Below are 43432 nucleotides of genomic sequence, written 5' to 3'. Positions count from 1 at the left end.
AAATTTTGAATCCATTCCTCTTTAATTCCTGTTAATTTTTCGATATAATCTAGAGAAGGCATATGTATTCAACTCACTTTCTTTATTGTTTGATCTCTTTAATTGTAGAGGATTTGAGTGCATATGCCTATTTTTTTATTGAAAAAAAAGTAGGCGCTGAGAGGACACGCATCTGGACGGTCACTTTAGCGCCCCAAAATAAATTATAGAACCATCTTTCTTGGCTGCTCCCTCACGCTTTTTGTCGGGTTTATTGTTGGGTACCCCATTTTCAAGGGCTCTCTTGGCAGTGACACGTGGGGTGCTGTAGCTGCCCTGTATGCCTCTTGGGTTGGCGGTTCTGCCAATATGGCAGCCATGCAGGCTGCCCTTCCCGTAGACGCCGGCGCTTACAGCTGCGCACTCGCCCTTGATACGGTCTGCTATTCCGTTTGGATTGCCTTGCTGCTGCTCATGGTCCGCTATGCTTCCAAGTGGAACAATGCTGTAAAGGCCGATACGTCAAAGCTTCAGGCTGTAGCCGATGCCGCTGCGGCGGAAGTGGCAAAGGAAAAGAAACAGGCTGGCGGTGCGGACTGGATCTTCCTCATTGGACTTTCCCTTATTGTCTCTGCCATTTCCCAATATGTAGGGGCTTCCCTCAACGGGGCACTTAGGGATGTTGGTCTTGCGATGTTCGATAAAGGGTCCATGACGACCCTTTTTGTAACGGTCCTGGGCCTTGTCTGCGCCATGACGCCTCTTGGCAAGGTGCCGGCTGTAGAGGAACTTTCCAGCGTTTATCTGTATGCAGTTGTTTCCCTTCTTGCTTCGACGGCTTCTGTAACGGATCTTCTGGCAGCTCCTATGTGGGTGGTCTATGGGTTCTTTATCCTAGCCGTTCATGTGATCCTTATGTTCTTTTTGTCAAAACTTTTTCATTGGGATCTGTGCATGGTCTCTACAGCATCCCTTGCTAATATTGGCGGGGCGGCTTCTGCTCCGATTGTGGCTTCTGCCTATGATGCCTCCTATGCAGGCATTGGGGTCCTTATGGGCGTCTTAGGGGCTGCTGTTGGGAATTTTGCCGGCATGATCTGCGGCGCTATCCTTAAGATGATGTAATTCATTTCAAACGGGGCTGTCTATTAGGCAGCCCTCTCTTTTTGTGAAAGGAGGAATTGTTGTGGAAACATGGGATGCATTGCAAAAGGATGTGGAGATGTATCTTGCAAAGCGCCCGGGCAAGACCGCAGTCAGTTGCTGGCTCCTTACGGAGAAGCAGGGGTTTTCCATCGGAGGAAAAAATGAACTGCCTTCGGCAAGTCTCATCAAGCTTCTTGTTCTTGTGGAACTTTGTGAAGAAGTCAGGCGAGGCAGGGCAAACCTTAAGGAAGCAATCTCCATTTTAGGGCCAGCCATAACTGGCGGTGATGGAATCATAAAGGAATTGAAAATTGGGCACACTTTCACGCTGGAGGAACTGGCCACGCTCATGATCATTGTCAGTGACAACGAAGCGGCCAATCAGCTGATAGATAGACTGGGCATGAAGGCCATCAATGAAAGAGCAAAAAAGTTGGGCCTTGCACAGACTCACTTGGGACGCTTGATGATGGCTGATGCGTCAGGGGAAAAAGAAAGGGACAATTGGACAAGCGCTGATGACACAGTTCATCTGCTGCGTGTAATCTGCGAGACTGCTAAAACAGGCAGCCCCCTCGGCCGCTGGATGATTTCCCTTCTTGCCCGTCAGCAGCAGGAGGGAGGCCTTAGACGCAATCTTCCTGACTTTGTGCAGGTTGCCCATAAATGTGGAAATCTTGCTGGCGTGGAACATGATGCAGGCATCTTCTTTGGAAAACGGCCTTACTTATTGGCCGTCCTTACGACAGAACAGCCTGCATCTTATGTGGGACGGGAAACCATCGGTATGGTCAGTCTCCTTTGTGCCAGAGCCTTTGGCTTGTTAGGATAATCTAATTTACTAAAGTTCGGGAAAATAAAGGAAATGCGCGAAAAAAGAGAAGAAAAATAGATGAAAATGAAAAAAATATGATAAAAACTCAAACTTTAAGATTATAAAAATATAAAACGTTCGTAAAATTTGCAAAAAAGACTAGGCAATCTTTTTTTCGTATGCTATAATAAGCCATGTAATTCAAGAGGAGATTCAATTCTCTCGGATTGCTTCCTTGTTGAAGGGTGTACATTGTGGACGGATGGCTGTCCGCGGTGCAGACCAAATGTGTAAGTCGATAGATAGGCGAGATAGGAAAGGGGTAATGAAACTATGTATCAGAAAGATCTTCTTTATGTGATCAAACCGAGCCAGCTCACACCGGATACGTTGAGAGCCATCCTCCTGCAGCATCCGGAAGTCCAGTTCGTTTCTTTCATGGGCATTGATTTTGCTGGCAACGATACGGATGAAAAAGTTCCTATCAGCGCTTTGCTCGATGATATGGAAACCATGCTCTATGAACACACGGCCCAGACGGATGGTTCTTCCGTTGTCCTGCCTGGCGTGGCTTCTCTTGATGACGCCCGTGTTGACATGGTGGCCGATCTCAGCGTCAACTGGTTTGTTGACTACAACACGGAAAACTTTGATGCTGATAACGGGAAGATGATTGGGACGCTCCGCATCCCTTGCTTCTTGAAGCACAACAACGAATTCGTTGATTCCCGCTATATCCTTAAGAGCACCCTTGATTATGTGGGAAAGGAACTGCTCGCGGAAATGAAGAAGGAAGGCAGCGTCCCGGGCCTTGCCTGCGATCCCAAGGAAATCGAGGAAATTGTTTTCACCAGCGCAACGGAACTTGAGTTCTGGACCAAGACTCCTCGTGAAAATGTTTCAACAACGGATCTTTCCTCTTCCCAGGTCATGCAGGAACAGTATTGGCAGCGTACGCGCGGCAATGTTCGGACTTCCTTGGAACAAGCCGTCCAGACCTTGAATCTCTATGGTCTTAACCCTGAAATGGGGCATAAGGAAGTGGGCGGTGTCCGCGGCCAACTCGATGAAAATGGCAATATGACCCACGTCAATGAACAGCTGGAAATTGATTGGCGTTTTTCGACCCCGCTCCAGGCTGCGGATAATGAAATCCTGGTCCGCAGCGTTGTGAAGGAAATCTTCCGCTCCAATGGACTTGAAGTTTCTTTCCAAGCCAAACCAATCTTCGGGGTGGCCGGAAGCGGTGAACATACTCACGTCGGGATTGCCGCCCGCCTGAAAGACGGTAAGATCATCAATCTCATGAGCCCTGCTGATATGAAGAAAGATTTTCTTTCTGCCGTAGGCTATGGCGTGCTCATGGGCATTCTCAAGAACTATGAAGTCGTAAACCCCATCGTTTCGGCTACGACCGATGCTTTTAACCGTCTGAGACCTGGATTTGAAGCCCCTATCTGTATCGTAACGAGTCTTGGCCGCAGCTATGATGTGCCGACCCGTAATCGGACCATCCTTGCTGGTCTCATTCGTGATGTTGATAACCCGAAGGCAACGCGTATCGAAATGCGGGCTCCAAACCCTTTTACCAACACTTATATGGTTACGGCGGCTTTCTACCTGTCCGCCCTTGATGGAATTGTTGCCGTCTTGCGTTCGGGCAAGGATACAAAAGCCCTTGAAAAAGAAATCTCCAAGAAACCGGGAGAAGAAGGATTCTACCTTGAAAAAGATCGGGCCTATCGCGCTGAAGATAACGTCTTTGAGGACTATACGGAAGACGAACGGAACAAGTACTTTGGCAAACCGCCGGCAACGGTTTGGGAAAACATGAAAGCCTTTGATGCCTATCCGGAAAAGGTGGAAGTCCTGACCCGCGGCAACACATTAAAGAAGCTGTACCTTGAATCCTTCAAGGAAGGTGCCTTGATTCGCTGGCAGACGGAACTGCTCCAGCATCTTATCCCCAATGACCGCAATAAGGTCAAGGCCATGAAACCCGTGAAGACGGCTTCGTCAACGGCTTGGGATGATGGACTGTGGCAGCGTGTAGAGGACCTGCGTGTTGAAATTGCCAAGGATACGGACACGAATACGAGCCTTTTCAGTCAAATCAAAAAAGCGTTTGCTGACGGAGATTTTGACAAAGCCTCCAATCTTCAAGTACAATTAAATCGTAAGATGGAAGAATTGGAAGCGTTGTATACGGATTACCTAGACAACATGATCTGATCCTTCCCGTAAGGGAGGTTGAGAAGCTGTGCGTGTAAGGAAATTAGGTTTCCTCCTGGCACTCCTTCTTCTTTTGACAGCGCCCCTTAGTCGCGTACAGGCCGCCAAGCTAGTGGCCCAGTACGGTGCTAAGGGGCGTCGTGTCGAAGAAGTCCAATCGATGCTCCATGAGCTGAAACTCTATCGGGGCGAAATTGATGGAGAGTTTGGTAAAGGAACCAAGGAAGCTGTCCTATCATTTCAGAAAAAACAAGGCAAAAAATTAACCGGTTCCGTAGATTGGCCCCTTTATAACCTGATGAGTAAAAAAAGCGGCCTTTCTTTTGGTCGGTACCGTAAGATCTGGACCATGGAAGCCTCGGCCTACAGCCCTCAGGATCCCGGTGTAGGAAGAATGACTTCGACCGGGCGCGTCCTGCGCAAGGGGATTGTGGCCACCGATCCTTATATCATCCCCATGGGAACCAAGCTCTATATCATGGGCTATGGGGAAGCGGTCGCGGCTGACGTGGGCAGCGCCATCAAAGGAAACCGGATCGACCTTGCGTTCATGAGCCGGCGGGAAGCCCTTGAGTGGGGCAGACGACGCGTCACCGTCTATATTTTGTAGAGGAGGATTTTCCATGGCAAATGTAATGAATGCCCAAGAAATCAAGGAATGGATGTACCACAAATTCGAAGAAAATGCTTTTATGAAACTGGCTGATATCAGCATCCTGGAAGTGACCTGCGGCGCTTGTAAGATGGCTATGGACGTCGACCCGAAAAAACATGGGAACCGCTACGGCGTGGTTCATGGCGGGGCTCTTTTTACGCTGGCCGATACGGCCATGGGAGCTGCCTGCTACAGCATTGGAGCTAAGGTTGTCACCCTTTCAAGCTCCGTCAATTTCATCCGCAATACCGCAGAAAAATGCCGCGTCATCGCCACGGCAACCCTCATTCACGTGGGGCATTCCACCATTGTCTGCCGTGTTGATATTGAAGGACCGGATGGACGCAAAATGGTTGATGTGACGGGCACCATGTTTGTTGTCGGCCATTTTGACGAGATTCCCCAAAAGTGGTAAAATAAAAACTACCTATGAGTCATTTGTCAATACTTGCCTGACTGGCGGGTCCGCTAGGCTAGACCAAGAGGGAGCCCGTTAGGGAAAACAAATCATAATCAGGAGGATCACATGGATTTCGCATTAACGGAAGAACAGTTGGAACTTCAGGCCATGGTTCGGGAGTTCGTCGAAAAGGAAATCGTTCCTTACACGGATGAAATGGATAAAAACAATGCCTGCCGTCCGGAAATTATCAAAAAAGCAGGGGACATGGGGCTGCTGAACCTAGTTGTCCCGGAAGAATATGGCGGACCGGGCCTTGACAGTGTGACCATTGCCATGATTTACGAAGAACTGGGTAAGGGCTGTGTTGGCGTGGCTACGTCCATTGCTGCAAATGCTCTTGCTTCCTATCCTATCTTGATTGCTGGCAATGATGAACAGAAGAAATATCAGTGTGATCTACTCAATAACGGCGGCTTGGCTGCTTTTGCCCTCACTGAACCGGACGCTGGTTCCGACGCGGGCGGTGTTTCGACGAAAGCCGTCAAGGAAGGCGACCATTATGTCCTTAACGGGAGCAAGGTCTTTATTACTAATGGCGGGATTGCTGACAGTTTCCTTGTCTTTGCCAATACGCGTAAAACAGGCGGGATCCGCGGCTTGACCTGCTTTATCGTCCCGAAGGGGACACCGGGATTTTCTGTTGGCCGTAAGGAAGATAAGATGGGGATCCGTCCTTCCAATACGTGTGAGCTCATCCTGGAAGATGTTGTTGTTCCTGAATCCATGCGCGTAGGCCGGGAAGGCCAGGGCTTCCGCATTGCGATGCAGACGCTTGATTCTGCCCGTCCCTTCGTTGCTTCCGTAGCTGTAGGTGTGGCTCAGTCGGCGCTTGATATTGCAGCTCATTACGCACGGGAAAGAAGACAGTTTGGCCAGCCCATTTCTTCCTTCCAGCTCATCCAGGGCATGGTGGCAGATATGGCCATGAAAGTCCATGGCGCCCGCCTGATGGTCCAGCAGGCCTGCTGGATGCGTGACCAGGGCCTTGAATTTGGCATGGAAGCAGCCATGAGCAAGTGCTTTGCTTCTGATGTGGCGATGGAAGTCACGACAGATGCAGTCCAGATTATGGGCGGTTATGGCTATATGAAGGACTATCCTATGGAAAAGAAGATGCGTGATGCCAAGATTCTCCAGATCTACGAAGGAACCAACCAGATCCAGCGTCTTGTCATTGCCAATAAAATCCTGTACTGATGATGCTGAGGGGGGCTGCTTGGGCAGTGCCCCCCCTTTTTTTTGCTGAAAAGGAGACAGTCATGAAATCTTTTACCATGTTTGGCAGCCATGTCTGCCCTGATACGATTGCCGCTATGTGCATCTTGGACAAAAAAGGACTTTCTTATACGTACAAGGATATTACGGGCACCATGATCTTCCTGAAGGAATTTCTTCATCTCCGTGACAGCCGTGAAGACTTTCAGGCCGTCAAGGAGGGCGGATATGTAGGCATTCCCTGTTTTCTTTTTGAAGACGGGAGCCTTACGTTTTCCGTAGAAGAAGCCATTGTGTGGAGTGGGAAGGCAAAATGATTATCAATCTGACACCGGAAGAAATAAAATGTTGCTGATGTCTTTTGTGAGTGGACAGAATACTCCATTTGCGGGGTGCCTGTCCGCTTTTTTCTAAGGGATGATCTCAAAAAAAATACGTAAAAGTGGGATAAAATGCGGCCCGGTGGGCCATAAGCGCCAAAGTGCATTTTCCGTCAATGCAGGCAATTTTCAGATACTTAGAGTTGCCAAGGCGGACAATCTGTCATATAATGAGTGTTATGAATGAAACGGTTTTTCTTCAATAATTAACCATAGGAAGAGGTAACGACATGAATAGTGAAAAGCTGCTGGCCGAAGCCAAAGAAGTCGTTCGGGACCTGAGTGTCCGCGAACTGATCGAAGCATCCATCCGCAATGGGGAAGGAACGTTCTCCGATCGGGGAGCCCTGCGTGTTACGACGGGTACCCATACGGGACGGTCCCCGAAAGATAAGTTCATTGTCGATACGCCCTTGACCCACGATATCGTAAATTGGGACAATAACCAAGCCTGCACGGAAGAGACCTTCAACCGGCTTTATGCCAAGTGTGAAAAGTTCATCAAGACTCATCGTGTCTATGTAAAGAACGTCAAGGCCGGAGCCGATCCCAGTTATCAAATCCGCGTCAAGTTCATTAATGAAATGGCCTGGCAGACGGTCTTCATCAGCCAGTTATTCATCAAGACGGATGAGCCAAGTACGGTGCCGGAAGACTTTACGGTCATTTCCCTGCCCGATGTCATGGCAGATCCTGCTGTTGACGGAACGAACTCTGAAACCTTCATCATTTTGAACTTTGACAAGAAAGTTGTCCTCATTGGCGGTGGTCTTTATGCTGGGGAACTCAAAAAATCCATTTTCTCCGTCATGAACTTCCTCCTGCCCCAGCAGGATGTTCTTTCCATGCACTGCTCCTGTAATGAAGGCAGCAAGGGTGATGTGGCCCTTTTCTTTGGGCTTTCCGGTACGGGGAAGACGACCCTTTCCGCAGATCCCCATCGTGCTCTTATCGGTGATGATGAACATGGCTGGGGGGATAACGGCGTCTTCAACGTTGAAGGCGGCTGCTATGCCAAGTGCATTGACCTGACCGAAGACAGTCAGCCTGAAATCTATCGCGCGGTCCGTTTTGGCGCCGTCATGGAAAATGTTGTCGTCGACCCTAAGACGGGAGCGCCTGATTTCAGTGATAATACCATCACGGAAAATACCCGCGTGGCTTATCCTTTGAATTATATCCCCAATGCTAAGATTCCAAGCCGTGCCGGCCATCCCAAGAACATCATTCTCCTCACGGCCGATGCTTTCGGCGTTCTGCCTCCGATTTCAAAGCTTACGAAGGAACAGGCCATGTACCATTATCTGACGGGGTATACGAGCAAGGTCGCTGGGACGGAACGGGGCATTACGGAACCGCAGGCAACGTTCTCCACTGCCTTTGGCGCACCTTTTCTGCCCCTGCAGCCCCTTGTCTATGCAAAACTCTTGGGTGAACGGATTGCTCGTCACGAAACCAATGTGTACTTGGTCAATACGGGGTGGAGCGGCGGTCCTTACGGCGTTGGCAAGCGGATGAAGCTTGCCTATACGCGGGCCATGATCCATGCAGCCCTTGATGATGAACTGGGGGAAGAAGGTTGGACGACCATGCCCATGTTTGACATTGCCATTCCTAAGTCCTGTCCCAACGTGCCGAGCACGATCCTCAATCCGCGGAATACGTGGACGGATAAGAATGCCTACGATCAGATGGCAAAGAAACTGGCCGGCCTCTTCATTGATAACTTTAAGAAACTCTTTGAAGGCAAGGTCACGGATGATATTGCCTCTGCCGGTCCACATATTGATGATTGACTGCCCGTCCAGGGAGTGCTGCCATCAAGCAGCACTCCTTTTGTTTTCTTGTGAAGTCCCTTCCTTTTCTGGGAGACTTTGGCAAAGGTCAGGGGGAAGTGTGGTATAATAGACGCCGTAAAGGAAGGTGGAAGCCATGATCATCGCGTGTCCCACGCTTAACGAAACAAAAAAATTGGGCCGTGCCCTGGGAACCGTTCTTGGTGACGGTGATGTGGTCCTTCTTGACGGGGACCTCGGTGCCGGCAAGACGACCCTTGTTACGGAAATTGCAGAAACACTGGGCGTGGACAGACGGGACGTATCAAGTCCCACGTTTTCTCTCATGAATGTCTATCGGGGGAAGAAGCTGACTCTCCAGCATTTTGACCTCTATCGTCTGACTTCCAGTGAAGAATTGGATGATATCGGGTTTTATGAATATGTCGGTGCTCCCGGTGTGACCTTCATTGAATGGGCAGAACTTTTCCCTTGTGAGATGCCGGAAGACCATTTGTCCATTACCCTCCGTCAGGAGGGGGCTGGGCGAGTGGCCGAACTGGTGCCCCATGGTGCCCATTATGAAGCGCTTGTACGAAAGGTGGAAGAATTGTGCTGACCCTTGGAATCGATACATCGACCCGGGTCTCCTCCGTTGCTCTTTGTGATGGGGAAAAGATCCTAGGAGAAGTGGATATCAATGTTGGAATGACCCATTCTGAAGGACTCGTGCCCCAACTGGAGGTCCTATTGGAACGGACCCATATTCAAAAAAGCGAGCTGGAACTGATTGCCGTAAGCCGCGGTCCCGGCTCCTTTACAGGACTGCGTATCGGTATGGCGACGGCGGAAGCCCTGGCTTACAGCCTAAAGATTCCGCTGCGTGCCGTCGACACTTTGGAAGCCATCAGCTATAACCTGCCTGTGGCAGGAGTACTCCTTGTCCCCGTCCTTGATGCCCAGAAAGGAAACCTTTATGTAGGGCAATATCTTTGGGACCAGGGACGCCTGGAAGAAGTGGAACCGGTTTCTATCCTTTCCCAGAAGGAAATCATTCCCCTTATGGAACAAAAGGACCGGCCTGTGATCCTTTTGGGAGAATGTCATCGCATCCCCAAAAAAGAGGGGTTCCTGGTTGCTATGGCACCGGAAAGTGCCCGCATGCCCAGAGCCAGTTCTGTTGCAATCCTTGCCCAGGAAAACTATGAACCGGGGGACCTTTACGATTATTTTGGAATGGAGCCTTTTTACATCCGGCGCTCTGAGGCGGAGGAACTATGGGAAAAGCGGCATCCATCGAAGTAAGAGAGCTGACGGAAGGGGATCTTTCCTGGGTCCTTCCCATGGATGAAGGGGCCTTTTCCTTAGCGTGGAAAAGGGAAACCTTTTTGGAAGAACTGACAGGGCGGCTTGCCCATTACTATGGCGTGTTTGAAGACGGCACGCCTATTGCTTACGGCGGTTTTTGGCTTGTTGCCGGCGAAGCACAGATTATGCGTCTTGCTGTCGATCCAGGCCGACGGGGTGAGAAAAAAGGGCTCTTTTTGGTGGCTTCCCTGATTGAAAAGGCACGGGATCTTGGTGCGGAGGAAGTGACCCTTGAAGTGAGGGAACACAACCTGCCGGCCCGTAAAACCTATGAACATTTGGGCTTTTTTTCCTGCGGAAAACGGCCCCATTATTATGCAGACAGTGGGGAAGACGCCGTGCTCATGCGCCTTCTCCTTACTGATATGTAAGAAAGGAACATGATGGAAAAAGATCTTACCATCCTAGGCATTGAAAGCAGTTGTGATGAAACCGCAGCATCCGTCGTCCGGAACGGGCGGGAAGTGCTCTCCAGTGTTGTATCGACACAAATCTTGGTACACCGTAAATTTGGCGGTGTCGTTCCGGAAATTGCGTCCCGGAAACATATCGAACATGTCATGCCCGTCATTGACGAGGCGCTCAAGAAGGCCCATCTTGGGTTAACGGAGATTGACGCCATTGCTGTCACCTACGGACCGGGCCTTGTAGGGGCCCTGCTTGTCGGCCTCAGTGCAGCAAAAGGGCTTGCGCTTGGAACAGGAAAACCCTTGATTGGAGTCAATCACTTGGAAGGGCATGTTTTTGCCAATTTTCTTTCCGATCCGGATCTAAAACCGCCTTTTTTGGCCTTGGTTGTGTCTGGCGGTCATACCTCCCTGCTTGTTGTGGAAGACTATAACACGTTCCGCCTTTTAGGTCAGACCCGTGATGACGCAGCCGGTGAAGCCTTTGATAAGATTGCCCGCTTTATGGGCCTGCCCTATCCTGGCGGTCCGGAAATCGAAAAACTCGCCCTTTCCGGCAAGGCGGAGGCCATTGATTTTCCGCGTCCGCTTCTGCTCAACAGCTATGACTTTAGCTTCAGCGGCCTGAAATCTGCCGTCATCAACTATCTTCATGCACAAGCACAGCGCGGTCTTGAGGTCAAGCGGGAAGACGTGGCTGCTTCTTTCCAGGAAGCCATTGTGGACGTTCTTGTAACCAAATGCAAGGAAGCTCTTATTGCGACAGGACTTAAGAAAGTTGTCCTGGCCGGCGGGGTGTCCGCTAACCGCCATCTGCAGGAAGCCCTTGCCCAAGGCGCTGATTCCGTGGGGGCGGAACTTGTCCATCCAACGCCCATCCTCTGTACGGATAATGCTGTCATGATTGCTGTACGGGGATATTATCAGTATCTTGCTCACGACTTTGCCACCCTTGATCTTAATGCCAATCCTTCGCTCAAATTGGGGGAGGCGTAAGAACGCAGTCTTAATGAGGAGCGCAGGCGGATATTGTAACCGCCTGTTTTTTTCGATATAATATAAGATATGTAAAATACCCGGTTTTCCGGTTCTATGATGGGAGTGTGTGCTTGTGCGTCCTGAGTCTAAGCAGGAGGGATCCCGGGGGACCCATAAACGCTTCATTGAGCATCATTTGAGTTATTTCTTGCCCACGTTCTATATGCTGAGCGACTGGATCTTTATCCTTTTGGCGGAACATCTGGCCGTCAGTGCCCGCAATGGTCTAATGGGCAGTTCCGTGCTGCACATTGCTTGGCTCAATAAGTGGATTGTATTCCCCCTCTTTTTTATTTTATTTTTACGGGCCGGGCGGGTCTATCAGAAACCGATGGGAATCTGGCGCCTGCTGGAGCGTATTTTTTACGGCTGTGCCTATGCCATTTGCCTCATTATCCTCTTGGTCTACTTGACCCACATTGGCAATTCCACGAGCCGGCTCTTCATTGCTTTCTTGGGAATCTTTTCCTTCCTTTTCCTCAGCCTTTCGCGCCTTGTTATGACAAAAATCCTTGACTGGGCCGGTATTGGGCGCTATCCAGTCCTTCTTGTTGGGGCCGGCAAGACGGCACAGCTGCTCCTGCGCGGCATCAAGGACGACGTCGGGCTGAATTATCATGTCATTGGCTATGTCGATGACGCTGGGGAGCGAAAGGAAAATGTTGGCAATCTTCCCTATCTGGGAACCTTGGACGAGATTGAGCCGATCTTGACAAAAACGCAGGTCAATGATGTTTTCATTGCCGCTCCCGGGCTTTCTCCAAAGAAGCTTGACAGCCTGATTTACCGCATCCAGCCCCTTGTCAGGAATCTCTCCTTCATCCCTGATCTCATTGGGCTTCCCGTCAATGGGGTCACTGTGGAAAGTCTCTTTAATGAGCGGCTGCTTGTCATGGGCCTGCGCAACAATTTGGCTAGAAGTTACAATAAGATTCTGAAATACCTTTTTGACATGGTCCTGACCCTCATTGGCATCCTTGTGATCAGTCCAATCCTGCTTCTCTTGGCTCTTTTGGTACGGCTTGATTCACCAGGCCCCATTCTTTTTGCCCACAGGCGGATCGGACAGGGCGGTAAGGAATTCCCTTGCTATAAATTCCGTACCATGTGCGTTGATGCCGATGTGAAATTAAAGGAGTACTTGGCTTCCCATCCGGAGGCCCGGGAAGAATGGGAACGGGACTTCAAGCTTAAGGATGATCCCCGCATTACGCGGATTGGGCACATCCTGCGCCGGACGAGCCTTGATGAACTGCCCCAGCTATTTAACGTCCTTAAAGGAGAAATGAGTCTTGTTGGGCCGCGCCCCATTGTTCGGGCTGAAATCCCTAAATATGGCAGCTATATCTCTGACTTTTATATGGTTCGTCCCGGCATTACGGGGATGTGGCAGGTGAACGGACGCAGTGATACGACCTATGAGGAGCGGGTCCAAATGGATTCCTGGTATGTCCGCAATTGGTCGATTTGGCTTGACCTGTCCCTGCTTTGGAAAACATTCAGTGTTGTATTACATCATAAAGGGGCCTACTGATGAGGAGGCCCTCTTTGTTTAGGAGGAACACTCATGCAAAAAGTGCGTAAAGCCGTAATTCCGGCTGCTGGTTTCGGAACCCGTTTCCTGCCAGCTACAAAAGCGATGCCCAAGGAAATGCTTCCCGTTGTTGATATTCCGACCATCCAATACATTGTAGAGGAAATCCGTGCAAGCGGGATTGAACAGATCCTTATCATCAGCGGCCATGCAAAGCGAGCCATTGAGGACCATTTTGATTCATCTCCCGAATTGGAAAATCATCTCTATCAAGCAGGAAAATTGGAACAACTGCGGCAAATCCGTGATATCTCAAGCATTGATATCCATTATATCCGTCAAAAGCACATGCGCGGCCTGGGAGATGCCATTTACTGTGCCAAGGACTTTGTTGACGGTGAACCTTTTGCCGTCATTTTAGGGGATGATATTGTCTATACGGAGGGAAAGCCGGCCCTGCGTCAGCTCATGGACCAATACGAGGCGACAGGAGCAACAATCCTGGGCTGTCAGACCGTGCCCCGCGAAGATGTCTCCAGTTATGGCATTGTAAAGGGCAAGGAAGTCGATGGTGTAGATGGCCTCATGAAAGTCGAGGATATGGTGGAAAAACCGGCTGTCAAGGACGCACCAAGCCGTATGGCGATTTTAGGTCGGTATGTGATTACGCCGGATGTATTTGATGTCCTTTCTGAAACAAAGCCAGGAAAGGGCGGCGAAATCCAGCTGACTGATGCCCTTCGGGTCATGAGCCATCGTGAGCCCCTTTATGCTTACCGTTTTTCCGGCCGTCGCTACGATGTGGGCAATAAACAAGGTTATCTCCAGGCCATGGTGGAATATGCCCTGCGTCGGGATGACCTAAAAGACGAATTTGCTTCCTATTTGAAGAACATCGTCAAAGGTCTGTAGCTGATTCGAAGGTGAAAGAATGGAAAAAGAAAAACGGGATCTTGTCCTTGCTGTGGCAGGTCTGGGCTATGTTGGACTATCCCTTGCGGTCCTGTTATCCCAGCATCACAAGGTTTATGCAGTTGATGTGGATCCACGGCGTGTAGAAGAGTTGGCACAGGGCCACTCCCCGATTTCAGATCGGGAACTGGAACATTACTTGAAAGATCGGCCGCTCCAGCTTCAGGCAACACTGGATGCGCGGCAGGCCTATGAACAGGCTGATGTTGTGATTGTCGCGGTCCCAACAGACTATGATGAGACTCATCATCAGTTTGATACATCCCATGTAGACGAAGTCCTGACCCTGATTGAACAGGTTCATCCAGAGGCTCTGGTTGTCATCAAATCCACGATTCCTGTAGGGTATACAAAAGCGGCTGCTCAGCGTTATCAGAAGCTGCACCTGCTTTTCAGTCCTGAATTCCTGAGGGAGGGAAGGGCCCTTTATGATAACCTTTACCCTTCCCGCATCATCGTGGGGATTGGCTCCCAAGGGCCGGACATGGAAACCGAGGCCCAGCTGTTTGCACAGCTTCTTAAAGAGGGTGCGGAAAAAGAAGACGTTCCTATCAAGATAATGGATTCTTCAGAGGCGGAAGCGGTCAAACTTTTTGCCAATACTTACCTTGCCCTGCGTGTGGCCTATTTCAATGAACTTGATACCTATGCCTGTGTAAAGGGCATGGATACAAAATCCATCATCGATGGCGTCTGCCTTGATCCGCGGATTGGCGGGCATTACAATAATCCCTCCTTTGGATATGGCGGGTATTGCCTGCCCAAGGACACGAAAGAACTTAAGGCGGATTATGGCGGCGTCCCAGAAGCCCTGATGGATGCGGTCATCCGTTCCAACGAGATTCGCAAAGCGTTCATTGCGCAGCAAGTCTTGGAAACGGCCCGATCGGCTGCAAATAGCGATGCTGCCCGTCCTGTCATCGGTATCTATCGCCTCATCATGAAATCCGGCAGTGATAATTTTCGGCAAAGTGCCATCCAGACAATCATGGACTTACTCAAAAAGGAAGGGGCACAGCTTCTCATCTACGAGCCAACCCTTGAAGAAGGCAGTTTATTTGGGGGCGTCCGTGTAACCCGTGACTTGCCCTACTTTAAGGAAACAAGTCAGGTCATTGTTGCAAATCGTATGGACAGCGCACTTAAAGATGCTGCCCACAAGGTCTATACATGTGACCTTTTTGGCCGTGATTGATAATGGGATGCTAAAAACCAATGACGCCTGCAGAAATGCAGGCTTTTTTTGAAAAGCAGGAAAGGAGGGGGCTTATTATGATTTGTGATTTCACCTATTATTCCCCGACTAAGGTTGTCTTTGGGAAGGGAAGGGAAAGAGAAACCGGTGTCCTTGTAAAAGAACGGGGCGCCCAAAAGGTTCTTATTCTTTATGGAGGGAAAAGTGCCCAAAAAAGCGGGCTTCTTTTCCGCGTCACGGACTCCCTTGAACAGGCGGGCATCGCTTATGCTGCCTTAGGCGGTGTTACCCCCAATCCCCGTTTGTCCTTTGTCCGGATGGGCACCCAAAAAGCCAGGGAAGAGGGCATTGACCTGATTCTTGCCGTAGGCGGCGGCAGCGTAATCGATGCGGCAAAGGCCATTTCCTACGCACTTTGCTATGAAGGCGATGTGTGGGACTTCTATGCGGGAAAGGCCCAGGCCCAAAAAGCCCTTCCTGTCGGTGTGGTCCTTACCCTTGCTGCTTCGGGAAGTGAACTTTCCAATTCATCGGTCATTACAAACGACAGGACCCATGAAAAAAGGGGCTATAACAGCGATCTGGCCCGCCCGGTTTTTGCTGTCATGAACCCGGAACTTACCATGACCCTGCCGGCTTACCAGACGGCCTGCGGCTGCTGTGATATCATCATGCATACGCTGGAACGCTATTTTGTCCAAGGCCCCAGTATGGAACTTACTGATGCCCTCGCAGAAGGCCTGCTGCGGACCGTTATGGCTCAGAGCCTCATCCTGCGGGATCACCCTGATGATTATGATGCACGGGCTGAAATCATGTGGGCGGGCAGTCTTTCTCATAATGACCTGACAGGCCTTGGTCATTGTGCCAGGGATTTTGCTACCCATCGCCTGGAACATGAAGTGAGCGGTCTTTATGATGTTGCCCACGGGGCAGGTCTAACGGCACTATGGGGAAGCTGGGCCCGGTATGTCTATAAGGACTGCCTTCCCCGCTTCTGTCGTTTTGCCCTTCATGTCATGAATGTGCCGGAAATCGGAAGTGATGAAGCCATTGCCCTCAAGGGCATTGAGGCCCTGGAGGCCTTCTTTGCTTCCATTTCCATGCCGATTTCCCTTAAGGAGCTGGGCCTTATCCTTTCAGATGAGGACCTTCGCACACTGGCACGCATGTGCAGCCATACCGCAAAGGATGCCCTGGGATCGGCAAAAGTGCTTCATGAAAAAGATATGTACACAATTTATAAAGCGGCCTATGAACGCACCTAAGGCACGGTAAATGGAACAATGACCATCTGGCAGGGAAAGTGTCCAGATGGTCATTGTTCGGCTTTTTGGGAGGACCGCTAAAGGCACTGGTGCTATTTTATAAAAAAGCGGAATGAACGAAGAGACTCGAAGGAGGCAGCACCCAAAGACGAAGGACCCGACTGGGAACATGCCTAGTCGGGTCCTTTTAACGGCACTATGAGAGAGAGGGTAACGGATGCATGCATCAAAGATGCAAAAGATAGGAGGTCGGCCCGCCCATCATAGGAGGATGCGCCCGTGATGGGCGGAGCGTTCTTACGTGAGAGTTATTTCTTTTCTTCCTTCATGGAATCCAGAAGGGCATCGACCATGTCGTCCATGGAGCGGTTCTGGCCCTTGGTCATGCTGGAGTTGATGGTGACGCTGTCTTGAAGGATCGTCATTCCCTTCATTTCGTCTTCCAGGTAATCATGCATCAAGGTACCAACTGTGCAGGCCCAGGAACCATTTTCGATGATGCCGACATAGCGGTTCTGGACATTGAGCATTCTCATATGATCCAGGAAGGTCATCATCTTCGGATAAATGTTGAGGTTGTACGTCACAGAAGCCAGGACGATGTGGCTGTACTTGAACGCATCGGAAATGAGGTAGCTCGTATCAGTCTTGGAGACGTCGTACATATGGATGTTGGACATGCCTTTTTCTGCAAGGCGGGCGGCAAAGACCGACGCGGCACTTTCCGTGTTGCCGTACATGGAGGCATAAACGAGGAGCACTCCTTTTTCTTCTGGTTCATAAGAGGCCCAATGGACATACTTATCAAGGAACCAAGGAATGTTCTTTCTCCAGACAGGTCCATGGAGAGGGCAGATCATCTTGATCTCGAGGGCGGAAGCCTTTTTCAGGAGGTCCATGACATGAGCACCGTATTTACCAACGATGTTGGTATAGTAGCGGCGGGCATCATCAAGCCAATCCCGTTCAAAATTCACTTCATCCGCGAAGATGCGGCCGCCCAAGGCACCAAAGGTACCAAAGGCATCGGCCGAGAAGAGGGTGCCAGTGGTCGTATCAAAGGAGACCATGGCTTCCGGCCAGTGGACCATCGGCGCGGCGACAAAGGCAATGGTGTGCTTTCCGAATTTGCGGGTATCGCCTTCGGCAACCACTTCGGCGCGGTCATCCACGCTGAACCCGAATTGACGCATGAGATCAAAGGCTTTCTCATTACTGATGACCTTGGTCTCAGGGTGACGGATGAGGACTTCCTGAAGGCTTGCCGCGTGGTCCGGTTCCACATGGTTGACAATCAGGTAATCCAAGGGACGGCCAGCAAGGACGGCTTCGACATTTTCCAGGAACTGACGGCAGACAGACCAGTCAGCTGTATCGAAAAGAACCGTTTTTTCGTCCAAAAGGACGTAGGCATTGTAGGATACGCCCCGAGGAATGGGATGAATATTTTCAAAAAGTTCCAAGCGGCGATCGTCAGCGCCAACCCAGTACAAATCTTTCGTTAATTTTCTTACGCATTCCATATTGTTATCTCCTTCTTTGGTGTGGGGAGAAGGGCCCTTCTCCCCCTTGAATCTCGCTATCAGAGTGGATTGAACCAGTTAGGATTCCTGTACGAAGTGGGCTTTTTCTTCGCCGCATTCAGGGCAGGTCCAATCTTCCGGCAGGTTCTCAAACTTCGTTCCTGGTTTGATTTCACCAGCAGGATCGCCCTTATCCGGATCGTATTCATATCCGCAGCCGTTGCAGACAAACAGTCCAGGAGGCAGTTCCTTCTTGATGAGCGGTCTCTTCATTTTCACCATGGGAGGAGCCGGTTTCTTTTCGCCCGTTCCGAAGGCTTTGGCTAAGAGCGGCAGGATGACTTTGACATCACCGACGATCCCGTAGTCGCAGTTTTTGAAGATCGGAGCACCGGCATTGGTGTTGATGGCCACAATGGTGGTTGCATCCTTGATGCCCTTGAGGTGCTGGATGGCGCCGGAAATCCCGCAGGCGATGTAGAGGTTGCCCTTGAATTTCTGTCCGCTCATGCCGACATAGCGTTCAATAGGAACATACTGCAGGGTTTCAGCAACCGGGCGGGAGGAGCCAACTGCCGCGCCAGCAGCGTGAGCCAGTTCCTCAATGAGTTTCATGTTTTCTTTTTCTCCAATGCCCTTACCGGCACTGACAACGCGTTCAGCGTCAACAATCGGCGTATCCATCGGGATGCCGACCGTGAAGTCATAGCCATCCCCTTTCAGGGCTTCAACAAGGGAAGCCACTTGTTCTTCCGGAGAGCCATCTTTGAAGATCATCTTCTTGCGGGAGCCTGTAATGGCCTTTTCCTTGCGGGACCCACCGCCGCCATGTTTGGCGTTGGACAGACGGTCCGTAATATGGGCTGCAATAACGACACGCTGGATCTCGTTGGTGCCTTCGTAAATCGTAGTGATCTTCGCGTCGCGGTACATCCGTTCGATATCCATCCCCTTGAGGTAGCCCGTACCGCCAAAGATCTGAAGGGCATCGTTTGTGATTTCAACAGCAAGGTCAGAAGCATAGAGCTTTGCCATGGCGGACTGCATGCCATAATCCATATGTTCCGTCTTCATTTCAGCCGCACTGTAAACGAGGAAACGGGCAGCTCTCAGTCTTGTTGCCATATCAGCCAGCTTGAAGGAAACACCTTGGTTCTGGCAGATCGGCGCACCAAATTGGATTCTTTCCTTGGAATAGTTTAGGGCTGCTTCGTACGCGCCTTGGGCAATCCCCAGAGCCTGGGCAGCAATCCCGATACGGCCGCCGTCAAGGGTTGCCATGGCAATCTTGAAGCCTTGGCCCAGTCTGCCCAGGAGGTTTTCCTGAGGAACCTTGACGTTGTTGAAGATCAGTTCAGCCGTAGCGGAGGAACGGATCCCCAGTTTGTCGTAATGATCGCCGAAGGTAAAACCGGGCATGCCTTTTTCGAGGATAAAGGCACTGATGCCGCGCGTACCTGCGTCGGGATCGGTGACAGCAAAGACAACGTACGTATCAGCTTCGCCGCCGTTGGTGATGAAAATCTTGTTGCCGTTGAGAATCCAGTTCTTGCCATCAAAGACAGCCGTTGTTTCTGTGCCGCCTGCGTCAGAACCGGCATTGGGTTCTGTAAGGCCAAAGGCACCGATCTTCTCACCTTTGGCAAGGGGAACGAGGTATTTTTGCTTTTGTTCTTCTGTCCCAAAGGCAAAGATAGGATAGGAACCCAGGGATACGTGAGCCGAAAGGATAACGCCAACACCGCCGTCAACACGGGCCAGTTCCTCTACGGCAATGGCATAGGCAATGTAATCCATGCCGGCCCCGCCGTATTCTTTCGGATAGGGAAGTCCCATCCAGCCATTTTCGCCCATTTCCTTGACGATTTCAGTGGGGAACTTGCTTTCCTTATCGAGGGAGAATGCAATCGGCTTGACTTTCGTTTCAGCGAATCCGCGTATTGCAGCGCGTAATTCTTCATGGTCATTGGTAGTGGTAAATAACATCTGTTTCCGACCTCCTCTGTACAGAAAATCCTTCTTCTCGGTGATAGAATAATTCCTATCACTTAATAACAATCCTTGATGAGCTAATTGTAACCCGAATGATTACACATGTCAAGAAGTTTATGGAGTTATCTGAAAAAAACTTTCTTTTAGGGAAAGGCCCTGACCGTTCAAAGATATATCCATAAAAAGGGACTGCAACGGGCTTCTCTGTCTATTCTATCTTGTTTGGACCCCGAATACCAATGAAATGGGAATTTCCCTGAAAATAGGAAATTCCGTGGTGCTTATTGTAATTTTTGGTACAAATTAATAGAAAAGAGAGGTTAATATAATCAAATGCGCATTTGATCGAATAAAGGTCGCGGGAAAAAGGGACGGAGAATAATGTCTCGTTTTTCCCTATTGCAGGACCGGGATGGGGGAGAAAAACGCAAAAAAAAAGGGGGCTGCTTACGCAGCACCCTTTTTGTACCCAACATGCAGGTTATTTCTTTTCAGGAGCCGAATGGAAGGCACAGCCGCCACAGGAGGCGCAGTTGCCGCCACACGTTCCAATCCCACTTTTATGGTCATGCACGATGGTGTACACCGAAACAAGGACGAACAAGAGGATAACAAGTCCTACAATGAGCGTTCCCATAAGGATCAACTCCTTTGCTCTACATTGCAATTCCTATCGGATTGCTTTACTTATTATACTCCAAATTGACTTCAACTGCACCCTCATATTTTTTTGCGGGACGCAGCAGGAGATAAAGGAGAATGGCAAAGATCACAGCGGCAAAGGCTGTACCGATGGTAAAGACCCCTGTCGTAAGGAACATGCCAAACTGATAGAAAATCAAGGAAACGGCATAGGCAAAACCACATTGATAACCGATGGCAAAGAGCGTCCATTTGCCGTTGTTCATTTCGCGGCGGATGGCTCCCATGGCAGCAACGCAGGGCGCGCACAGAAGGTTGAAGATGAGGAAGGAATAGGCACTGAGGGTACTGAAGTCCTTGGCAAAGGTACCCCAGAATTCTTCACCGTCCTCGGCGGCTTCTGCAAGACCGTAGAGGATACCGAAGGTTCCTACGAGGTTTTCCTTGGCAATAAGGCCCGTAAAGGCGGCGACAGCGGCTTTCCAATCACCCCAGCCGAGGGGGGCAAAGATCCAGGCGACTTTTTCACCGATGTAGGAAAGGAACCCGTCGTTCAGGTCTTCGACCATGGCAATCTCACCATCAACATAGCCGAATCCGGAAAGGAACCATACGAGGATGGTGGAAAGGAGGATGACCGTGCCGGCCTTCTTAATGAAACTGGAAGCTCGTTCCCAAACACTGCGGGCAATGTTGGAAAGGGTCGGCATGTGGTAAGCTGGCAGTTCCATGATGAAAGGCGCGGGATCTCCGGCAAACAGCTTGGTCTTTTTGAGGATGATCCCAGAAATGATGATGGCTGCAATCCCGACAAAATAAGCTGAGGGAGCGACCCACCATTCACCGCCGAAATAGGCCCCTGCGACAAGGGCGATGATCGGCATTTTGGCAGAGCAAGGAATCATGGTCGTTGTCATGATGGTCATGCGGCGGTCAGGCGCATTTTCAATGGTCCGGGAGGCCATGATGGCAGGAACTCCGCAGCCGGAACCAATCAGCATAGGAATGAAAGATTTTCCGGACAGCCCAAATTTACGGAAGGCGCGGTCCAGGATGAAGGCGATCCGGGCCATATACCCGCAGGCTTCGAGGAATGCCAGGAAGATAAAGAAGACCACCATCTGCGGCACGAAGCCAAGGACGGCACCGACGCCGGAGATGATCCCATCAACGACGAGGCCTTCCAGCCATTCCGCCACTCCCCAGGAAGCCATGAGCTCGTGGGCACCGGGAATGACCCATTCTCCAAAAAAGGTATCATTGACCCAGTCCGTTGCTTCTGTTCCGATGGTCGTGACACTGATATAGTAGACAAGGAACATGATGACGGCAAAAATGGGGAGTGCCAGGAAACGGTTTGTGACAATGCGGTCGATTTTATCAGAAACAGTCAGACGATGCTTGTCTTTTTTGACGAAGCATTTTTCGATGACTTTTGAAACATAGTTGTAGCGTTCGTTGGTAATGATGCTTTCCGCGTCATCATCCATTTCCTTTTCGACGGAGATGATATCATCCTCAATGTGGGAAATGAGCTCCGGAGAAAGCTTTAGGGCATCGAGCACATTGGCATCCCGTTCAAAGAGCTTGATGGAGTACCAGCGGCTCTGGGATTGGGGAAGGGCGCCCTGCGTGGCTTCTTCGATGTGGGCCAGGGCGTGTTCAACCGGACCGGCAAAGGTATGGATTGGCTCAGCTGGAACCTTGGCCTGAACCATTTGCGCAGCTTTTTGGACGAGGGTCTTGATGCCTTCGCCTGTCCGAGCGGAAATTTCCACAACCGGGCAGCCAATGGATTTAGCAAGGACTTCCGTATAGAGGATATCTCCGTTAGCCCGCGTGACGTCCATCATATTGACGGCCATGAGGACGGGAATCCCCAGTTCCATGAGCTGTGTCGTCAGGTAGAGGTTGCGTTCAAGGTTGCTGCCATCAACGATATTCAAGATGGCATCAGGCCGTTCCTTTACGAGGTAGGTGCGGGAAACGACTTCTTCCAAGGTGTAAGGGGAAAGGGAATAGATCCCAGGCAGGTCCTGAATGAGGATCTCGGGATGACCAATCAGGGTCCCTTCCTTTTTTTCAACTGTAACGCCAGGCCAGTTGCCAACGAACTGATTGGATCCAGTGAGGGCATTGAACAGGGTCGTTTTGCCCGTATTCGGGTTCCCTGCAAGAGCAATCTTATATTGCATAATAAAACCTTCCTTTCAAAAAGTTGCAATAGACTAATCGATTGGGAAATTGATTACACTTCTTTGATTTCAACGATTTCGGCATCGCCTTTGCGCAGGGACAGTTCATAACCCCGAACGGTCATTTCAACCGGATCCCCTAAAGGCGCGACACGGCGGATATGCAGGGCCGTTCCTTTGGTCAGGCCCATATCCATGATGTGGCGCTTCATGGCGCCGCTGCCGTGGATCTTGATGACTTCGTAGTTATGACCGGTTTCAGCATCTTTTAAGGTAAGCATCGCAAGTTCTCCTTTACTGCACAAATATTTTATTGGCCATCTCCATACTGATGGCGACACGGGAATCGCGGATGTTCACAATGATTCCTGAGGGGGTGTTCTGGACAACCGTAATGGGGGCGCCTAGGGTGATTCCAAGATTTTCCAGGTGGCTCCTGACCTTGGGGGAACCGCCAATCCGGATGACCGTTAGGACGTCGCCTGACTTTGCAAACGCTAAGGGCATGATGGCCTCCTTTGAGATTTTTAGGAAGAGTTTCTTTTAACGTCACAATGTTAGCACAGACTAACATAATATGCAAGGAGTTTTCCCGTAACAAAGAAACTTTTGAAGTAAAAAAAAAGCACTGCCGAAGCAGTGCACAAAGGATTACCCTTCTGGATGCAATTTCTTTTCCGAGAATTTTCTGAGCTTGTCAAGGGCGTAAAGGAAAATGCCTCCCAGGAGAAAACATAGGGGACTGAAAGTTTCAAAAGTCATGGCTGGCTGGGGAATCTTAAGGGTGGTGGGGCCCGTAACGATGGTGTAGAGGGAACCGACCATGAGTCCCAAGATAAAGTAAACCATGGCGGCTCGATGCATTTCCAGTGCGTTTTTCACAATACGGATGATGCCGACAATCCCTGTAAGGACGCCGCAGCCAAAAATGATAAGGACGGGAAGGTAGGAAAGGTTCATATGAAGGAATTCACGAATGGCTCCGATGATGGGAACGTACAGCCCAAAGATGAGGAGCATGGTGGAGCCCGAAATCCCCGGCAGGACCATGGCACAGATGGCAATCATGGCACAGACGAAGATATAAAGGCCTAGCGTAGGGGTGAGCTGGGCAACGTCTACCTGTACGCCTTTTCCGCCGGCAGGATTGAACCAGGTAATCACAAAGACCACAAAGAGACCCAAAAGAAAGAAAGGCAGCCGGTTTTTCTGGGAAAGCGCCTGCTTTTCCTCTTTGAGGATCAGGGGGAGGGAAAAGAGCGAGAGGCCCAGGAAGAGGGAACTGAGTTCATAGATCCTGGTTGTAAAAAGACTTCCCAAAACCATGACGGATGATCCCATGCCAAGAGCCCAACCAATTCCTAATTTCCCCAAGAAAACCAGGGCATGTTGTTTCAGTTCCCGTGTCCCATGGGTCAGGACATAAAGGGAACCGATGAATTCATCATAAAATCCCAGGACAAAAGCAATGGTTCCTCCGGAAACACCGGGGACACTGTCTGCAAGGGCCATGGAAAAACCACGGATAAGGTTAAGGAAAAGGTCCATTTGATCATATCCTTTCTATGCCAGCATCAGGGTATTGCATGGATATGGTATAATAGTTACGCTTTCAGGGATATCTATGCATTGAAAGCCTATTATATCGTATTTTTTCAAGAATGAAAATAGAAGGGAGCTAGGAATTTGGAACGAGAAGAAGTCAAGATGAAACTCTTTGAACTTGCGGCGCAAGGCGTGGAAGTCCCCCGCATGGAGATGATCAAGACACCGGAACAGATTGCGGGCATCCGCGAAGCGGGACGGCTCAACACGGAAGTCCTGGATGCCGTGGAAAAGGCAATCCACGTGGGTATGACGACGGAAGAAATTGACCGCATTGTCTACGAATATACGGTCAGCCACGATGCCACTCCGGCCTGCCTTAATTTTGAGGGCTTTCCTAAAAGCGTCTGCACCTCTGTGAACGATGTAATCTGTCACGGCATCCCAAGCTCCGATGTGGTCCTTAAAAACGGTGATATCGTCAACGTCGATGCCACGACCATCTACAAGGGATATGTTGGGGATGCTTCCCGCATGTTCATGCTCGGAAACGTGCCGAACAATCGCCGGAATCTCGTAGGCATCACGAAGGAATGTCTCCGCCGCGGCATGCAGAATGCTGTTGGCTGGAAGAACACGCTGGGCGACATTGGCGCGGCCATCCAGTCCTTTGCCAGGAAACACGGCTATTCCGTGGTCCGCGAATTTGGCGGTCATGGTGTGGGGCTTTCCATGCATGAAGATCCTTTTGTTTCCCACGTCGGGAAAAAAGGAACGGGCATGCTCCTTGTGCCGGGCATGGTCATTACCATTGAACCCATGATCAATGAAGGGCGGGCAGCGCTCTATATTGATGAAATCGACAATTGGACGGTTCGCACGGAAGACGGGAAGTCTTCGGCTCAGTGGGAGTATACCCTGCTCATCACGGAGGGAGAACCGGAAATTCTTTCTTACTAAGAAAAAGGAGCAATCTTATGGATTTTTTCACGCTTGCCAAAAATCGTTATTCTGTACGGAAATTCAGTGAACGCTCTGTTGAACCGGAAAAACTGGAGAAGGTCCTTGAAGCCGCGCGTGTGGCACCGACAGCCCATAATTATCAGCCTTTTCGCATTTATGTGCTTAAAAGCAAGGATGCCATTGCCAAGATCCGTGAACTGACGCCCTGCGCCTTTAATGCCCCGATCGTTCTTATGGTGACGATCTGCCGTGATGAGCAGTGGGTCAATGAACTGGAAAAAGGGTTCCTTTCCGGGCAGGTTGATGCAGGAATCATTGGAACCCATCTGATGCTGGAGGCTTGGGAACAAGGACTGGGAAGCTGCTGGGTGGCTCACTTTCCGCCCGTTAAGACCGCCGACGCCTTTGGCCTGTCCCATAATGAAATGCCTGTTTTTCTCCTTCCCTTGGGCTATGCCGCAGATGGGGTGAAAGCCTCCTCTCTTCATGAAAAACGGCGCAGTGTAACGGAACTGGTGAAGGAACTTTAAGGTTTCCATACTTCGTAGGATAGAAGGAAAATTAAAAGTTTTTATAAAGAATGACCATCAATTAGATAAAATCTCCCTGAACTTTCCATTTTTCTTCCCTATGGAGTATAATAAGGGAAATTCTAAAAAAGGACGTGACCCCATGAATAAGAGAGCAGAACGCTTCAAGAAATTCATTGCTGACCAAAAAGTAGAAGGCTTTACCATTGAAGAACCCAAGAGCGAACCTAACAATCTGGTCCTTTTCCGGAGTAATTTCCGCATGGATGGCAATCTTCTTCCTTTTGGTATCTTTGTTGATGATACGCCCTTTGCCATGATCCGTGTCGTTGTCGTGGCAGAGGCCCTGCGGGATGATAACGAGAAGGAAGTCACAGGGCTTATCAATCAGCTCAACCTCAAGTATAAACCGTATAAGTTCTATATTGACGGTGCCAAGAATCTTATGGCTGAATCCTGCGTCATCTTCCGTGATGGGGAAGATGCCGTGGGGGATATGCTCCTTTTTGTGCTGAATCTGGCCCAGCAGGACCTTGGAAAGGAATACAAGGCCATCATGCAGACCGTTTGGGGTAAGGGCAGTGAGGATAAAAAACAAAACTGACGGCTGAGGGCCGTAATAAAGCTGACTGTAGGACCCGCTGCAGCCAGCTTCTTTTCTTATGGCAAAAGGGAAAGGGCTAGGGCGAAAAGACTCCTTATGGCAGTTTTTACAAGGGGCAGGGAGCCCCTTTTTTTGAATGTAAAGGATTCCTGATCAAAACTGCAACTGTTGATGCAAGAAATATAAGACCGATACAGTTCAGGATAGATCTGGCGGCAATTAAAGACGATACCGATTGTCAGCTCGAATGAGACGGAAACTCAGGACAATCGGATCTTTGAGCCGCGGGACCTAGGTACAGGCGGCCAGTATCCCCGCAGTAAGATAGGAACTACGAAAAAAAGCCACCCGCGATGCGGATGGCTTTTTTGATGAGGTTCAAAGCATGATGTATTTGCCGATAAATAGTATGGTGAGGATGTACATGAGGGCACTGATCCTGTCCGTGTGACGCGTCAGGACATTGAGGATCGTGTAGGAAATGACACCAAAGGAAATGCCTTCTGAAATGCTGTAGCAAAACGGCATGGCAATGATGGCAATATAGGCTGGAATGGCTTCGGAAAGATCATCCATGTCAATCTTGTTGACGGATGAGAACATGAGAAAGCCAACCACGATGAGGGCCGGTGCTGTTGCAAAGGCCGGGATGGCCATGAAAAATGGTGACAGGAACAGGGAAAGGAGAAAGAGCACGGATACGGTTACCGCCGTAAGCCCCGTGCGTCCGCCTTCAGCAACGCCGGCTGCACTTTCAACAAAGGTCGTGACCGTACTTGTTCCCATGAGGGCGCCCGTGCAGGTTGCGACGGAGTCGGCCATGAGGGCTCCTTTGATGTGGGGCAGACGGCCCTTTTCGTCGAGCATGTTGCTCTTGGAGGCAACTCCGATGAGGGTTCCCAGTGTATCGAAGAGGTCAACAAAGAGGAAGGCGAAGATCACGGCAAAGAAGTCGAGGGAAAAGACCGAGGAGAAATCCATTTTGCCCCAAACCGGCAGGGGATTTAAGGGAATGAAAGCGGCCAAACCGGCGGAAAGGTTGGGAAAGACACTGAAGGTCCCCAATTTCGGATCGGGAATGTAAAGGCCCGATGCTTCTGCAATCATCCCGAGGATCCAAGTGCCCAGGATGCCAAAAAGAATGTTGCCGCGGATGTTCTTGATGATGAGAAAGCCTGTAAAAAGAATCCCGATGAGGGCGATGACGACAGTGATGCCCACGCTGTGGAACGTCCCGTCAGCAACCGCTTTCGTAAAGGAATAGAGCGAAACCTTGGTTGCCGGATTGGCCACGACAATCTTGGCGTTAAGCAGACCAATGAAAGCGATGAAAAGACCAATGCCAACGGAAATGGCCCGTTTCAGTGTGAGGGGGATGGCATTGAAAATGGCTTCACGGATATTTGTGAGGGAAAGAAGAATAAAGACAAGGCCTTCAACAAAGACGGCAGCGAGGGCAACCTGCCACGTATACCCCATCTGCAGGACGACCGTATAGGCAAAGTAGGCATTAAGCCCCATGCCTGGAGCTAGGGCAAAGGGGTAGTTGGCAAAGACGGCCATGAAGAGGGTCCCCAAGGCAGAGGCAAGGGCGGTCGTTGTCACTAGCGCCCCCTTATCCATTCCTGTAGCACTGAGGATGGAGGGGTTTACAATGAGGATATAGGCCATTGTCATGAAGGTGGTGATGCCGGCAATGATTTCGGTCCGGGCATCAGTGTGGTTTTCCTTGAGGTGGAAAACGCGGTCAAAGAGTTCTTCCATGGTGTGACTTCCTTTCTTTACTGGACAATGAAAAATCAGGACTTTTTCCAGAAGGCGCGGAAGCGCTCCAGCATCGTTTTCTGGGGTAGTTTTTCCGGCCAAAGTTCCTCTTTATCGGAATGACGCAGGGCCGAGGCCATGTGGTCATAGAAATGGGGAATTTCTTTTTCAAGACGCCGAGCCAGTTCCTTCATATCCTGGCGCTGGGTCTTGCCGTCATAGGGGCAGGGATTGGCCAAAGGGTGAAGGCCAATCTTTTTGCCGATGGCAATGATTTCCGCTTCCCGGTAAAAAAGCAGGGGCCTGATGACGGTCATGCCGCTGCGGGAAAGATGGGTCACGGGCAGGAAGGTCTTGTTCTGCCCCGACTGGAAGAGATTCAGCATCAAGGTTTCCACGGCGTCATCATTGTGATGGGCTAGGGCAATCTTGCTGCAGCCAAGTTCGCGGGCTTTGCGGTTCATCGCGGCCCGGCGGAAGTAGGCACAGGAAAAGCACGGGGTGTTGCCCCGATGGCCCCAGAGGGCCTCGACATTGACCTGCTCCGAATAATGGGTGAGTCCGTAGGTGCGGCAGAAGTCTTCCAGTTCTTTTTTGGGAAAATCTTCGGCAAACATGCCGTCCATGGTGTAGCACAACAGGTCAAAATGGCGGGGACTGTGTTTTTGGATCTCGGCTAGGGCCGCTGTAAGGAACATACTGTCCTTGCCGCCGGAAAGGCCGATGAGAATCTTATCCCCTTCTTCAATCATATTGAATTCAATCAGGGCCCGCCACAGTTTTGTAAGGTCGCTGGCGGGGACAAACGCATCGTGTTTCATGAGATGATGTTCACACTCCTGGAAAAGGATTCTTCTATTATAGCAAAAATAGAGCGGACATGTTAGAATAATAAAGCAAATTCTAGACGAATTGTGAGGAAAAAATGGAAGATTTATTATCATCGCTCAATACTCAGCAGGCTGAAGCCGTCAAACATGTGGCTGGGCCTATTTTAATTTTGGCGGGTGCCGGAAGCGGCAAGACAAAGGCCCTGACGACACGGATTGCCTATCTTTTGGAAAAAGGGGTCCCTCCTTACAGCATCCTTGCCATTACATTTACGAACAAAGCGGCCAAGGAAATGCGCGAACGCGTGGATAAGCTTGTTGGTCCCCTTGCCAAAGATGTCTGGCTCTATACGTTCCACGGTTTCTGCAACCAGCTCCTGCGCCGGGAAATCAAGCATCTGTCCCACTACGGCTATGGGACAGGCTTTTCCATTTATGATACGACGGACTGCAAGAATGTCCTGAAGGGCATCTTGAAGGATCTCAAGATGGATGAAAAGTTCTACCCCTTGAGCGCGGTGATGTCGGTCATTTCAAATGCCAAGAATGCACAGCTTTCCAGTGCCGCTTTTGCCAGGAAGGCCGATGACTTCCATGCCAAGAAAGTGGCCGAGATCTATCTTGAATACGAAAAGCGCATGCGTCAGAACAACGCCGTTGATTTTGACGACCTCCTGCTCCTTTCCGTGGACCTGCTGCAACATGACAGGGACGTGCGGGAAAAATACCAGCATAAGTTCCAGTATGTCATGATCGATGAATACCAGGATACGAACCATGTGCAGTATCTTCTGGCCAAACTCATCAGTGCCCCGGAAAACAACCTTTGTGCCGTCGGCGATATTGACCAGAGCATCTATGGGTGGCGCGGCGCGGATATCAGCAATATCCTTGATTTTGAAAAAGATTATCCCGATGCCAAGATCTATAAACTCGAGCAGAATTACCGTTCTACTCAGGTTATCCTTGACGCGGCCAATGCGGTCATTGAACATAACAGTGCCCGCCGGCCCAAGAACCTTTGGACGGAAAATGGGAACGGGAAACCGATCACCTATTTTCAGGCTTTCAACGACCGTAATGAAGCGGAATTTACGGTCCATAATATGCGGCGTCTGCGCGACGAAGCTCATTTCCATCTGGGCGATATGGCGGTCCTTTACCGGACCAATGCCCAGTCCCGCATGTTTGAAGAAACCCTCATCAAAAATGGCCTTCCTTATATCATGGTTGGCTCCTTGAAATTCTATGACCGCAAGGAAGTCAAGGACCTGCTTGCTTATTTGCGTCTCCTTGTAAATGGCCGTGACGAGCAGGCCTTGGAACGGGTCATCAACGAACCGAAACGGGGCATTGGCAGTGCGACAGTGGAAAAACTCAAGATGCTCCTTAATGAAACGGGACTGTCGCTGCATGAAGCCCTCAAGGCACCTTCTGCTGGTGAACTCCTTGGTCGGAGTCTCCTTAAGGTGACCGCTTTCAGTACCCTTCTAGAAAGCCTTCGCAAGGAAACTGATACGGTCCCTGTGGAGCAGCTCATGACGGATATCCTCGAAAAGACCGGGTACTGGGATGCTTTGCTCCTGGAAGGCTCGGAACAGGCTCGGGGCCGCATGGATAACCTTGACGAATTAAAGCGCATTGCCATGGAGTTCCAGGAAGATGAAAACGAGGAGGAAAAGACCTTGGAGGATTTCCTGAACCATGTGGCCCTTGTTTCCGATATCGATGATGCCAAACTCAGCCGCGATGCCGTGACGCTGATGACGCTCCACTCGGCCAAGGGACTTGAATTCCCTGTTGTCTTCATGGCCGGCATGGAAGAGGGCCTTTTTCCGAGTCAGCGCTCCCTTGACGACACGGATAAGCTTGAGGAAGAACGGCGTCTTTGCTATGTTGGGATTACGCGGGCCAAGAAAAAACTATTCCTTACAAGCTGCCGGAGCCGCATGATGTACGGCCGGACGGTCATGTTCCCGCCGAGCCGCTTCCTTGAAGAAATCCCCCGCCATCTTATTGAAACGGCCCTTGTCGGCCAGCAGGATGGGAGCGGGGCGCAGCGCGCGGCATGGGAAAATCGGCCGCAGGAAGAAGGGTCAGGGCTTCGCAGCATTGCCAGAAGACGCGGCGCAAGCATCCTTGACCGGCGCGACAGGCGCTCCGAATATGTGCCGGATGGAAAGCTGGAAGTCTTCAAGGCTGGCGATATAGTCCGTCATAAGGCATGGGGCGTGGGGACGGTCATCTCGGCCCAACCCGACGCTGATGGGCAGATTGTCAAAGTGGCCTTCCCCGGTACGGGCATCAAGGCCCTTTCAACGAAATACAAAGTCATCCAGAAAGTATAAGAGGCGAATCTCATGACGATCATGACAAAACAAGAGGCTTTGCTAAAGGCCCAAGCCCTTCGCAAGGAATTGGAACGCAACTCCTACCTTTATTATGTGGAAGATATGCCCACCATCACTGATGCGGAATATGACAGCCTTATGCGCCAACTGCGGGCTATTGAGGCGGAATATCCTGAACTTGTGACGCCGGATTCCCCGACCCAGCATGTCGGCGGCTACGCGAAACCTGGGTTTACGGAAGTGCATCACATTACGCCGCTGTTAAGTTTAGCCAATGCCTTTTCACCGGAAGAAATGAAGGAATTTGACCGCCGGGTCCATGAAGGCCTTCCTAAGGACGCCAAGGTAGAATATGTGGTGGAACCGAAAATCGACGGTCTTGCCTGCAGCATCATCTATGAAAATGGTCGCTTTGTCCGAGCGGCGACGCGAGGCGACGGCATGGTCGGCGAAAATGTGACGGAAAATGTGCGGACCATCAAAAATATCCCTAAGGTCCTATCCTCGCTTCCTGGCGTTCCCATACCGGAACTCCTTGATGTGCGGGGAGAAGTCTATATGCCCCGTCATGCCTTTTTGAAGCTGAATGAGGAACGGGTGGAAAGAGGGGAGACGGAATTTGCCAATCCCCGGAATGCCGCTGCCGGTTCCTTGCGTCAGCTCGATCCCCGTGTCACGGCTAGGCGTTCACTGGCATTTTTTGCCTATGGCATTGGCACGGGCGCCCTTGATACGCATAATGATTCCATGGATCGCCTCGAGGCCTATGGGTTTACAACGACAGAAGGACGGACCAAGGTTGCGACCATTGAAGAGGCTAACGCACTCATTGCTCGTCACGGTGAGCGCCGCAAGAGCCTTGGCTATGACACGGACGGTGTCGTCGTCAAGGTCAACGCCGTATGGCAGCAGAACATCCTCGGGGCCACGGGAAAGGATCCCCGCTGGGCCATGGCCTATAAATTCCCGCCCGAACAGGCGGAAACGACGCTGCGGGATATTGTTATCCAAGTGGGCCGGACGGGCGTCCTTACACCGACGGCTGTCCTTGATCCCGTAAAGCTTTCGGGGAGCACCATCAGCCGTGCCACGCTTCATAATGAAGATTTCATTGCGGAAAAGGATATTCGCATCGGTGATCGGGTCATTATCAATAAAGCCGCGGAAATCATTCCAGAAGTCCTGCGTGTCGCCGTGGAAAAACGGACCGGTGAGGAAAAGGTTTTCCATATGCCTGCGGAATGTCCGGAGTGTGGCTGGCCGGTTGTCCGAAAAAATGGAGAAGCCGCTGTGCGCTGCACCAATCCCCACTGTCCCGCCTTGGGCAGGGAAGGCCTCATCCATTTTACCAGCCGTGACGCCATGAACATCGATGGCTGCGGCCCTGCTGTCCTGCTCCAGCTCCAGGAAAGGAATCTGGTGAAGGACCCGAGCGACCTTTATCTTGTTACGGCAGATGACCTCATGGAACTTGACCGCATGGGCGCAAAGTCCGCCAATAACCTTGTCCGGGCCATTGCTGCCAGTAAGGAAAACAGTCTGGATAAGCTCCTTTTTGCCCTCGGGATCCGCCACGTTGGGGCCAAGGTGGCCCGGACCCTTGCCATGAAATACCAGACCATGGATGCCCTGATGGAGGCAACACAGGAAGAATTGGCACAGATCCCTGATATTGGACCGGTCATTGCCGAAAGTGTCGTGACCTATTTTGGCGATCCAGGAAACCAGGATTACATAGAACGGCTGAAGGAATTGGGCCTTAATATGAAGATGCTGGGGACGGCTGCTTCCAATGAGAATCATCCCTTCTACGGGAAGACCATGGTCTTTACTGGAACCCTGCCCACCCTCGACCGGGCAACGGCCCAGACCATGGCTCAGGAAGTGGGCGCCAAGGTGACAAGTTCTGTCAGCAAGAAGACGGACTATGTTGTCGCAGGGGCCGATCCAGGCAGCAAATATACCAAAGCCCAGTCCTTGGGTGTCACCATCCTTGATGAAGCTGCCTTCCGGCGGCTCCTGGAAAATAAGGACATGCAATAAGCCCGATAAAAAAGCTGCGGAGAAAGAAGAGCTCTTTCTCCGCAGCTTTTCTTATTGGATTCAGCCGGCTAAATAAGTGAAGAGGGCAATCATGAGCGGCATGGTGATGACGCACAGGACCATACTGATGAGGTTGACACTGCCAGCAAGGAAGGCGTCCTTCCTAAACATGACGGCAAATTGGGTCAGCAGCGTTGCCGGAGGGGCGCAGACAGCCAGCATTCCAATCTGGAACAAAAAGAGTTCTTCTGGATGGGCCTTCAAGAAGCCTGTTGCCAGGACAAGGAGGGTGACAAAAAAAGGAAAAAGAAAAAGCCGGCCTATACAGATGAGCCATACCTTGGCTGAATGAAAAAGGCCGGACAGGTCCTTTTCAGCCATGACCATGCCCGTTACGAGCATACTCAAGGGGCCAATCATGCTGGCCAGCATGCCCATGGTGTTTTGGATGATCGGCGGCAGTATGATTTGAAAGAAAAAGAGGGTCATGCCAATGGCCACGGAAAGGATGTTGATGTTAAGAAGCACTTGCCGAAGGGTGACACGGCGTTCCCCGCTCATGAGGACCATGCCGTGGGTCCAGATAAAAAATTGTTGGACGGCATTGTACATGCAGGCATAAAAGACGTATTCTTCACCAAAAACGGAGGCCACCAGGGGAAAGATGAGGTTTCCTGAATTGGTGTACATCAAGGAGGCCCGCGCCGTACCATCAAGACTCGTTGCCTTGCCTAAGAAGGTGGTGAGAACCAGCCAGAAAAGATGGACTGCAATGGCAAAAATGACGGCAATGCCAAAACCATGGACTTTTTCTTCCGATAAGGGAAGCTGCAGGGCCTTGATGATGGACGAGGGGATGATAACATAAATGAGGAGCGTTGAAATGGGCTTGCACTCGGACGCTTTCATGATGCCTTTCTTGACGGCCGCGTAGCCGATGATGGCAATAAGGAGCAGGGAGGATAGCTGGGAAAACAAAAGAGGCACGATTGCCAAGTAGGGTCACCTCCGTAAGAATGAATTTTTACCATTATAGGTGCTTTTGTGAAATTTTGCAAAAACTCGTTACTTTCCTATCAAAATGCTATATAATAGAACATCCAAGATTTGGATGTTGCCAATGATACTTGAAAGGAGGATTCCTATGGAACCTTATTCCCTTTCCTTATTTGATAATCCGGCACCGCGGGATGCAGAACTGGAAGAAAAACGCCGCAAGGGAAAGCTTACCTTGGTGCGTCCCTTGTCCTACGTGGTCATTGATATTGAAACGACGGGCCTTGACGTGGCACGCAGTGCCATCATAGAAATTGGGGCTGTCCACGTACGCAATGGGGCCGTTTCAGGTCGTTTCCAGACCTTCCTGACCCCGGAACCGTACCAGAGCCTGTCACCTTTTATTACGAACCTGACGGGCATTACGGACAGCGACCTTGTTGGGGCACCGACCTTTAGGGAGATCCTGCCGCGGCTGCGGGATTTTTTAGGTGGCTATACCTTGGTAGGGCACAATGTCAATTTTGACATCAACTTCCTTTATGACCGGATTTACCGGGAAACAGGGGAACATTTGAATAACCCCTATCTTGATACGAAGAAGCTTGCCAAAACCGTTGTACCGGGCCTGTCCCACTACAGTCTGGAAGCCCTTTGCAAGCATTTTGGCATCGCGGGCAACCATCACCGAGCCGTAGATGACTGTGAACTTACGGAAAAAGTGTTGGATGCACTCTGGCGCCTCAAGACGCAGCAAGGTTAATTTCACAAGGAAGAAAAAGACCTAGGTCCGCGGGATCTAGGTCTTTTGCTGTAAAGGAAGGCGCAGCCTCCTTCTTTTTTTATTGTGCCGTTTGACTTTTTGCCGTATCACCCACAAGCTCTTTTCCGCAGTGTTTGACAACCATCAGGGCAAGGAACATGAGGGCAAGGGCAACGACAAGCTGTAGGCCATCGACCATAAGGACGAAGGTGCCGGCCATGAGTTTGCCATAGATCCCGTAAAGGGACAGGCAGAGGGCACTCATGGTGACAACGAACATGAAGGTCATGGGGATGTAGAGCATCCAGCTCTTGCGGCCTGTCGTACGCAGGAAGACAGCAAGGGCAATGAGGACCAGTGCGGAAAGCAGCTGATTGGCAGCCCCAAAGAGCGGCCAAATATTGAGGTATCCGCCGAGGCAGAGCAGGTAGCTCGGGATCAAGGTAACAATCGTTGCCACATAGGTATTGGAAAGGAATTTCGCAGCATTGCTGTCATATTCGCTCAGCAGTTCCTGGAGCATCATGCGGCCGATGCGGGTGACAGCGTCGATGGTCGTCATGGCAAGGGCGGAGATGCACATGGTCACGATGCAATTGCTGACATAGGGCGGAATCCCGAAGATAGAGAAATAACGGCCGATGGCAGACCCGAAGATGGCAAAGGGCGTTGCTTTCGGCAGGGCTCCGTTGACTGCAACGGAGCAGGCAATGACGAGGGAAACAACCCCCAGGACGGATTCAATGAGCATAGCGCCATAGCCAACAGGAAGCATATCCTTTTCATTGGAAATGGTCTTGGAAGAAGTACCGGAAGAAACCAGGCTGTGGAAGCCGGAAACGGCACCGCAGGCGATGGTTACAAAAAGGATGGGGAAAAGGGGCCTGTTTGCTACCGTAAAGCCTTTAAAAGCCGGCATATTGATGGTGGGGTTACCGACAAGAATACCGACAACGCCTGCCAGGATCATGCCAAGGAGTAGGAAGACACTCAGATAATCACGAGGCTGGATAAGGAGCCACATGGGAAGGACAGAAGCAATGAAGCAATAGGCATAGGTTGCATAGAGCCAGCTGGTGCGGGAGGCAAAAAACGGATTGGCAATCCCTACAGCAATCATGGCAACCATGCAGATGAGGGCCAGAATCACTTCTTTGACGCCGCCGATATGAAAGCGGCGAACGGCCCAGCCAAACACCATGGCGACAAAAACGTAGAGGGTGGAAATGGAGCCAGCAGCTGCATTTGGTCCCAAGAGTTCGCCCGTCTTGGAAAAGCCATTGAACGTGCTTGCCATGATGTCGGAAAAGGCAGCGATGACAAGGAGGGAGAAGAGCCAGCTGAACAGGAGGAACATCTTGCAGCCCGTCTTGCCAACGTACTGTTCAATGATCTTGCCCATGCTCTTGCCGTCGTTGCGGACTGAAGCATAAAGGGCCGTAAAGTCCTGGACAGCGCCGAAGAAAATGCCGCCTACAATAATCCATAAGAATGCAGGAACCCAACCAAACATAGCGGCAATAATCGGGCCCGTGACAGGGCCTGCGCCCGTAATTGAAGAAAACTGATGGGCAAAGACCGTAAACCGGGAAGCCGGCGCAAAGTCGCGGCCATCTTCAAAGCGATAGGCAGGCGTCTTGGCATCGGGCTCGATGCCCCAGGTCTTGACGAGCCAACGGCCGTAGAACAGGTAGGCAAACGCAAAGATGACGATTGCAATACAAACCAAGGTTAATCCATTCATCATAGCCACTTCCTTTCCAAAAATTTCAAGTCCCGCATGAATGCTGGGATTGAGAGGGTGATGAGTGTTTACAGAGCCATAATTTATCACTTGTATACAAAATTGTCAACATAAATTTTAAAAATAAGTGGTAAAATACAGCTATTCTGTTATGAAGTTACAAAAAAGAACACAAAATATGGCGATAAAGTCTTTTTAGAATGGACGTATTCGTGAAAACGTACATTGAGGGAAATAGGAATTGAAAGAAATTTTACTTTTGCAGACGAAAAAATAAAAAATCCTATGAGATGAAACGCTTATTTTTTAAATCAACAATAAAAATATAGAAATGTTATCTTTTTATCAATAAGGTGTGAAAATAACTGGTAATTGTTCATAAATTTTTTAGGTGTATAAATACAAAATGTACTGTTTATTACGTACTTAAGGAATAAAAAGGATTGTATATGGTTCAGAATAAAGAGACTTATGTGGAAAAATTAGCGAAAATGATTCATTATACAAAATAAAATGAGGACAAAGGTTGATTTTTTGCACAGAGAGGATACAATAGAATATACTTGTAAGAAGAAGGAGAGTGGTAGCATGCCGAAGAAACGAATCGTAGGTGTTGTTGGTCTGGGCCATGTTGGTGCCCATGTTGCCTATACGTTAGGGGTCACGGGAACGGCTGACCTTGTCAAACTTTGTGATATCAATGAAAAGAAGCTTGTCAGTGAGCATCAGGATCTCATGGATGCGGCCATGTTCATGCCCCATCATGTCAAGTATGCCATGGCTTCCTATGAAGAACTGGGCGACTGCGATATCATCATCAATGCCATTGGGAAAATTGATCTGTTGGTTACCCATAACCGGGATACGGAAATGAACTTTACGGTGGCTCAAGTTGCTGACTTCATTCCCAAGATCATGAAGGGGGGCTTCAAGGGAATCTTCATCAACATCACCAATCCCTGTGATGTGGTGTCCGATCTCATTTCCAAATTGAGCGGTCTGCCTGCGGGCCATGTTTTTGGGACGGGGACGGGTCTTGACACGTCGCGACTGGTAAGTGCCATTTCCCAGCAGACCGGCCTTGACCATAAATCCATTACGGCCTACATGATGGGCGAACACGGCAACGCGCAGATGGTGCCTTGGTCCGTCATCCAGTTCGGCGGCAAACGCCTTGAAGAACTGAAGGATGATTCCCGTTTCGTTTTTGATCATGATGCCATCAAGGAAAAGACCATCAAAGGCGGCTGGGTGACCTACGTGGGCAAGGGCTGCACGGAATACGGCATTGCGTATACGGCAACGACCCTTGCCGGATACGTCCTGCGCGATGAAAAGCATATCATGGCAACGAGCGCGCCCCTTCGCGGTGAATATGGCGAAGACGGTATCTTTGCAGGTGTACCTGCCGTGGTTGGTGAAAATGGCGTGGAAAAGGTTGTTGAACTTTCTCTCACGGACACGGAGAAAAAGGAATTCAAGACGTGCTGCACGGCTATTCGGGAAAACATCAAAAAAGCCGAATCCATTTGGAAAAAAGCCGAATGAGGGGAACGAAAAAAGCTGTCACCAAAAAAAGGTGACAGCTTTTTCATGTCTTTAGCGTGACGGTTGTTCTTGCTGGACCGCTATTTGACGGTATTTCTTAAGACGCCGATGCCTTCGATCTCACATTCGACGACGTCGCCGCGCTTTAGATACTGGGGCGGGTTCATGCCGACGCCTGTGCCGGCTGGTGTACCCGTGGAAATAATGGTGCCGCAGCGCAGGGTCATTCCGTGGGAGAGTTCACTGATGATGTAGGCAATGCTGTGAACGAGGTTCCTTGTATTGTCCTGTTGCCGCAGCTCACCATTTACGCGGCATGTAATGGTGAGCTGCGGCGGGAAGGCAAACTCTTCTGCCGTAACGATGACAGGTCCCATGGGCGCAAAGTGGTCCAAGCTTTTTCCAAAGTACCACTGCTTGTGGGCCGTTTGGACATCCCGGGCCGTGACATCATTCAGGATGGTATAGCCAAAGATATAGTCCGGGGCTTCTTTCTCGCTTACATCTTTGCAGTCCTTTCCGATGATGACGGCAAGTTCACATTCGTAATCAAGTTTGCTGACGATATCGAAATGACCGTCGATGGCTCCATCAGGATCGACGCAGCGCGTGACCCGTTTGGAAAAGTAGACGGGCACGTCCCGCTTCTGGATCTTTTCTTCCGTGTATTCCTGCGGCAATTCCTCATCGTGGGAGGCATAGTTGATTCCCAGGCAGATGATGTCATTGGCCGGTTCCGTAATGGGTGCCAGGATCTTGACCCTTTCTATGGGGACGGCGGCAACTCCCATGCGGCTGATGGCAAGCAGTTCCTCGAAATCGCTGTGAGCCATGAGGTCGGGCATATCGGCATACTTGTTGGCGGGAATGACAGATTTACCGTCTTCAGACAGGATGCCGACTTGCTCCTGCCCGTCATTTAACATGGTTACAATTTTCACGGGAATCACTCCTCTGTAGGGTACTTCCTTTATTGTACCTTTTTTTTATCTTGATTTCTAGAGAATTCAGACGATTTTTACTTAGAAATTTCTCTTTCTCAAGGCGGCTGGCTGTGATAGAATAGCAGAGAAATTGATTTATGGAAAGAAGAGGGTCCTATGGAGCAACTGATCTATCAATGTGATGATGGGCACGGTGACTATAATCGGAGCTATGAATCCCATTTTGAAATTGATTATGCGGATTATTCAACGGACCACCGGGAAAACAATTTCCGCAACTATGAAAACAAGGTCCCCAAGAGCAAGAAGGAACGGGTCCGCAATATCCTGAACCATTATGAATGAAGAAAATCCCTCCAGGTCATCCGGAAGGGATTTTTTGTCAGCGTTCAAGGGGAATGACCGTGCCGCAGTTGGGAATGATATTGACCGTAAAGTCTGTCTTTCCTTCTGAAAGGAGCTGGGCTTTGGCTTTTTCATAGGCTTCTTCCAGCGTCCTTGTGGGAATCTGGTGGATGCGGCGGACAGCTTCAAAGTTTTCTTTCTTGGTCACAAGGTAAAGGGTATAGTCCTCTGCCAGGGTGTAGAGAAAATAAGCGACAAAAAAGGGAATGGTAAAATGCTGCCGCAGGGCCTTTTCCATAGAAAGGCGGCTGTTGTAGCGGAAACTCTCCCAGAAGATTTGTGGTTCCTTGATGTCCGGTGATTCGATTAGGGCAATGATGATTCCACCCTTTTTGGTTACGTCCCGGGCTGGCTCATAGCATTTGCAGCCTTGGTAGAGGGAAAGGTCCTTGGGATACCCGCCGGCACCAGCAATGGTCAGGTCTGCTTTTTGGGTAAAGGAAACCGCGTCATTGCTGAGCACCTCCTGCGTCCCTTCAAGCCAGGCCTCGTAAGGATCGCCGCTGACAAATCCGCAGACCTCGCCCCGTTCATTGATGAGGGAGTGCAGCAGGAAATCAGGCCGGCAGAATTCCATGCCTTCCAGCATATCCTGATGGACGGGATTGTGCGTCAAGGACCGGCCCTCCGTAAGGGGATTGATGCCTTCCCCCGGGGTATCTGAAAGGGCGAGGGCGTGGTTTTTCTGGATTGTTTCCCAACTGGCAACGCCGGGAAGGATCATTTTTCGTCCGCCGCCAAAGCCTGCAAACAGGTGAGGCATGATCCCTCCGGCCACGATGACGAAATCCGCTTCGACAACACGGCGATTGAGTTCAACTGGGGTTCCATGCGACGTGGTCCCCACAAGGACAAGGTTTTCCCGGTCGTGACAGTCGTGCTGGTAAAGGCGGATCCGGCGGGCGACTTCTTCTCCGACGACAGCTATGTCCTCATCAGGGGTCTGGGCTCGGTGCGTACCTTGGGCAAAAACGATGGAAATATCCTCATCGGGGATGCCTGCCTCATTGAGTTCGTTGATCAGGGGCCGCATGAAATCCCGTGAATGGTTCCAGGCACGGGTAATATCCGCCGTTACAATGACTACGGAGGCTCCTTTTTTTACCATCTCACGCAGGGGGGGAGAAGCAGTGGGGTGACGCAGACAGGCCGTCACGGCATCGTCTATGGAAAGGGCGGCATGGTGCCGCGGCACAAGGATGGAACCAATCCGCTCTTGAGGAAGCGTCAGCGTGGCCTCGCCTTTTCCGTAGGGAATATGAATGGTTTTTTCAGCCATAGGATGTCTTCCTTTCTTTAGATGGTCCTTATTATATCACCTTTTGCCCCAGCCCTCTATTCAATTGATACCCAAATAGGGTATAATGGGGCCTGTACAAAGGAGGAGTGATCCATGAATCACGTTGTAAAAGCCAAAATGCTTCGCGAAAGCGATGAACCCATTCATTATAATTGTGCCCAATCCCTTTTTGTCGCTTTTTCCGATGTCCTCGGCGTCAGTGACGAGCGGGCCTTTGCCATGGGCGCAAACTATGGCGGCGGTATGATGCACGGCGGTACGTGCGGTGTGGTGAGCGCCGGCCTTATGATCTTGTCCCTTGCAGGGATCCCCCAGGAAAAGGCCATGGCCCTGCTCCAGGATTTTTCCCGTGACCACGGGACCACGGCCTGCACGGAACTGCTTATGAAAGCCGCTCAGGAAGGCGTGACAAAGAAGGTCAATTGTGATGGGCTGGTCATCCACATGGCAGAGCGGCTGGACGCCATCCTTTCCGCCTAAAGCCCCATCCAGCCCATAAAAAAAGCAGCCTTTTCAGGGCTGCTTTTTTCATGCCTTCATTTTGTTTCCAGGGAGTCGAGGGCGGGGACTTCTTTCTGTTCAAACCCTTTACCCTTGAGCTGGATGGCTATGATGAGATTCGGGATGAAGAGAACGGCAAAGAAAATGAGCACCGATGCATAGGTGCCTGTCTGCTTATAGAAAAAGGAGATGAGAGTTGGACCGGCAATGCCTGCCATTGCCCAGGCAGAAAGGATGCGGCCGTGAATGGCACTTAGCTGTTTGGTGCCGAAAAGGTCGCTCAAATAGGCCGGCATGCAGGAAAAGCCGCCGCCATAGGCACTGATGATAAAGAGCACAAGACCTTTAAAGACAAAGGAAGAGGTGGTGGCACTGAGGGCGAAGAAAGCCAGGATCTCAAGGGCAAAAAAGAGAATGTATGTTACAGGGCGGCTCAGCCGGTCAGAAATGGTGGACCAAAGGATGCGTCCGCCGCCGTTCATGATGCCAATAATGCCCACAAAAGCGGCTGCTTCCTGAGCTGACATGCCAATCACGTCCTGGGCCATGGGACTTAAGACGGCAAGCAGCAAGATGCCGCAGGTAATATTGATGAAAAAGACCCACCAGAGGCTTTGGAACTGCCAGGTATGCATGGCTTCTGATGCAGTCTTTCCCGTAAGGGACTGGGAATCAGCGTCATGTTCCTTTTTCAGGACGGGCGGTTTGAGGTAGAGGGCACAAAGGACCATGATGACCGAGTAGGCACCTGCCATGAGGCAGAAGGTGCGGGTAAGGCCCACCGTGCGGGTGAGTTGCTGCATGAGGGGAGCTGCAATGAGAGCGGCAAAACCAAAGCCCATGATGGCAAGACCTGTTGCAAAACCGCGGTGGTGGGGAAAATATTTCACCAAGGTTGATACGGGTGTGATGTAGCCTGTGCCAAGACCAATGCCGCCAATGCACCCATAAAAGAGATAGAGGAGGGAAAGGCTTCTGATGGAAAGGGCATACGCCGTACCCAAAAGGCCCGTTCCGAAGAAAAAGGCGGCCATGAGGCCACTTTTTTGGGGGCCTATTTTTTCTACAAAGCGCCCCAAGAGTGCGGCTGACATGCCAAGAAACAAGATGGCAAGGGAAAAGGTCCAAGTGACATCCCCCATAGAAGCCCCCAAGGTTTCCATGATGGGGCGGACAAGGACGCTGAAAGCATAGACGCTCCCAATGGAGAGGTGAATGCCTACGGCGGACAGTGCAATCAGTGAGCGGTTTCTCATGTTGCTTCCTTTCTGGGAAAACTTCCCCTAGAAAGAGAAAAGGCCCGGACCAATCTGCAGCATAAGGCTGCAGAGGAAAAGGCCGGGATGAAAAAGGACCGTCCGGGCTGCTTTTCTCTGCCCAGACGGTCGGCAAGTTACACAATGCAGAGCACGTGGTCAATTCCACTTATCCGTCAGTCCTGCACTGCTTTATTTGAATGTGATGCGGATATTATAGGGTTCTATAATTTATTTTGGGGCGCTAAAGTGACCGTCCAGATGCGTGTCCTCTCAGCGCCTACTTTTTTTTCAATAAAAAAATAGGCATATGCACTCAAATCCTCTACAATTAAAGTGATCAAACAATAAAGAAAGTGAGTTGAATACATATGCCTTCTCTAGATTATATCGAAAAATTAACAGGAATTAAAGAGGAATGGATTCAAAATTTAAAGGAAACGGAATCAGCCTTGGTTTTAGCGGTTCAGCTGCCGCCTCAAGAACACATCTGCCCTCATTGTAAGGCCACTACAAGACGCATAAAGGGCTACTATACGCGCCTCATCAAAC

The 43432-nt window shown here is 50.5% G+C and carries 38 protein-coding genes, 2 pseudogenes and 1 riboswitch; of the genes and pseudogenes, 26 read left to right on the top strand and 14 right to left on the bottom strand.

Going from position 1 to position 43432, the window contains the following annotated elements:
* Positions 1 to 213 precede the first annotated feature (213 nt).
* From H503_RS11930 to H503_RS0107320, 16 genes and pseudogenes are all read left to right on the top strand, one after another.
* Positions 214 to 1104, top strand: a pseudogene (locus H503_RS11930) (DUF819 family protein); the annotation flags it as partial.
* A 61-nt stretch (positions 1105 to 1165) separates the two neighbouring features.
* Positions 1166 to 1957 carry a serine hydrolase gene (locus tag H503_RS0107395; RefSeq protein ID WP_009014900.1) on the top strand — a complete coding sequence of 264 codons (792 nt, stop codon included), beginning with the start codon at positions 1166 to 1168 and terminating at the stop codon, positions 1955 to 1957.
* 315 nt (positions 1958 to 2272) lie between these two features.
* The gene (locus H503_RS0107390; RefSeq protein ID WP_009014899.1) at positions 2273 to 4171 is read left to right on the top strand and encodes a type I glutamate--ammonia ligase; all 1899 of its coding nucleotides are present in this window, start codon (positions 2273 to 2275) and stop codon (positions 4169 to 4171) included.
* Positions 4172 to 4199: 28 nt separating this feature from the next.
* A complete protein-coding gene (locus H503_RS0107385; protein ID WP_009014898.1) occupies positions 4200 to 4781 on the top strand; it encodes a 3D domain-containing protein in 582 nt (193 codons plus the stop codon).
* A gap of 13 nt (positions 4782 to 4794) precedes the next feature.
* Entirely contained in the window at positions 4795 to 5241 is a 447-nt protein-coding gene (locus H503_RS0107380; protein WP_009014897.1) for a PaaI family thioesterase, read from the top strand.
* A gap of 111 nt (positions 5242 to 5352) precedes the next feature.
* A complete protein-coding gene (locus tag H503_RS0107375; protein ID WP_009014896.1) occupies positions 5353 to 6486 on the top strand; it encodes an acyl-CoA dehydrogenase family protein in 1134 nt (377 codons plus the stop codon).
* A 62-nt stretch (positions 6487 to 6548) separates the two neighbouring features.
* Positions 6549 to 6821, top strand: a complete 273-nt coding sequence (locus H503_RS0107370; RefSeq protein WP_016459725.1) for a hypothetical protein — start codon at positions 6549 to 6551, stop codon at positions 6819 to 6821.
* 293 nt (positions 6822 to 7114) lie between these two features.
* Entirely contained in the window at positions 7115 to 8680 is a 1566-nt protein-coding gene (gene pckA / locus H503_RS0107365; RefSeq protein ID WP_009014894.1) for a phosphoenolpyruvate carboxykinase (ATP), read from the top strand.
* A gap of 136 nt (positions 8681 to 8816) precedes the next feature.
* Positions 8817 to 9278, top strand: a complete 462-nt coding sequence (tsaE, locus tag H503_RS0107355; protein ID WP_009014893.1) for a tRNA (adenosine(37)-N6)-threonylcarbamoyltransferase complex ATPase subunit type 1 TsaE — start codon at positions 8817 to 8819, stop codon at positions 9276 to 9278.
* A complete protein-coding gene (tsaB, locus tag H503_RS0107350; protein WP_009014892.1) occupies positions 9272 to 9964 on the top strand; it encodes a tRNA (adenosine(37)-N6)-threonylcarbamoyltransferase complex dimerization subunit type 1 TsaB in 693 nt (230 codons plus the stop codon). Before tsaE ends, tsaB begins: the two co-directional genes overlap by 7 nt.
* Positions 9937 to 10398, top strand: a complete 462-nt coding sequence (rimI, locus tag H503_RS0107345; RefSeq protein ID WP_009014891.1) for a ribosomal protein S18-alanine N-acetyltransferase — start codon at positions 9937 to 9939, stop codon at positions 10396 to 10398. The genes tsaB and rimI overlap by 28 nt, the downstream gene beginning before the upstream one ends.
* Before the next feature lie 9 nt (positions 10399 to 10407).
* Positions 10408 to 11430 carry a tRNA (adenosine(37)-N6)-threonylcarbamoyltransferase complex transferase subunit TsaD gene (tsaD, locus tag H503_RS0107340; protein WP_009014890.1) on the top strand — a complete coding sequence of 341 codons (1023 nt, stop codon included), beginning with the start codon at positions 10408 to 10410 and terminating at the stop codon, positions 11428 to 11430.
* A gap of 115 nt (positions 11431 to 11545) precedes the next feature.
* The gene (gene wbaP, locus H503_RS0107335) at positions 11546 to 13006 is read left to right on the top strand and encodes an undecaprenyl-phosphate galactose phosphotransferase WbaP (RefSeq protein WP_016459721.1); all 1461 of its coding nucleotides are present in this window, start codon (positions 11546 to 11548) and stop codon (positions 13004 to 13006) included.
* Positions 13007 to 13039: 33 nt separating this feature from the next.
* On the top strand, positions 13040 to 13918 hold the full coding sequence (gene galU, locus H503_RS0107330; RefSeq protein ID WP_009014888.1) for a UTP--glucose-1-phosphate uridylyltransferase GalU: 879 nt from the start codon (positions 13040 to 13042) through the stop codon (positions 13916 to 13918).
* A 19-nt stretch (positions 13919 to 13937) separates the two neighbouring features.
* Entirely contained in the window at positions 13938 to 15173 is a 1236-nt protein-coding gene (locus H503_RS0107325) for a nucleotide sugar dehydrogenase (RefSeq protein ID WP_026385644.1), read from the top strand.
* Positions 15174 to 15250: 77 nt separating this feature from the next.
* The gene (locus H503_RS0107320) at positions 15251 to 16441 is read left to right on the top strand and encodes an iron-containing alcohol dehydrogenase (protein ID WP_022227145.1); all 1191 of its coding nucleotides are present in this window, start codon (positions 15251 to 15253) and stop codon (positions 16439 to 16441) included.
* 308 nt (positions 16442 to 16749) lie between these two features.
* Here the strand turns inward: H503_RS0107320 and H503_RS0107315 are convergent, their stop codons facing one another.
* From H503_RS0107315 to H503_RS0107285, 7 genes are all read right to left on the bottom strand, one after another.
* Entirely contained in the window at positions 16750 to 17964 is a 1215-nt protein-coding gene (locus H503_RS0107315) for an FprA family A-type flavoprotein (protein ID WP_009014885.1), read from the bottom strand.
* 78 nt (positions 17965 to 18042) lie between these two features.
* Entirely contained in the window at positions 18043 to 19950 is a 1908-nt protein-coding gene (locus tag H503_RS12720; protein WP_009014884.1) for an acyl-CoA dehydrogenase family protein, read from the bottom strand.
* A gap of 487 nt (positions 19951 to 20437) precedes the next feature.
* Complete coding sequence (locus H503_RS12250; RefSeq protein ID WP_016459719.1) at positions 20438 to 20593, bottom strand: FeoB-associated Cys-rich membrane protein; 156 nt, start codon at positions 20591 to 20593, stop codon at positions 20438 to 20440.
* Between the two features lie 46 nt (positions 20594 to 20639).
* Entirely contained in the window at positions 20640 to 22793 is a 2154-nt protein-coding gene (gene feoB, locus H503_RS0107300; protein WP_009014883.1) for a ferrous iron transport protein B, read from the bottom strand.
* A gap of 53 nt (positions 22794 to 22846) precedes the next feature.
* Positions 22847 to 23074 carry a FeoA family protein gene (locus H503_RS0107295; RefSeq protein ID WP_014128177.1) on the bottom strand — a complete coding sequence of 76 codons (228 nt, stop codon included), beginning with the start codon at positions 23072 to 23074 and terminating at the stop codon, positions 22847 to 22849.
* Positions 23075 to 23087: 13 nt separating this feature from the next.
* On the bottom strand, positions 23088 to 23300 hold the full coding sequence (locus tag H503_RS0107290; protein ID WP_009014881.1) for a FeoA family protein: 213 nt from the start codon (positions 23298 to 23300) through the stop codon (positions 23088 to 23090).
* A 144-nt stretch (positions 23301 to 23444) separates the two neighbouring features.
* Complete coding sequence (locus tag H503_RS0107285) at positions 23445 to 24341, bottom strand: DUF368 domain-containing protein (RefSeq protein WP_009014880.1); 897 nt, start codon at positions 24339 to 24341, stop codon at positions 23445 to 23447.
* A gap of 138 nt (positions 24342 to 24479) precedes the next feature.
* Between H503_RS0107285 and map the strand changes: the two genes are divergently transcribed.
* The 3 genes from map to H503_RS0107270 all read left to right on the top strand — a co-directional run bounded on the left by map (position 24480) and on the right by H503_RS0107270 (position 26435).
* Positions 24480 to 25298, top strand: a complete 819-nt coding sequence (gene map, locus H503_RS0107280) for a type I methionyl aminopeptidase (protein WP_009014879.1) — start codon at positions 24480 to 24482, stop codon at positions 25296 to 25298.
* Between the two features lie 17 nt (positions 25299 to 25315).
* On the top strand, positions 25316 to 25831 hold the full coding sequence (locus H503_RS0107275) for a nitroreductase family protein (protein ID WP_009014878.1): 516 nt from the start codon (positions 25316 to 25318) through the stop codon (positions 25829 to 25831).
* Positions 25832 to 25973: 142 nt separating this feature from the next.
* Positions 25974 to 26435, top strand: a complete 462-nt coding sequence (locus H503_RS0107270; protein WP_009014877.1) for a hypothetical protein — start codon at positions 25974 to 25976, stop codon at positions 26433 to 26435.
* Positions 26436 to 26813: 378 nt separating this feature from the next.
* Here the strand turns inward: H503_RS0107270 and H503_RS0107265 are convergent, their stop codons facing one another.
* Entirely contained in the window at positions 26814 to 28199 is a 1386-nt protein-coding gene (locus H503_RS0107265; protein ID WP_009014876.1) for an NCS2 family permease, read from the bottom strand.
* Between the two features lie 35 nt (positions 28200 to 28234).
* Entirely contained in the window at positions 28235 to 29020 is a 786-nt protein-coding gene (locus H503_RS0107260) for a tRNA lysidine(34) synthetase (protein ID WP_014128179.1), read from the bottom strand.
* A 104-nt stretch (positions 29021 to 29124) separates the two neighbouring features.
* Between H503_RS0107260 and pcrA the strand changes: the two genes are divergently transcribed.
* Both pcrA and ligA read left to right on the top strand, forming a co-directional pair.
* Positions 29125 to 31377, top strand: a complete 2253-nt coding sequence (gene pcrA / locus H503_RS0107255; RefSeq protein WP_026385642.1) for a DNA helicase PcrA — start codon at positions 29125 to 29127, stop codon at positions 31375 to 31377.
* A gap of 12 nt (positions 31378 to 31389) precedes the next feature.
* Positions 31390 to 33423: an NAD-dependent DNA ligase LigA gene (gene ligA / locus H503_RS0107250; RefSeq protein ID WP_014128180.1), complete on the top strand. Its 2034-nt coding sequence runs from the start codon at positions 31390 to 31392 to the stop codon at positions 33421 to 33423.
* A 60-nt stretch (positions 33424 to 33483) separates the two neighbouring features.
* Here ligA and H503_RS0107245 read toward each other — a convergent pair whose 3' ends face one another.
* On the bottom strand, positions 33484 to 34410 hold the full coding sequence (locus tag H503_RS0107245) for an AEC family transporter (RefSeq protein ID WP_014128181.1): 927 nt from the start codon (positions 34408 to 34410) through the stop codon (positions 33484 to 33486).
* A gap of 157 nt (positions 34411 to 34567) precedes the next feature.
* Between H503_RS0107245 and H503_RS0107240 the strand changes: the two genes are divergently transcribed.
* Positions 34568 to 35182: a 3'-5' exonuclease gene (locus H503_RS0107240; RefSeq protein WP_016459715.1), complete on the top strand. Its 615-nt coding sequence runs from the start codon at positions 34568 to 34570 to the stop codon at positions 35180 to 35182.
* Positions 35183 to 35261: 79 nt separating this feature from the next.
* Here H503_RS0107240 and H503_RS0107235 read toward each other — a convergent pair whose 3' ends face one another.
* A complete protein-coding gene (locus H503_RS0107235) occupies positions 35262 to 36926 on the bottom strand; it encodes a carbon starvation CstA family protein (protein ID WP_016459714.1) in 1665 nt (554 codons plus the stop codon).
* A gap of 588 nt (positions 36927 to 37514) precedes the next feature.
* Between H503_RS0107235 and H503_RS0107230 the strand changes: the two genes are divergently transcribed.
* Positions 37515 to 38474, top strand: a complete 960-nt coding sequence (locus H503_RS0107230) for a lactate/malate family dehydrogenase (protein ID WP_014128184.1) — start codon at positions 37515 to 37517, stop codon at positions 38472 to 38474.
* Positions 38475 to 38554: 80 nt separating this feature from the next.
* Here the strand turns inward: H503_RS0107230 and H503_RS0107225 are convergent, their stop codons facing one another.
* On the bottom strand, positions 38555 to 39415 hold the full coding sequence (locus H503_RS0107225; protein ID WP_016459713.1) for a fumarylacetoacetate hydrolase family protein: 861 nt from the start codon (positions 39413 to 39415) through the stop codon (positions 38555 to 38557).
* A gap of 159 nt (positions 39416 to 39574) precedes the next feature.
* Here H503_RS0107225 and H503_RS0107220 point away from each other — a divergent pair, with 159 nt between their 5' ends.
* The gene (locus H503_RS0107220) at positions 39575 to 39763 is read left to right on the top strand and encodes a hypothetical protein (RefSeq protein ID WP_009014867.1); all 189 of its coding nucleotides are present in this window, start codon (positions 39575 to 39577) and stop codon (positions 39761 to 39763) included.
* A 37-nt stretch (positions 39764 to 39800) separates the two neighbouring features.
* Here the strand turns inward: H503_RS0107220 and larAH10 are convergent, their stop codons facing one another.
* Entirely contained in the window at positions 39801 to 41102 is a 1302-nt protein-coding gene (gene larAH10, locus H503_RS0107215; RefSeq protein WP_009014866.1) for an NPN-dependent 2-hydroxyacid racemase, LarAH10 family, read from the bottom strand.
* Between the two features lie 114 nt (positions 41103 to 41216).
* On the opposite strand from larAH10, the gene H503_RS0107210 reads away from it, so the two are divergent.
* Entirely contained in the window at positions 41217 to 41603 is a 387-nt protein-coding gene (locus tag H503_RS0107210) for a C-GCAxxG-C-C family protein (RefSeq protein WP_009014865.1), read from the top strand.
* 56 nt (positions 41604 to 41659) lie between these two features.
* On the opposite strand, the gene H503_RS0107205 is transcribed toward H503_RS0107210, so the two are convergent.
* Positions 41660 to 42880 (bottom strand): L-lactate MFS transporter, encoded by a 1221-nt coding sequence (locus tag H503_RS0107205; protein ID WP_009014864.1) that lies wholly within the window; start codon positions 42878 to 42880, stop codon positions 41660 to 41662.
* A 112-nt stretch (positions 42881 to 42992) separates the two neighbouring features.
* Positions 42993 to 43074: riboswitch (ZMP/ZTP riboswitch) on the bottom strand.
* A 177-nt stretch (positions 43075 to 43251) separates the two neighbouring features.
* On the opposite strand from H503_RS0107205, the pseudogene H503_RS12970 reads away from it, so the two are divergent.
* A pseudogene (locus H503_RS12970) lies at positions 43252 to 43432 on the top strand (transposase family protein); the annotation flags it as partial.

This window comes from Acidaminococcus intestini DSM 21505 (assembly GCF_000425045.1).
In the GTDB taxonomy this organism is placed as follows: Bacteria; Bacillota; Negativicutes; order Acidaminococcales; family Acidaminococcaceae; genus Acidaminococcus; species Acidaminococcus intestini.
This window is presented reverse-complemented; position numbering and strand designations above follow the sequence as displayed.

What these genes read in the sequence shown, in the direction of transcription:
- H503_RS0107390 (WP_009014899.1), top strand. Translation starts at nt 2,273, where the DNA reads ATGTATCAGAAAGATCTTCTTTATGTGATCAAACCGAGCCAGCTCACA.
- H503_RS0107380 (WP_009014897.1), top strand. Translation starts at nt 4,795, where the DNA reads ATGGCAAATGTAATGAATGCCCAAGAAATCAAGGAATGGATGTACCAC.
- H503_RS0107375 (WP_009014896.1), top strand. Translation starts at nt 5,353, where the DNA reads ATGGATTTCGCATTAACGGAAGAACAGTTGGAACTTCAGGCCATGGTT.
- H503_RS0107370 (WP_016459725.1), top strand. Translation starts at nt 6,549, where the DNA reads ATGAAATCTTTTACCATGTTTGGCAGCCATGTCTGCCCTGATACGATT.
- pckA (WP_009014894.1), top strand. Translation starts at nt 7,115, where the DNA reads ATGAATAGTGAAAAGCTGCTGGCCGAAGCCAAAGAAGTCGTTCGGGAC.
- tsaE (WP_009014893.1), top strand. Translation starts at nt 8,817, where the DNA reads ATGATCATCGCGTGTCCCACGCTTAACGAAACAAAAAAATTGGGCCGT.
- rimI (WP_009014891.1), top strand. Translation starts at nt 9,937, where the DNA reads ATGGGAAAAGCGGCATCCATCGAAGTAAGAGAGCTGACGGAAGGGGAT.
- tsaD (WP_009014890.1), top strand. Translation starts at nt 10,408, where the DNA reads ATGATGGAAAAAGATCTTACCATCCTAGGCATTGAAAGCAGTTGTGAT.
- galU (WP_009014888.1), top strand. Translation starts at nt 13,040, where the DNA reads ATGCAAAAAGTGCGTAAAGCCGTAATTCCGGCTGCTGGTTTCGGAACC.
- H503_RS0107325 (WP_026385644.1), top strand. Translation starts at nt 13,938, where the DNA reads ATGGAAAAAGAAAAACGGGATCTTGTCCTTGCTGTGGCAGGTCTGGGC.
- H503_RS0107320 (WP_022227145.1), top strand. Translation starts at nt 15,251, where the DNA reads ATGATTTGTGATTTCACCTATTATTCCCCGACTAAGGTTGTCTTTGGG.
- H503_RS0107315 (WP_009014885.1), bottom strand. Translation starts at nt 17,964, where the DNA reads ATGGAATGCGTAAGAAAATTAACGAAAGATTTGTACTGGGTTGGCGCT.
- H503_RS12720 (WP_009014884.1), bottom strand. Translation starts at nt 19,950, where the DNA reads ATGTTATTTACCACTACCAATGACCATGAAGAATTACGCGCTGCAATA.
- H503_RS12250 (WP_016459719.1), bottom strand. Translation starts at nt 20,593, where the DNA reads ATGGGAACGCTCATTGTAGGACTTGTTATCCTCTTGTTCGTCCTTGTT.
- feoB (WP_009014883.1), bottom strand. Translation starts at nt 22,793, where the DNA reads ATGCAATATAAGATTGCTCTTGCAGGGAACCCGAATACGGGCAAAACG.
- H503_RS0107295 (WP_014128177.1), bottom strand. Translation starts at nt 23,074, where the DNA reads ATGCTTACCTTAAAAGATGCTGAAACCGGTCATAACTACGAAGTCATC.
- H503_RS0107290 (WP_009014881.1), bottom strand. Translation starts at nt 23,300, where the DNA reads ATGCCCTTAGCGTTTGCAAAGTCAGGCGACGTCCTAACGGTCATCCGG.
- H503_RS0107285 (WP_009014880.1), bottom strand. Translation starts at nt 24,341, where the DNA reads ATGGACCTTTTCCTTAACCTTATCCGTGGTTTTTCCATGGCCCTTGCA.
- H503_RS0107275 (WP_009014878.1), top strand. Translation starts at nt 25,316, where the DNA reads ATGGATTTTTTCACGCTTGCCAAAAATCGTTATTCTGTACGGAAATTC.
- H503_RS0107270 (WP_009014877.1), top strand. Translation starts at nt 25,974, where the DNA reads ATGAATAAGAGAGCAGAACGCTTCAAGAAATTCATTGCTGACCAAAAA.
- H503_RS0107265 (WP_009014876.1), bottom strand. Translation starts at nt 28,199, where the DNA reads ATGGAAGAACTCTTTGACCGCGTTTTCCACCTCAAGGAAAACCACACT.
- H503_RS0107260 (WP_014128179.1), bottom strand. Translation starts at nt 29,020, where the DNA reads ATGAAACACGATGCGTTTGTCCCCGCCAGCGACCTTACAAAACTGTGG.
- pcrA (WP_026385642.1), top strand. Translation starts at nt 29,125, where the DNA reads ATGGAAGATTTATTATCATCGCTCAATACTCAGCAGGCTGAAGCCGTC.
- ligA (WP_014128180.1), top strand. Translation starts at nt 31,390, where the DNA reads ATGACGATCATGACAAAACAAGAGGCTTTGCTAAAGGCCCAAGCCCTT.
- H503_RS0107240 (WP_016459715.1), top strand. Translation starts at nt 34,568, where the DNA reads ATGGAACCTTATTCCCTTTCCTTATTTGATAATCCGGCACCGCGGGAT.
- H503_RS0107235 (WP_016459714.1), bottom strand. Translation starts at nt 36,926, where the DNA reads ATGAATGGATTAACCTTGGTTTGTATTGCAATCGTCATCTTTGCGTTT.
- H503_RS0107230 (WP_014128184.1), top strand. Translation starts at nt 37,515, where the DNA reads ATGCCGAAGAAACGAATCGTAGGTGTTGTTGGTCTGGGCCATGTTGGT.
- H503_RS0107220 (WP_009014867.1), top strand. Translation starts at nt 39,575, where the DNA reads ATGGAGCAACTGATCTATCAATGTGATGATGGGCACGGTGACTATAAT.
- larAH10 (WP_009014866.1), bottom strand. Translation starts at nt 41,102, where the DNA reads ATGGCTGAAAAAACCATTCATATTCCCTACGGAAAAGGCGAGGCCACG.
- H503_RS0107210 (WP_009014865.1), top strand. Translation starts at nt 41,217, where the DNA reads ATGAATCACGTTGTAAAAGCCAAAATGCTTCGCGAAAGCGATGAACCC.
- H503_RS0107205 (WP_009014864.1), bottom strand. Translation starts at nt 42,880, where the DNA reads ATGAGAAACCGCTCACTGATTGCACTGTCCGCCGTAGGCATTCACCTC.